Origin of the sequence: Cryobacterium frigoriphilum (assembly GCF_004403305.1) — a bacterium.
GTDB classification, from domain to species: Bacteria; Actinomycetota; Actinomycetes; order Actinomycetales; family Microbacteriaceae; genus Cryobacterium; species Cryobacterium frigoriphilum.
The window spans coordinates 1-57,671 of record NZ_SOHE01000040.1 but is presented as its reverse complement, the minus strand read 5'-3'; the positions used below and the strand labels follow the sequence as shown (position 1 = coordinate 57,671).

Here is a 57,671-nt window from a genome sequence, read left to right as displayed (position 1 = left end):
CGCGCAAACTGGCCCGTTTGGGGGGCTAATCGTTAGATCGCGCGTCAGACCGGCAGCGCTGCCTGGCCGGCCTCCCACGCCGTGCGCACCATGTCGTCGAGGCTGTGGCGCATCTGCCAGTTCAGATCGCGGGCCGCGAGGTCACCGGACGCCACGATGCGGTCGGGGTCCCCGGCGCGGCGCGGCGCGATCTCGGGCAGAAAGTCGATGCCCGTGACGGCCGCGACGGTCGACATGATTTCGCCGACCGACACACCGTCGCCGCTGCCGAGGTTGTAGACGGCTTCAATCGGCTCACCGGCATCGAGGCGACGCGCGGCGGCGACGTGGGATACGGCCAGGTCGGCCACGTGGATGTAGTCGCGCACGCAGGTGCCGTCGGGCGTGGCGTAGTCGTTGCCGTTGATGCGTGGGATGCGCCCGGCCAGCAGGGCATCGAAGACGAGCGGAAACAGGTTGTGCGGGCTGGTGTCGCGCAGGTCGACCGTGCCGGAGCCGACGACGTTGAAGTACCGCAGGCTCGTGTGGTTCAGGCCGGTCGCGACCGCCATGTCGCGCAGCAGCCACTCACCGATGAGCTTGGATTCGCCGTAGGGCGACTCCGGGCTCTTCGGCGTGGCCTCGGTGACGAGGTCGGTGTGCGGGGTGCCGTAGACGGCGGCGCTCGACGAGAACACCATGCGGCGCACATTCGCGGAGTCCATGGCCGCGAGCAACACGGCCGTCGCGGTCACGTTTTGCTCGTAGGTGTGCAGCGGGCGTTGCACGCTCACGCCGGCGTACTTGAACCCGGCGACGTGCACGACGCCGGTGATGGCGTGGTTGGCGAAAGTGTCGAGCAGCAGACCGCCGTCGAGGATCGAGCCACGCACGAACGGAACGTTCGCCGGCACAAACTCTTCGTGGCCGCTGGAGAGGTCGTCGATGACGACCACGTCAATGCCCTCCGCGAGAAATGCCCGCACGACGTGCGATCCGATGTATCCCGCGCCGCCGGTTACCAGCCAAGCCATGATGCCCTCGCACTCTCCGTGGCCCCGACGGGCCGCCCTAGGAGCCTACCGTTCGGGTGCGGCCCGACCCGAGCATCCGTCGGCTGAATGAGGCCCGTCGCCCGCGAGCCCGCGCGGGTGTTTCTCCGGGCGTTCGATGTTGCTGCGCCCCACAACTGCTCGTGCGCCTGGCAGGCCACGCGCCCGTGCGGCCGTGGCGCGCACGAGGGCACAGCGCTGCACGTTTCGGGCTCACCCGCAGCTTTCCGTCGCGCAACGCGATGCCAGGTTCCGGCGCCCGTGCAGCTTGCGGGCGCACGAGGGGCACGAGGCGCACGAGGGGCACGCGGGGCACGCGGGGCACGTTCGATCCGAGCATCCGCCACCGAAGCGGCCCCGACCACGCTGCGCGGTAGCTGCGCCGGTACGCGGTAGCTGCGCCGGTACGCGGTAATTGCGCCGGTACGCGGTGGTTGCGCCACCCCGCTGGCCGGGCCAGCAGGAGCAACGCGGTAGTTGCGCCGCTGCGCGGTAGTTGCGCCCCAGCATCCGCCGGCCAGTACCGGACGACGCCGCGCAACGCGGTAGTTGCGCCGTTACGCGGTGGTTGCGCCACCCCGCTGGCCGGGCCAGCAGGAGCAACGCGGTAGTTGCGCCGCTGCGCGGTAGGCGCGCCTACCGCGCTGGGGCGTTAGTACCGCGCAGCTCGCCGCGACGGCCCCGCAGCCGCGATCCGGGCCACGCTGCGCGGTAGCTGCGCCGGAACGCGGTAGCTGCGCCGGAACGCGGTAGCTGCGCCGGAACGCGGTAGCTGCGCCGCGGCATCCGCCGCCGAAGCCGCCGAAGCCGCCGCGCGGCAGTCACGTCGGTCCGCGGCACCTGCGCCCAACCCCAGCGCGGCCGAGGCCCGCGGGTCAGGCGCCGGTCGTGGCCAGAAAGACCTCGCCCGCGCCGGCGAAGGTGAGGGTGCCCTCGTCGGGGGTCACGTACATGCTCTCGCCGCGCTTCAGGGTGACGGATGCCCCGGCCCCGGCCACGAGAAAACCGCCAGCCGTGCAGAGTGCGATCGCCGGACCGTGCAGGGTGACCTGGCGCATGGGCACCGCCGCGGTCAGGGAGCCGGCGGCGTCAGCGGAGCCGGCACCACCCGAAGCGACACCATCGGAACCGGCTTTCGGGGCCGGCACCGGGGCATCCGCTTGAATGTGAACGAGCTCGAAATCGGGCACGCCCGGCCGGTACACGTTCACCCCGGGGGCACGCTCGATCGGCGCGAGGCGCGGCACCGGGCTCGGCACGAAGTCGAGCACGGCGAGCAGCTCGTCAATGTCGATGTGCTTGGGCGTCAGGCCACCGCGCAGCACGTTGTCGGAGGCCGCCATGATCTCGACGCCGAGGCCCGACAGGTAGGCGTGTATGTTGCCGGCCGGCAGGTAGAGCGCCTCGCCGCGCTTCAGCGTGACCCGGTTGAGCAGCAGGGCGATGACGATTCCGGGGTCGCCGGGGTAGGCGGCAGCGAGTTCCCGCACCGTCGCGAGTTCCGTGGCGAACGAGATCACCGCTCCCCCGTCGGCGAGGAACGCGGCGTGGTCGGCGAGCGCGACGACCCGTTCGACGAGCCAGGCGACCTCGCCGGAGTCGCCGCCGCGCCCGTCGCGCAGCAGCCAGTCCACGGTGTTCTGCAGGGGGTCGGGTGCGGTCAGATGCTGCTCGAGAGCGTCGATCGCCCCGGACTGCGGATCTTCGGTGGCCACGTCGAGGGCGCGCAGCTCCTCGATGATGCGGTGAATCTCGGCCAGCCCGCGAAACCCGCAGAGCGCCTCGAAGTTCTCACTCAGCGCGAAGATCAGCTCCGGCTTGTGAAACGGGTCGCGGTAGTTGCGGTTTCCGGCCTGCACCGGAATACCGGCGGCGTTCTCCAGCGCAAAGCCGGCGCGGGCGCGCTCCGTGCTCGGGTGGGCCTGAAGCGACAGCGGCGCGGCCGCGGCGAGCAGTTTCAGCAGGAACGGCAGATGCGGGGCAGCGGATGCCTCGGCCGGCGTCTCGGGGCCGCCCGCGGCATCCGTCGGCGCGGTCGACGCGAGCGCCGACCCGAGCGCCGTCTCGGGGTCGGCTGTGATCCACTCCAGCAGGTTCTGGGCGCCATTCACCCGTTCCGGGTGTGTGATGACGGCGGGCGATCCGGCGTGCGCGCCAAGCCAGAGCTCGGCCTCCGGCTGACCGGACGGCTCGCGACCGAGCAGCGTCGCAATCGCGGTCGGGGATCCCCAGGCGTAATTTCGCGGTGTGTTGGTGATGCCCACAAACATGTCCTGCTCCAGTCCCACTCGGTTTAGACCAAACTACCAACCACTTCGGGCGCACCCAGCCGGCTCGCCTAGGCTGACGCTCGAGTCACCCGGCGCCGGTCCCGACGCCCGGCGCCGAACGCGGCCGTGCGCCGCGTTCACCCGTTGCAATGGAGCACACCATGACCGACCCCCTGCTGGCACTTGATGATTCCCTCGACCCGCAGCCGCTCGCCGTTTTCAAGCCCCTCGCGAGCGACTTCTTCGGCTACGAGAACCTGCTGTCCGAGCCGGAGAAGGCCGCCCTCGTCGCACTGCGGGCCTACCTCGAGTCCGACGTGCGGCCCATCGCAAACGGATGCTGGGACCGCGCCGAGTTTCCGATGCAGATCGTGAAGCCGCTCGCCGCGCTCGGGGCCTACTCCTTCGGCTGGGAAGAGACTCGCCCGTTTGAGAATTCGGCCGTGTTCCGCGGTTTCGTGGCGCTCGAGATGGCGCGAGTGGATGCATCCGTCGCCACCTTCGTCGGCGTGCAGAACGGCCTCGCCGCGGGCACGATCAGCGTCTGCGGCTCCGCCGAGCAGCGCGCCGAGTGGCTGCCGCGCATCGCCTCCGGCGAGGTCATCGGCGCGTTCGGGCTGACCGAACCGCTCTCCGGCAGTGACGCGGCGCAGGGCCTCACCACCACCGCGACCCGCGACGGCGACTCCTGGACCCTGAACGGCGCCAAGCGCTGGATCGGCAACGCCACCTTCTCTGACATCACCATCATCTGGGCCAAGGACACCGCCGACAACCAGGTCAAGGGCTTTCTCGTGTCCAGGGGGACCCCCGGCTTCACGACCACGAAGATCGAGGGCAAGATCAGCCTGCGCGCCGTGCAGAACGCCGACATCGTGCTCGAGAACGTCGTCGTGCCCGAGCGGATGCGCCTTCAGAACGCCAACTCGTTCAAGGACACCGCCCGAGTGCTGCGCCTGACCCGCGCCGAGGTGTCGTGGGCCGCCGTCGGCAACGCGATCGGCGCCTACGACGCCGCGGTCGCCTACGCGAAGTCGCGCGAGCAGTTCGGCAAGCCGATCGGCGGGCACCAGCTCGTGCAGGACCTGCTCGTGAAGAGCCTCGGCAACATCACGGCGAGCCTCGGCATGGTCGTGCGGGTGTCGCAGCTGCTCGACGAGGGCACCCAGCGCGACGAGCACTCCGCACTCACGAAGGCCTACACGACGAGCCGCATGCGGGAGACGGTGGCCTGGTGCCGCGAACTGTTCGGCGGCAACGGCGTGACGCTCGAGTACAACGTGGCCCGGCACTTCGCCGACGCCGAGGCGATCTACTCCTACGAGGGCACCCAGGAGATGAACACCCTCATCGTGGGCCGCACGATCACCGGCCAGGCCGCCTTCGTGTAGCGCGGGTGGGGCATCCGCTCTGTAGCCACGAGCGCCCAGAGGATAGATATATGGGGCGTTTCGTGGTTTCTCACGGTGGCGCGCTCGGTGCCCGGAGCTTCATGGGGCGGATGTTGGCATCTCGCTGACGAGAAGCCAACAATGGCCCCATGGGCAGGTGTTCGCCGACGCGAGACGCCAAAAATAGCCCCTTCACGTCGATCCAAGGGGCTATTTTTGGCTTCTCGCGCAGCCATGAGCTGCCTCATGGGGCGGATGTTGGCATCTCGCTGACGAAAAGCCAACAATGGCCCCATGGGTCACGTTCGACACCCTGTTCGACACCCTGTTCGACACCCTCAGGATGCCTCCCCTCACCCGTCCCGCAATTCCTGCCGCCGGCCGTGGGGCTGCCTCGTGAGCCGGGGCGTCCCCCGTGTGGACTCCCGTGTCGGCGCGCCCCTGGACATCCCCTGCCATACCGGGCAGCAAACGGATGCCGCCACCCGCGCGCGAGTGAGCACGTGCTTCCCAGCGCTTCACACGCTTGGGAAGCGCCACAACTTCTCACTCTCGTACAAGGGAACGGGGTAGGTTCGGCGCATGGCTTCCTCCGCGACACCCGCGACCCCCGCGACCCCCGGCGGTGCACCCGACGCGATCGTCGTCGGTTCCGGCCCGAACGGACTTGCCGCCGCCGTCACCCTCGCCCGCGCGGGCCTCAGCGTGCGGGTCTACGAGCAGGCCCCGCGCATCGGCGGCGGCGCGGCCACCGCCGAGCTGACCCTGCCCGGCTTTCATCACGACGTGGGATCCGCCGTGCACCCGATGGCCGTCGCGAGCGAGTTCTTCCGCCGCTTCGGGCTGGCCGAGCGCATCAGTCTGGTGGTGCCCCCGCTGTCGTACGGGCATCCGCTCGAACACGGCGCCGCCGCGCTCGCCTGGCGTGACCTCGAGCGCACCGTCGACGACCTCGGCCGTGACGGCCCGGCCTGGCGCCGCTTCTTCGCCCCACTCGTTCGCGAAGCGGATGCCGTGGCCGAATTCACCGGGGACACCCTGCTGCGCGTGCCACGGCATCCGCTCACCGTGGCCCGCTTCGGCCTGCGCGCCCTCGAGCAGGGCTCCCCCTTCTGGAACCTGCGCTTTCGAGGCGTCGCCGCACCGGCCCTGCTGACCGGGGTGATCGCGCACTCGATCCGCCCGCTGCCGAGCCTCGCCACGGCCGGGGCAGGTCTCACGCTCGCGGTGCACGGGCATGCCGGGGGCTGGCCGATTCCGGTCGGCGGCAGCGGCGCCATCATTCAGGCCCTCGCCGACGACCTGCTGGCGCACGGCGGCGAGATCGTGACGAACACCCGCATCGACGACCTGCGCGACCTGCCGAAGGCCCGCATCGTGCTGCTCGACGTGACCCCGCGGGCCCTGCTCGCCCTCGCCGGCGACGCCCTGCCCGACGGATACGCCCGCTCGCTCGCCGCTTTTCGCTACGGCAACGCGGCGGCGAAGGTCGACTTCGCCCTGAGCGAGCCGGTGCCGTGGGCCAACCCACACCTCGCTCAGACGGCCACGCTGCACCTTGGCGGCACCCGCGCCGAGCTCGTGCGGGCCGAGAACGCGGTCGCCCGCGGCCGGCACGCCGATTTCCCCTACGTGCTCGTCTCGCAGCCGAGCCTGTTCGACCCGACCAGGGCACCGCACGGCCGCCACACCCTGTGGGCGTACACGCACGTGCCGAGCGGCAGCACCCGCGACCAGACCGAGATCGTCACCCGGCAGATCGAGCGCTACGCGCCGGGATTTCGAGACACCATCCTCGGCTCGAACAGTCGCACCGCCGCCGAGCTGCAGCGCCTCAACCCCAACCTGGTCGGCGGAGATCTCGCGGCCGGCGAGATCACGGTGGGCCAGCTCATCCGTCGCCCGGTTCTGTCGCCCGATCCCTGGCGAACCCCGCTGCCGGGCGTTTACCTGTGCAGTTCGTCGACGCCGCCGGGCCCTGGCGTGCACGGCCTTCCCGGATTTCGGGCCGCGCTCAGCGCCCTGCAGCACGAGTACGGCCTCGCCGAGCCGCCCGACCTGTCGCCGACGCGGCTGCCCCGGCTCACCTGACCGACGCCGCCCCGCAGAGACCCGCCCTACTCCGACCCGCACGCCCACCCCGAACCGAAAGACCCGCCATGGCCGTGAACCACGCCTTCTTCTCCTGCCCGCCCGAGCGCGTCTTCGAGGTGCTCGCCGACGGCTGGCTCTACCCGACCTGGGTCGTCGGCGCGAGCCGCATGCGGGCCGTCGATGACGCGTGGCCGTCGCCGGGCAGCGCCATCCACCACTCGGTCGGCGTCTGGCCGGCCCTGCTCGACGACACCACCTCGGTGCTCGAGTGGGATCCCCCGCGCCACGCCCTCTTCACCGCCCGCGGCTGGCCGATCGGCGAGGCGCACGTGGCGATCGACGTGCGTGAACGAGAAGGCGGCCACGGATGCCTCGTGCGCCTCACCGAGCACGCCGTCGCCGGCCCCGCGCGCCTCATTCCGACGCCGATCGCGGATGTGGGCCTGCACGTGCGCAACACCGAAACGCTGCGACGCCTCGGCTTTCTCGCCGAGGGCGGCGCCTGACCCGCAGCCCGAGCCCACAGGGCCATCTCTGACACGTCGCGCGCGAGTGGGCGCAGATCGCCCCATGGGGCGAGGGGCGCGCTCGCGAGTGGGCGCAGATCGCCCCATGAAGTCGATCCATGGGGCCATTTGCGACCACTCGCGCGAGCCATGGGGCGTTGTGCGACCACTCACCGCAGCCACGCGACGTGAGCGGATGCGACCCCCGCGCGGGCGGCGCGGCTGGCGGCCCTCGCGCCGGTAACCTAGGAACCATGCCCGCCGTTCAGAGTCGCTTCGTCGTCCGCATGTTTTCGACGTTTGTGCTGTTCAGCGTTCTCGCCGGACAGTTCTGGCGCAGTGTCGGCGGCTGGTGGGGTTTCGGTCTGATCGCCGCCATCGTCGTTGTCGGCAGCATCACGCTGCTCGTGACGCAGAAACCCGCGCTGAACTGGCGCCGCTTTCCGAAGACCCTCGTGGCGTTCATGCTGCTCGCGACCCTGTCGATCGCCTGGTCGGCCTACCCGGCAGCCGCCGCGCTCGGCGTGACCCTGCAGTGGATCACCACCATCGCCGCGGTGTTTCTCGCCCTGACCCTGACCTGGGCCGAGCTGCTGCGCACCCTGTCGTCAGCGCTGCGCTGGGTGCTCGGCCTGTCAATCGTCTTCGAGCTGTTCGTCGCCGCCGTGATTCAGGCGCCGGTGCTGCCGTTCTTCGTCGACTACGGCGACGAGAAGATTCCGCAGGCCTTCTACTGGTCCCGTGCGCTGCTGCTTACGGGCGGCCCGATCGAGGGCATCGTGGCCAGCCGCAACCTGCTCGGTTTCGTCGCCCTGCTCGCGGTCATCGTCTTCGGCCTCCAGCTCGCCGCGAAGACAGTACGGCGCGGCTGGGGCGTGGCCTGGCTTACCTTCGCGGTGGTGATGCTCGGGCTCACCCGCTCCGCCACGATCACGCTCGCGACCCTCGTGGTGCTCGTGGTGCTCGGCTTCGCCCTGTGGACGCGCCGCGCGCATCCGCAGCACCGCCGCCCCATCTACGCGACCGCCGCGGCCCTGCTCGTGGCCTCGGTCAGCGCCCTACTGTTCTTCAGCGGCCCGCTGCTCGGCCTGTTCGGCAAGAGCGAGGACCTCACCGGCCGCTTCGACATCTGGAACAGCGTGATCGACCTCGCCAGTGAGCGACCGGTGATCGGCTGGGGCTGGGTCAGCTACTGGAACCCGTTCGTCGAACCGTTCGCCAATCTCGCCGAGCGCAAGGGCGTCGTCTACCTGCAGGCACACAATGCCTGGCTCGATGTGTGGCTGCAGCTCGGCATCGTCGGCGTCATCGTGTTCGGGCTGCTCGCGCTCTCCACCCTGTGGCGGGCCTGGTTTCTCGCGGTGGACCGCCCGCGACTCGGCGTCGCCGACACGACGCCGTATGCGGCATCCGCTCTGCTGCCGCTGCTCGTGACGGCCGCGCTGCTCGCGCAGAGCGTGGCGGAGAGCCGACTGCTGGTCGAATACGGCTGGGTGCTGCTCGTCGTGATGGCCGTGATGACCAAGCGTCATCAGGGCGCTCCAACGAAGATGCCCTGACCGGATTGGTAGTTTGGTACTTCCATGAGCAACACACCGAACGGCCCCGACCGCCGGGCGCTGACCGAGGCGCTGACCCGCTTCTTCGGCGCGCCCCGGTTCACGGCGTCGCTCACCCTCGCGATCATCGGCGCGACCTTTTCGACGCACCTGCTGCGCAGCACCATGGGCTGGCCCGGACTGATCGGTATTCTCGTCGGGCTGGTGCTTCTCGCGGCCCTGTCGCTCTGGGCGCGCCGCGACACCCTTGAATGGCACGGCGTACTGCCGATCTCGATTCTCGTGTTCACGGGCTGGTGCCTGCTCTCGCTGGTCTGGAGCGAATACACCCTCGCGACCCTGCGCGGCACGGGCTATCAGGTGGCGTTCGGGTTTCTCGCGATCTACGTCGCTCTGGTGCGGGATTCGATCCAGATTGTGCGTGCGCTCGGCGACGTGCTGCGGGTGCTGCTCGGGGCATCCATTGCCCTCGAAGTCCTGTCGCTGCTGCTCGACCTGCCGATCGTGTTCCTCGGTATCGCGGGCAATATCGCCTTTCTGGGGCCCATCCAGGGCGTCTTCGGCACCCGCAACGCGCTCGGACTGATCGCGCTGATCGCCGTCATCACCTTCGTCGTGGAATGGAAGTCGCGCTCCGTTCCGCGTTCACTCGGCATCGGCTCGGTCTGGCTGGCCGGCATCTGCCTCATCCTCACCCGGTCTCCGGTGATTTTCATCGTGGCGCTCTGCATCGCCGTGGCCGCCGTGGCCCTCTATGCGCTGCGGTGCGCCCCGGTTGGCGGGCGATGGATGCTGCAACTCGGCCTGGGCGCGGCGACCCTCGTCACCGTACTCACGCTCTGGGCGACCCGCGAGCAGGTCTTCGGCCTGCTGAATGCCGGTGCGGAACTCAACGTGAGGCTCTCGCTGTGGGACGAAATGATTCGGCTGATGCCGCTGCATCCGCTCGAAGGATGGGGCTTCACCGGAATCTGGCCGAGCTCGACACCGTACGGCTGGCTGGAGTTCACGACCGGCCGCGACTATTCCTCCGGCCTCAACGCCTACCTCGACGTGTACTTTCAGGTCGGTCTCGTCGGCGCGGTCGCCTTCGTCGCGCTCGTCGGCATCGCCTTCGTGCGCGCCTGGATCCTGGCGAGCAACAAGCGCTCACTCGTCTACGTCTGGCCGGCGCTCGTGCTCGTCGTGTTGATCGTCACGTCGCTCGCCGAGAGCACCGTGCTCGTCGAGTACGGCTGGTTTCTGCTGCTGGTCTGCTCCGTGCGCGCCGCGCAGGGTCTCAGCTGGCGCAGCGCCCTCGCGCGTAAGCCCGAGAAGCCCTGACGCCAGCCGTTTCGGTTTCACACCTCACTGCGAAAAGCCGCCCGCGTATCGCGCGGGCCGAAGCTCACCTGGTGAGAAAGAGGTGGGAGTCCCAGGCCGATTGCACGATCTCGGTCAGGCCACGTGTGGCCGTCCAGCCCACCGTGTCGAAGATGAGGCGGGGGTCGGCGACGACGGTCGCCGGGTCACCGGGTCGTCGACCCAGAACTTCCGGCAGGGCCTCGGAACCCGAGACTCGCACGATTTCGTCGACCATGGCTCGCACGGAAGATCCGATTCCGGTGCCCACGTTGAACACGTCGTGACGGGGATCACCTTCGGTCAGGCTGTCGAGTGTCGAGAGGTGGGCATCGGCCAGGTCAAGCACATGGATGTAGTCCCGCACGCAGGTTCCATCATCCGTGTCGTAGTCCGCGCCAAAGATCAGCGGCGAGAGCCCCCGATCGAGGCGTTCCAGAACCATCGGGACCAGATTCAGCACGGCGGTGTCGCCGAGTTCCGGCCGACCGGCCCCGGCAACGTTGAAGTAGCGCAGGCTGGACGCTCGCAGCCCGAAGGACGTCACAGCATCGGCGACCAGCCATTCACCGATGAGCTTGGACTCGCCGTAGGGGTTGATCGGTCGGGGCGGTGTGTCTTCCTGCAGGCTGGCGCCCTCGGAGGAGCCGTACACGGCGGCAGAGGATGAGAAGACCAGCCGCTTGACCGCAGCGCTCTCCATCGCGAGCAGCAGGTTCGCGAGCGAACCGACATTCTGCTGGTAGTACCAGGCCGGGCGGGCCACGGACTCGGCAACCTGTTTACGTCCGGCGAAGTGAATGACCGCGTCGACGTCGTTGTCCCGCATAATCTTTTCGAGTACGTCGGGTGCCTCAGAGACGGACATGTCGATCTGCGTGAGCGGAACGCCGGCGACGCGTTCCTGAACTCCGGTGACCAGATCGTCGACGATCACCACGCTGTCGCCGCGATCCAGAAGCAGGTTGACGACGTGGGATCCGATATAGCCGGCGCCGCCGGTCACAAGAACAGTCATCCCGTCAGTCTGTCACGACGGCGAACTCAGGCACGACGGCGGCCCCAGGCACGACGGCAGACTCCGACCTGACGGCCGCGTCAGCGCGCGGATGCGAGCGAGCGCGCGCGAAGGTACAGAATCACGAACGCGAAGACGCCGCGCGCAGCGTAGGCGAGAGAAATTGCCCACAACGCTCCGGCCGCACTGAATCCGGGAATCAAGACGCTGCACGCGATCAGGGAGACGAGAGCCGACCCGATGCTCAGCGTGATTCCGTGCACGTAGAAGTTCTGCACGGCGACGGCGGTTCCACCGAAGTGCGTCGAAGGCAACACAACGATACCCACGAAAAGCGGCAGCGCAACCGCGAACGACAGAACGTACTCCGGTCCGAATACGATCGGCAGCAACAACGACACGATGACCAGGCCGATGATGGCGAGCGGCATGAGCACGAGCGACCACCAGCCCGTCGTGACGAGCGTGCTGCGCAGAAAACGAAAGTGGTCGCCGTCAGTATTCTCCAGGGCCAGGCGCGCCTTGGGAATCCAGGCCTGGGTCAGGGTCCCCGAGAAGATATCAACGATGGCGAAGACGTAGAGCAGCACCACAAAGTAGCCGACGACGCCCTCGCCGTGATCCCGGGCAAGGAAGTATTGCGGCATCGACGAAACAAGCGCCAGGATTGCTCCCGCCACGCCCATGGGAAGGCCGGCTCGCAGTATTCGTCGACGGTCCTGAGCCGGTGCCAGGAGCGCGTGAGCATCTCCCTCACGGCCGCGCACGAGGCGGCGGGCCGGAAACCCCATGAGAAAAATCGCCACGAAAAGCGACGTTGCGGCCAGCCCGGCCAGCGCAACGTCCAGGTCGCGCGTCAGGGCCAGCGCCACGCCGGTCACGGCGCTGCCCAGCACGGCGCTCGTCAGGTAGGCCCAGAAGATTCGTCGCGCCGCGTCGTATTTCTGCAGCGGTGCCGAGAAGAATTCGGAGAGTGAGTCAGCGACCTTGATGACCGCCACGAGGGTGACCGTCACGATGAGATCGCGGTTGAAGACCAAGGCCACACCAACGCTGACGATGACCGCCGCCGCAACCATGACCAGCTGAACGAGTGCGTATGACCGAAAGCGGTAGTCGTGATGCATCGTGAGGTAAACGCCCTTGAGGCCCATCTGGGCCAGAACGAAGATCGGAGTCGTGATCGCGAGAGCGAGAGCGTACCGGCCCACGGTTTCGGCCGAGGTCAACCGTGCCAGCACGACCAGCACGACGATCAGGCCCACGTTGCGCAGAATGTTCGCGGACAACAGCCACGTCGTCATCTGAGCCCACGAGGTGGTCTTGGCATTCTGTTTCATCTGGGTACGAATCCGTCCACAACGTCTCTGGGAATAATGCGATGGCGGTCAGGAATCGCTACCCTGACACGTTACAGGGTGAGCATTCGCAGTCCCTGCGCATTCCGCCCGCGGCAATCGGGTGTCAGGCGCGGGCGTCCAGAGTCATCCAGTGAGCCAGCAACAGATCGTTCGCGCTCTCCCCCGAGGCCTCCCAGGGGCGCGGACCGATAACGGGTCCGTCCGAGAGGCGGGACATCATCCACGCTGCCCACCAGCTGAACGAGGAATTGCTCATGATGAAACCGTGACCCAGCGCCATGGCCTTCAGCGTCGTGAGGGTGCCCATCGTCTCGAGCCCGTCGAAGAAAGTCACTCCGGGGCGTGAGCCCAGTTCCTCGGCGGCCACGTCGGGGCTGTCCGAGAAGACCAGGGCCTCGGTACCCGGCACCAGCCGATCACAGAGTTGCAGCGCCCGGGTGAAGTACTCGGCCGAGGCGACACCGTGATGCGCGCGCGTCGCCGCGTCGAGGTAGTCGCCGCGCCGCATGTGCACGGTGAGCCGCGGGTGCTCCCGAATCCTGTCCAGTTCCATCTGATCAACGTCGGTCACCGGGGCATCCCAGATCATCTGGTTGACCCGATCGGCGACCGTCGGAAAGTACTTCGGCGATTGGAAGTACCCCAGGAGTGTGGTGCCAACCGTCACGTCGTTGACGGCGGGGTCGAATCCAAAAGACGGCTGCCGGTAGACGGCCAACCGGTGCGAGGCCCGTGCCGGTCGACGGATGACGCGCGGACGGCGGGGCGAGTTCTTGAACCACGGAGAATTCTCTGCCACGACGGTTCCCGGCAGCGCCAGGGTGCCCAGGTCGAAGTGGCGCGGTGTTTCCTTGGCAAATTCGATCGGGTCGGCAGCGAGAAAGCGGGACCCGTCGATGTAGAGGGGGCAACCCAGCCGGTCGGCCTGCTCCCAGGCCGCGGCGACGATGAAGAGTTGGTTGCCCATTCCCCCCTGCAGGTAGGCGCAGATACCATCACTCATGTCAAGGGGAGGATTCATTGGTTCAGTCTCCCACGCTCCCGCCGCGCCCCGCGCCTAGCGTTCGTAGCCCGGGCGAATGACTCGGTAGTACCGCGCGAACTGCACGGCCCGCCACACGAGGTTCTTGATCGTCGACGCCAGCAGCGGGGCCTTCAGCGCGCGGCGAAGGGCGACTCGACCACGCATCACCTGATCGATGTGGTGCCCGCACGGCGGCGCACCACGACTGGTCTGCTGCGGGTGCACCCGATACCGGGTCAGGAGTTCGTCGAGGTTCGCGATCGGGCCCACCGCGGCGAGCCGCAGGATGAAGTCGTAGTCCTCCATCTGCCGCAGCGTGGGGTCGTAACCGCCCACTGTGCGGCCGACGTCTCGCCGGAACATCAGCGAGGAGTGCGCCACGACGTTCGCGAACAGCAGATGAGAGCGGATGTCCGCCCCGGCCGGAAACACCATCTCCTTGCCGTCGACTCCGGCGTTATCGATGCGCATGACCCGGGAGCCAACCGCAACGGTCTCGGGATGGGCGTCGAGGTACGCCGCCTGGCGGCTCAGTCTGGTGCCGGACGACAGGTCATCGGCGTCGAGTCTGGCAATGAGATCGTGACGCGCGACCGCGAGTCCGCTCATCATGCCGCGGGTCTGTCCCAGGCGTTCGGGGTGGTGCACGAGCTGAACCCGGGGATCCGTGGCCCACCTCAGGGTGCGATCCGGTACGACCCCGTCGTGTACGACCACGAGGTCGACGTCAACGCCGGTATTACCCAAAATCGACCAGACCGCCTCGTCCAGCCATGCGTCGAGTCGGACGGTCGGGAGGATCACGCTGACACCGCGCACTGAATCTTTCCTTCTGTTGAGACGACGTGGACAAGGCTAACCGACGACGTGGCGGCCGTCACGCCCCGTATACTGGCACCGCTGGATCCGTAAGCGTTTCACTACGATGCCAGGACCTATTCAATCCTCGTGGATGCCATACGCCAAACACCGGGAGTAGAACCGACCGTGCACGTACTGCCCAAAGACCTCACGCCCCAACACATCCTCTTCATTGTGAACAGCTTCCCGCCACGGGTGGGAGGCATCGAACGGCACATCTCCGATCTCGCCGATGAGGTCATCCGTCAGGGCCACCGCGTCACCGTGATCACTCTCGCCGAGCTGGCGGAGCACGGCATCGAAAACGGCATCTCGGTGCACCGGATGCGACGCCACTTTCCGATCGCCTCTGTCATGTCGTTTCCCGCCTTCGGAACCTCACGTCGGCTGGTTCGCCTCTTCCGGCAGGCCGGGGTCACAGCGGTATCGACCCACACCCGGTTCTTCCCCATGTCATGGGTGGGACTTCGCGTCGGACGCGGCCTCAACGTGCCGGTAATTCACACCGAACACGGCTCGGACTTCGTGCGCGGGGTCTCCCCCGTCATCGCGATCGCGAGTCGCGCCGTGGACATTACCCTGGGGCGGCGAACCCTGCGGGGGGCGACCAGAGTGCTCGGCGTGTCGGAGCAGGTCGTCGCCTTCGTTGAACGCCTCGCGGGCGTGAAAGCCGAACTTTTCTACAACGCGATCACGCTCGACGACCGTCCGGCACCGCCCGCCGAGGTCACGCCGACACGGCGGTTCGTCTTCGTCGGGCGCCTGGTTCCCGGCAAGGGCTGGGACCGGCTGCTGGATGCGTGCGCGCTGCTCGCCGCGAGCGGCGATGCCCGACCCTTCACCGTCGACATTCTCGGCGACGGGGCTGACATGCCCGCGGTGAAGCGCCGGATCACCGAGCTCGGCCTGACCCAGATCGCTCGCACGCACGGCTACGTCAACGCCGGGGAGGTGCGCGACTTTCTCACCGGCGCGATTCTCGTGAACCCGACGACCCTCGCCGAGGGATTTCAGACGACACTGCTGGAGGCTCTGGCCGGCGGCTGCCAGATTGTGACATTCGATGTGCCGGGCGCAGCCAAGCTCTTCGCCGAGGGCGCCCCGGTTCGGATCGTACGCACTCGCGCGGCACAGGACCTGGCTGATGCGATGCTCGCGGCCCTGCAGTACCCGGCGGCGGCTTATCCCGCGAGCCTGCTGGGTCAGTGGTCGTGGCCGCAGAGAGCCGCCCAGTACCTCAGCCTCGTGGAATCGGCGTCGACCAGGTCTCCGCGCGCCTAACCGGCTTCGGGGAGCTGGCCGGGCTGTGCCGGTCGGGGCTGCTCGGTGCGCTCCGTGTGGTCCGAGCGCGCGGCCGGCGCGGCGGACCCCGAAGCAGACGCGGCCTCCAACGCCCGGATTCGCAGGTCCTGCATGGCGACGACCTCGACCAGGGTACGGGTCTTGGCTTCCAGACTCGTCAGCTCGGCACTCTGTTGCAGGCAGACGAGAAAGAGAATGATCAGACTCACGAAGAAGACCAGGTTGACCGGCAGCTCAACGCCGACGATTCGCGACGCCCAGGTGACGGTGACCGGAAATACGCTGCCGACGAGCGCGAGCGTGCCCGCAATGAGCCACCAGGTCGCGTGCCGCTCGCGCAGCTGGTGTCGACGCAGCATCTCGATGACGACGACAAAGATGAGAACCGCGGCGACGATTCCGAACAGGTACGATGCGAGCGTCATGACGTCGCCTCCCCTCTGGCCAGCACTATTCGAGGCCTCATCAGCGCCAGCAGCAACGCCATGCCGGCGCGCCCCAGATAGATTGCCGCCTTCACGGGGTCGTGCGAGGGCACGCCGCCGCTGCGCTCACGCATGACAACGGGTACCTGACGGATGACGCAGCCCGCTCGGGCAGCGATGACGAGCGATTCGATCGTGTCTCCCAGATACTCGGCGGGGTAGTGCGCGGCGAACAGGCGAACCGCTCGCGGGCCGCTGGCCCGGAATCCCGAGGTCGTGTCGGTCAGGGTAGTGTGCGCGAGGCGACTGATCACCCCGGCGAGAGCGACCATGGCCCAGCGTCGCGGCCCCGTCACCCGGTAGCTTCCGGCACCAGCAAAGCGTGCTCCGAGCACGACGTCGGCGTCGTCCAGGGCCTGCAGCAGGCTGATCACCGATTGTGGGTCGTGCTGGCCGTCTGAGTCGACCTGAACCACGTAGTCGAAACCGTTCTCGAGGGCGTAGCGAAAGCCAACCCGCATGGCACCGCCGACACCGAGGTTCACCGCGAGGGTCGCGACCGTCGCTCCGGCCGCACGCGCGACGACGGCGGTTCGGTCCGTCGAGCCGTCATCCACAACCAGGCAGTGCACTCCGGGGAGGCTGCGAAAGACCTCCGCGACGACATCCGCCACGGACTCTTCCTCGTTCCAGGCCGGCATCACGATCAGGGTGCTCAATAGACGGGACTGCATAACTTATGATCCTAACAAAGAGGCCAGAGGTCTCGGCTTGCCGCGCGCTGCGGTCGCATCACCCGGGATCAATCGCACGCGGTCACGCGGTATAGGCTCGCGGTGCCCTCGCGATCGACGAGCTCGACGGCCGACGAGGTCTCCAGGTTGGCGAACCCGCCGATCTGGTCGATGGCGCCGTGCACCTCTTGCTCGCCGAAATCGAGGACATAGCTCACATCGAGAGCGTCGAGTGCCGGGCAGACGGCGGGATTGGTGTCGGCGTCCCGCAGCGACTGCATGAGGATGATCGTGTTCGCGTCCCGGTCGCCCAGAATTGCGGGCAGCAGGGCGTTCTGACCACTCAGGGCATAGACCAGCGATGCGCCGGTCCAGGGGCTGCCCGCCACCAGCTCGTCCTCCGGCACGTTGTCATCGAGGCGGTCAAGCAGCGTGGCCTCGTTGGGCGACAGCAGCGGGGACTGGGCCGTGAACGTGTAGGCGTCCTGTCCCGCGCCGGTGGCGAAGGCCAATGCCGACCCGGTCTGGGTGGCCACGGCCACCGCGACGACCGCGACGGCGGAGGCAACGGTTGCCGCGAGGCCCGTGCGCGATCGCGGCCGCAGTGCCCCTTCTCTCGAGTCCGTTTTCTTGCCCAACCGGCGTTCGGCCAGCGACGAGACGGCGTCAACGAGCCATACCAGCCCCGCCACGGCGAGCGGAAGTACGACAACCGGCATCAGGGCCGCGAGTCGAAAGCTGTCGCTGTACCAGGTGCCGGTGAAGCCATAGCGAAAGACACCGACGGGAAAGCTGGCACAGATGACATAGAGGGCAGCGGCGATGAGAAAACTCCCCACCAGCCAGCGATGCGTGCGGCCTCGCAGCATGGCCCACACGCCGAGAAGCAGCAGTGCGGCGATCACCCAGTCAGCCGGACGACCCACGACCGAGTTGTTGACCGTGGCCAGCACGGCGGATGCGATGGATTCGCGCGGTGGCCAAAACGCGGCGGGCATCGACGGGCGCACCACGAGCAGGGCGACAACGGCCAGGGCGAGCGCGGCGAGCGCCAACGCCACGGAGAAAAGGTAGCGCGGTGCGCGGGCACCGAGTCGACGAAGCCCTTGGAAGTGACGTACCAGTCCCGCGACGGCGATGGGCGCGCCGAACGCGATGAGGGCGATCGGCGTACTCGGGTGGGTGAGCGCCATGCCGGGGAGGATTCCGATCAGGGCCACCCACAGCGCCGGCAGCGGAAGCCGGCCTGCCGCGCCGATACGGGCAATCATGACGACAACGGCCAGGGCAGTGGGGAGCAGGCTCAGGGAGAGCAGGTTCGGGTAGAGAACACCGAAGTCGATCATGAGGTATGGGAAGGCAGCGAAGCCGGCAGATAAGACTCCCGCCAGAAGCAGCGCTACCGGACGCGGCCCCAGAATCCGACGAACCAGGAACATGCAGGCGAGCGGCCAGACGAGGCCGGCGATGGACATATTGACGACGGTGATCGCGACCGGGATTGTCGCGCCCGACAGGTCCGCGGCCAGGGCCACCAGGGTGTGCCAGATGTCGGGGTAGAAGGCAATCTTTCCGCCGGCGTCGGCCGACAGGGTCCCGATCAGCAGCGGAGACGCCTGCCCGGTATCCATGATGTGGGCAATCGCATTCAGGTGAAAGACGTTGTCGAACGTCTGGGAGATATGGTTCGGCTCACCGACGATGTCCATGAAACGGCGCCCGATCGCCACGAAGGCGAAGACGAGTCCCGCGATTCCGGCAAGCCACAGTGTTTTCGTCCCCGACGATTCAACCGGGGTGGCGAGCCGGGAACGCCACAGCAGGGCGGCCCCGAACACGACGGCGGCGATCACGACCGCGGTGACCAGCACCGGAACGACGCCCCAGCGAAAGGGGACGAACTGATTGGCGAGGGCCGTCACGGCGAGCACCGACGTTGTGAACGCCGGCGCGAGGGCAATCAGAGTCAGCCGACGCGCACCGAGAGCAAGACCGATGAGCAGTCCCGGCACGAACAGGAGCCCGATGGTGACCAGAAATACTGGCACCGTTGCCGCCCAGCTCACGCGCGCCCCGTCGAATTGTCGGCTGGCGGCTGGGGGGTGAACATCATGATTTGCACGAGATGTAGCATAGCAAGGGCAGGATCGTGGCTCGCCTCGAACCGCGTGATAGGTTCGACACCCACTATTTATCGTCAAAGTGTGCCTGTCACACCCCGAAAGGTGATCGCTCTGTGATCTTTGTTGCGCCGAGTGCCGACGTCGACGCCAGTGCCATCGTCGGAACCGGATCAAAGATCTGGCATCTGGCCCAGATCCGCGAACAGGCCCGAATCGGCAGCGAGTGTGTCATCGGCCGCGGAAGCTATATCGGCCCGGGGGCGGTGCTCGGCGCACACTGCAAGGTTCAGAACTACGCGCTGATCTACGAGCCGGCGGTACTTGCCGACGGGGTCTTCATCGGTCCGGCCGTGGTTCTCACCAACGACCAGTATCCGCGCGCGGTGTCGCCCGACGGATCGGTGAAAAGTGCGGACGATTGGACGGCCGTTGGCGTGACGGTACACACCGGCGCCTCCATCGGTGCTCGGGCGGTGTGTGTTGCGCCCGTCACGATCGGGCGCTGGGCCCTCGTCGCCGCCGGTTCCGTTGTGACTCGGGACGTACCGGACTTCGCGCTCGTCGCGGGAACACCCGCGAAACGCATCGGTTGGGTCGGCCGGGCCGGTGTGCCCCTCGTGGCGGCCGACGGCCATTGGGTATGTCCGAAGACCGGTGCTCGATACACCCTGACCGACAACGGACAGCTGAAAGAAGCACTGTGACTGAATCGAACGCTGTGACTGAATCGAACGCTGTGACTGACACGAACACGGTGAATCGGGACTCCGAATTCATCCCCGCTGCACGCCCGATCATCGGCGACGACGAACGTCTGGCCGTTGACGCCGTGCTGCGCTCCGGCATGCTCGCACAGGGCACCGAAGTTGCCCTGTTCGAGTCGGAATTTTCGGCCGCTCTGGCCGGCGGGCTGCCGACCTGCGCGGTGAACTCGGGTACGGCCGGACTCCACCTGGGACTTCTCGCCGCCGGAGTGGGCCCCGGCGACGAGGTCGTGGTGCCCTCCTTCACCTTCGCGGCCACGGCCAACGCGGTCGCGCTGACCGGGGCGCGCCCCGTCTTCGCCGACATCGAACCCGAACATTTCTGTCTTGATCCGGCATCGGTGCAGTCGGTGCTGACCGAACGCACCGTGGGAATCATGCCCGTGCATCTCTATGGTCACCCCGCGGATGTTGCCGGGCTCGGCGCCCTTGCGGCGTCACGTGGCCTGAAACTGTTTGAGGACGCCGCGCAGGCTCACGGCGCGACCGTCAACGGCCGTCAGGTGGGGACCTTCGGCGATTTTGCGATGTTCAGCCTGTATCCCACGAAGAATATGACCAGCGGCGAGGGCGGCATGGTCAGCACCGGCGATCCCGATCTGGAACGCCGAGTGCGCCTGCTGCGCAATCAGGGCATGGACCGGCAGTACCACAACGAAATGGTGGGGTTCAACGCCCGGATGACCGATATTCACGCCGCGATCGGGCGGGTTCAACTCACCAAGCTCGCCGGTTGGACAGCCACCCGACAGCGCAACGCCGCTTACCTCAGCGAGCACCTCACATCCGTTCTCACGCCCCGCATCGCGCCCGGCATGACCCACGTGTTCCACCAGTACACGATTCGCGTTGCCGAGGACCGCGACGGTTTCGCCGCCGCGCTCCGGGCCGAATACGCAATCGGCTGCGGAACCTACTACCCGGTGCCGGTGCACCGACTGGCCTCGTTTGACACCGACGACGATCTTCCCGTCACCGAGCGCGCCGCACGCGAGGTGCTGTCCCTGCCCGTGCACCCCTCGGTCGGCGCACGGGAGCTCGACCGCATCGTCGCCGCCGTGAACGCCCTCAGCCGGGCAGGTGCCTGATGTCCAATCTCAGAGTCGGCCTGATCGGCCTCGGCATGATGGGACGGCACCACGCCAGGGTGCTGCGTGCCACCGAGGGACTGGAACTCGTCGGGGTAGCGGATGCCTACGGCGACACCCACGGAGTGATCGGCGACCTAACTCTCGCGGCCAGCGTGGAGGAGCTCATCGGCATCGGTCTGGACATGGCCGTGGTCGCCGTTCCCACCGATGACCACGAGCACATCGCGTTGCAGCTTGCGGCGGCCGGCGTGCACACCCTCGTGGAGAAACCGATTGCCAGCACCAGCTCGGCCGGACAGCGCATGGCCGAAGCCTTCGAATCGCGTGGCCTCATCGGCGCCGTCGGACATATCGAACGGTTCAATCCGGCGCTGCAGAGCCTGCGTCAGCGCATCATGTCGGGCGACCTGGGTGAGATCTACCAGATCGCGACGCGACGACAGGGCCCGTTTCCGGCACGAATCGCGGATGTCGGCGTTGTCAAGGATCTCGCCACCCACGACATCGATCTGACGGCGTGGCTGACGCAGAGTGACTACGACACGGTCTTCGCCCAGACAACCTCACGCAGCGGGCGCCAGCACGAGGACATGGTGACCATCACCGGACGCCTCACCAACGGCATCATCACCAACCATCTCGTGAACTGGCTCTCACCGATGAAGGAGCGCATCACCGTCGTGACCGGCGAACGCGGATCCTATGTCGCCGACACCGTCAGCGCCGACCTCACGTTTCATGAGAACGGCACGATCGCCACGGAATGGGATTCGGTGGCGGCGTTCCGCGGCGTGTCAGAGGGCTCGGTCACCCGTTTCGCACTGGCAAAACGTGAGCCCCTGCGCGCAGAACTCGAAGCCTTTCGCGATGCCGTGCTCGGCAAACACAACTGGACAGTGTCCATGCGAGAAGGCCTCGCCACTCTGCGCGTCGCCGAGTCGGTGCTGCGGTCCGCGCGGCTGCGCGAGTGCATCACCGTCGGCTCATGGTAGTGAGGCCGGCGCGGGTTGTCCTCGCCACGCGCCTGTTCACGCCGGAAGTCGGCGCGGGATCGTTCCGCCTGCAGGCGCTCACCGACGCACTCGTCGCCCGTGGCGCCCAGGTCGAGGTGGTCACCACGACCCCGCCCCGAACCGCCCGAATCGGGCCGGACTCCGCGGGCGTGACCGTGTCGCGTTTTCCGGCGCTGCGGGACGCCGGGGGAAACGTCCGCGGCTACGTGCAATACCTCAGCTTTGACCTGCCGCTGCTGTTTCGCCTCTTGTTCAGGCGCGCCGATGTCATCGTCTCGGAGCCGCCGCCGACCACGGGCGTGGTCGTGAGCTTCGTGTCGGCGCTGAAACGCCGACCCTACGTGTACTACGCGGCCGACATCTGGACCGACGCGCTCAACGCCCTGGCCGTTCCCCGAGTGATCAAGCGCATCATGAGGGCCGTTGAGGGGTTCGTTTTTCGTCACGCCGATGCCATCATCGCCGTGTCAGACGAGGTAGCCGCCCGCGTCACACAGTTCGGCGTCGACGCCGCGCGACTGAGCGTCGCCAATAACGGCATCAACACCGCGCTATTCACCCCCCACGGTGCTCTCGCGGATACACCGGGTCCCGTGTTCGTCTATACGGGAACGATGTCCGAATGGCAGGGCGCTTCCGTCTTTCTCGAGGCCATGTCCCGTGTCGTGCAGTCCCACCCCACGGCACAACTGCGCTTCTTCGGCCAGGGCTCTGACGAGTCGGCCCTGCGCGCCACGGCCGCGCGTCTCGGGCTGACTACCGTCACGTTCGGAGGCGTCGTACCGCCCGACGTGGCCGCACTCTGGCTGCGCAGCGCGACGGCGGCCCTCGCGAGCATCAAACCAGGGCAGGGTTACGATTTCGCCAAACCGACCAAGATCTACGCGGCGGCCGCGTGTGGAACCCCCGTCATTTTTGCCGGGGCCGGAGCCGGCGCCCAACTGGTGAATCAGAACGCCCTGGGCTGGGGCGCCGACTACACCGTTGACGCCGTTGCCGCCGCGATGGGTGCCGCCATCGACGAGCACGGCGATGGAACACGGGCACGGTTGCAGCAGGCCAGATCAGACTGGGCCGAGAGCAACGCGTCCCTTCGAGTCACCGGACAGCGGGCCGCCGACGCCGTGCTCGCTAGTGCGACCCGGGGCCGTTCAGCACGGTCGCACTAGGCGCGTTCGCGTCCAGCACCGTCGCGTTCAGCAAGGTTGTCACCACTCGCTCGGCGGCGTGACCGTCTCCGTATGGCTGGGCATCCGTCGCGGGGGGTGTGGGGCGCCGCACCGCCTCACCGAGCGCGGAGAGATCCCGGTCGACGAGAGTGTTCCAGCCGAGTTCGACGGTCTCCGTCCACTCGGTTTCCGGACGGATCGTGGTGCACGCAACCCGCAGCAGAAACGCTTCCTTTTGCAGGCCACCCGAATCGGTGACGACGCCAAGGCTGTGTTGCGCCGCGTTGACGAGCTCTGGGTAGCCGAGGGGCGCAATCGGGCGTACGGCACCCACATTCAGATCGAGGCCGTGCTCGGCGGCGCGCGCGGCCAGCCTTGGATGCACGGCGAGCAGCACCGGATGGTCGAGGTGGGCCAGCCCATCCACGATCGCCCGCAGTCGCTCCGCGGAGTCGGTGTTGTCGGGGCGGTGAATCGTGGCCAGGTAGTAGTGTTTGGGCTCGACACCGAGGGGCAGCGCCACGGGCGTGAGGTGCTGCTGATCCCGCACCCGGTAGAGCACGTCGGTCATGACGTCGCCGATCAGAACGCTGCGTGAGCCGAGACCTTCCCGCCGCAGATGGGCCAGTGCGACCTCGCTCGGCGCCAGACAGAGGTCCGCCGCATGGTCGGTCAGCACCCGATTGTGTTCCTCGGGCATGCGCCGGTTGAACGAGCGCAACCCCGCCTCCAGATGGGCAACGGGAAGGTGCAGCTTGACCGCGGCGAGCGCGGCCGCGAGAGTGGAATTGGTATCACCGTAGGCGAGTACCCAGTCCGGTCGGAACCGCTCAAATGCGCTTTCCAGCCCGGCCAGCATGGCGCCAGTTTGCTGGCCGTGTGAGCCGGACCCCACACCGAGGTTCAGGTCGGGAGCCGGAATGCCGAGGTCACGAAAAAAGACCTCGGACATGGCCTGGTCGTAGTGCTGGCCGGTGTGCACAACGAGGTGCTCCGCCCGCCCGAGCATCGCCCGAGCGATGGGTGCGAGCTTGACAAACTGCGGGCGCGCACCGACCACGCTGACAATTCGCATCCGCCGAGTTTACCTCGCACAGGTTACGGTCGAATGCCCAGCCGCACCAGTTGACGGGTATCCGGCAATGAGATCAGTGCCCAGCCCGCGAGGAACACCGCTGTCAGGCCCAGAATAGCTGCCGTGCCGGTAGCGAGGTCACGCACACCCAGCAGGACCGCGAGCAGGACCATCCCCGCGAGGAAGCGTGCAGACAGTGCTCCCCACCGCAGGTCGAGGCGCCGCCAGGCATAAATGATGGATCCGAGACCAGCGACGACCATTCCCACGAGGTAACCCAGCGCCACACCGAGGGCGCCGAGCAGCGAGCCCAGCGTCAGACACGCGACCAGCCCGATGCCGAAGCCGGCCACCCGCAAAATGGCCAGCCCGCGGATGCCGCCCGCGGTCCGGCTGCCGAGCGCATCCGCTGCCGGCCCGGACAGCGCGCCGAGCAGTGAGGCAATCAGGAGTGTGGCCAGAATTGCGGAGGCCCCGGAGAACTGATTTCCGTAGATCACGCTCAGCAACGGGGGCGCGAGCAGGGTCAGCGCGCCAAACGCGGCGACCAGCACCGCGGCGAGTCCGCGCATGGCCAGGTCGGTCTGCCGCTGCGCTCCCGATTGGTCACCGCTGCCGACGAGGCGGGCCAGACTCGGAAACAAGACGAGGGAGACCACGGAGGTCAGCATGGCCGCCGGCGTGGCGAGGGTGAGGGCCGCCGCGTAGAGGTCGCTGCTGGTCGGCGTGCCGGATGCGTGCGCGATGATCATGGTGAGCTGCAGAAAGCCACCGGTCGCGACCATGCCGGCGATGCCCCAGAACACGAAGCGGTCGATCTCCCGACGCGGGGCCTGACCGTTGGTACGGTCAGATCGGGGCCAGCCGATAACGATGATGAGAGCGTAACCGCTCGCCAGGGGCAGCAGCAGCAGGTCATCGGCCCGCATCCGGATGACCACGGCGAGGCCGGAGAGGGCCATGAGAAGCGCGGCAACGTCGAGGAACGCGGCCCGCGGCACCCGGTCGGTCGCGTACAGCAGCCCGCGCACAAACGACGACAGGCCGAAGCCGACCACGATGGCGAAGGTAAAGCCCGCCGTCAGCGCCTCCCCCGGCGCGAAGAACAGCAGCGAGTAGGCCCCGGCGAGCAGGCCGAGCGCCGCGTTGCTCTGCAGGGCACGCCGCTTCAGAAATCGAGTGGTCGCGTGTTCCAGAGCCGGATCCGCGGCGCCGCGCGCTCGCGCCACGAACATGGTCGAGGCATTGGCAACGGATGACGGCCACAGCAACGCGGCAAACATGGCGATGGAGATGACGGTGTTGGTGTCCGACAACGATCCCGGCGCCAGAAACCGTGCGATGAGGATGCTGTAGAAGAGCCGAGTCAGGCCCTGGGCCACCACGCTGGTCAGCGAGAATCCACCGGCGACGAGCACGCGCCTCACCGGCGTCCCGCCAACGACGAGCACAATCTGACCGCGACGAGCATGGGTACCAGCGTAGCCGGTGCGCCGCGCCCCCGGCAGGACGCCCGCCGGAGCGGTCGTGATGGGGCCAGACGGCACATCAAGTAGTCTCAAGTAGTCCGAAAGTGTGCGTCAGCACGCGAGGAGTGCCGTTCGAATAATGTGAGGTCCAGTTCGTGAGTTGGTTCGCCCTGGCGCCCGCACTCCTCACGGCCATTCTGCTTCTGCTCGTGCCGGGCCTGCCCATCGCCTATGCCGCGGGAGCACGCGGCATCTCGCTGCTGGGTTTGGGCGTGGGCGCCTCGGTCGCGGCCATCGCCGTCTCCTCCATCGCGGCCTCCCTGCTCGGTCTGCCCTGGCAGCCGTACACTCCACTGCTGGTCACCGTTCCGGTCACACTGACCGTGCTGTTTCTGCGGCGATGGTGGCTTCGATCGTTGCCCGCGGTCGTCGATACGGCAGCCTGGGGCACGACCTTCTACGCGGCGCTCGGTGCGCTGTCGGTGGGCGCCATTCTCATCGCCATCCCGCTGAAGGTGGGCATCGGAGTACCCGACTGGCCTTCGCAAACCTACGACGCGAGCTTTCATCTCAACGCCGTGCAGCACGTGCTGCAGACCTTGGATGCGTCGCCCTTCACCATGACGGTGAGCACACCGGAGAGCTCCGGTGGCTTCTACCCCACGGTGTGGCATGCAATCGTGGCCGTCATCGTTCAGGTCACCGCCCTGTCGATACCCGCCGCGTCGACGGCCGCGACGTTCGCCGTCGCGTGCCTGGTCTGGCCCCTGTCCTGCATTTTTCTTGCGCGGCAGCTGTTTGGGCCGCGATCCTACCCACTCGTACTCACCGGCGTGTTCAGCGCCGCCTTTGCGGCCTTCCCCCTGCTGCTGGTCGAGTGGGGCGTGCTCTACCCGGTACTGCTCGCTTTTTCGCTGCTCCCTCTCGTGCTCGGCACCCTCGTGATCGCGCTGGGCGTCGGCACGCGACCCCTGCTCGAGCCGTGGGGTCGGTGGCTGCTGTTTTTCTGGCTGCTGGGCGGCATGGGCCTGGCCCACCCGAGCGCCGTCTTCGGGCTCCTCGTCGTCGCACTCCCCCTCAGCGTTCACGGCCTGAGCATCTGGGTGGGTGCCGCCCGGAACCGCGTTGTGCGACGCAGGCGCACGATCCTGGGCGGCGGGCTACTCGTTCTGAGCTGCGGGCTCGGCGTAGCCGCCTGGACCCTGAGCGCAACCAGCGACAACGCCTGGCAGCCCTATGAGACGGTGGCCCAGGCCGTCGGCGAGGCGCTGTTCAACGGGCCGCTGCGCTACGAACCGGCCATCGCGGTGAGCCTTCTGGCGCTCGCGGGCATTATCGTGTCGTTTCGGAGCCGGCGCTTCGTGTGGCTCAGCCTCTCGTACGCGCTCCTCGTTTTTCTCTACGTGGTTGCCGCCGCGTGGCCGGAGGGGAGTTTGCGGACCGGAATCACCGGGCTCTGGTACAACGACTGGACCCGGCTCGCCGCGATGCTGCCGCTGCTGACGATCCCGCTCGCGGTTCTGGGCGCATCCGTTCTGATCGACGCGCTCACGGCGTGCATCACCCGTGCACTCGACTCACGCTCGAGGCGTGGGCGCACCACCTGGGTGACGGGCACGGTCACCGTGATTCTCGTCGCACTTCTCATTCCGCTGACCCAGACCATATCGATCGCCGACGCCCGTGACCGGATCACGGTGAATTATCAGCTCTTCGACCAGGCTCAGCTCGTGACCCCCAACGAGATGGCGATGTTCGACCTCGTCGATGCCATCGCGCCGGCCGATGCCGTCATCGCCGGAAACCCGTGGAACGGCAGCGGATTGGTCTACGCCTACACCGGGCGTGAGGCGCTTTTCTCGCACCTCGGCGGTGCCTACGGTGACGATCGGTGGGCGATCGCCGAGGACCTCGCCACCGACGTCGACGCGGTCTGCCCCGAGATCGTCGATCTCAACGTGCAATACGTTCTTGACTTCGGCACGGCCTACATCTTCGGCGACGATCCCCGCAGCCGCCTCTACCCCGGGTTTCGCGATCTGGCCGCCTCTGACGCGGTGACCCTCGTCGCCACCGAGGGGTCCGCGAGCCTCTATGCCGTCACCGCCTGCGGACTGAATCCGCCCGGGCTCGCATCCGCCTCGCAGAAAGAGTAATCCTCGTGCACATCGCCGTCATCGCCCTCGGTAAAATTGGCCTTCCGCTCGCCGTCCAGTTCGCCGAACAGGGCCATCAGGTCATCGGGGTCGACGTGAATGAGCGCACCGTCGGGCAGATCAATGCGGGGACCGAACCGTTCCCCGGCGAAGCCCACCTGCAGGCGAAGCTCACCGCGCTCGTCGCCGACGGTCGGCTGCGCGCAACGACGGACTACCGTGAGGCCGTCACCGGCGCCGACGTCGTCGTCGTCGTCGTACCCCTCTTCGTGGACGATGACGCCCGACCTGACTTCGAGTGGATGGATGCGGCCACCCGATCGCTCGGATCCTGCCTCACGCCCGGCGCCCTGGTGCTCTATGAGACGACGCTCCCCGTTGGCACGACCCGCACGCGGTGGAAGCCGATGCTGGAAGCAGTCTCCGGCCTCACCGAGGGCGTAGATTTCGACCTGGCGTTTTCGCCGGAGCGCGTTCTGACCGGGCGGATCTTCGCCGACCTGCGCAAATACCCCAAAATCGTCGGGGGTCTGTCCCCGGCCGGTACCGCGCGGGCGGTGGCGTTCTACGAGTCGGTGCTCGACTTCGACCCGCGGCCCGACCTGTCCCGGCCCAATGGTGTCTGGGACGTGGGATCCGCCGAAGCCGCCGAGCTGACGAAATTGGCCGAGACCACCTACCGTGACGTGAACATCGGCCTCGCGAACCAGTTCGCCCGCTACGCGGCCACGACCGGAATCGACGTCTACGAGGTCATCACGGCCGCCAACTCACAGCCGTTCAGCCATATTCACCAGCCGGGGATCGCAGTCGGAGGCCACTGCATCCCGGTCTATCCTCGCCTGTACCTCTGGAACGACCCCGACGCGACGGTCGTGCGCGCGGCCCGAGAGGCGAACGCGGCCATGCCCGAGTACTCCGCCGCCCTGCTGGAGCGCGAACATGGCCCGCTCGCCGGTGCCACCATTCTCATTTTGGGCGCCGCCTACCGTGGCGGCGTCAAGGAGACGGCCTTTTCCGGGGTGTTCCCGACACGGGACAGTCTGGCGGCCCGCGGCGCCCGTGTCGTCGTGCACGACCCGCTCTACCGTGACGACGAGCTCGTCGCTCTCGGCCTGTCCCCGTATCACCTCGGTGAGCCGGTCGACGCCGCTATCGTGCAGGCCGACCACGCGGAGTACCGCACCCTGACGCCGGCCGATCTGCCGGGCATCCGTACCCTTCTCGACGGCCGACGACTGACCGATCCTGAACTCTGGACGGGTATCACGCACGCCGTGATCGGTCGGCCCTAGCCGTGCGGATCGCCGTCACGACGAGCATTCTGCGTATTCCACCGACCTATTTCGTGGTTGATCATGCCGAGCGGCTGGCCGCCCGACACGAATTTCGCGTGTTCGCGCTGGCCGCCGACGTGCGGGACGAGAACGTCACCGTGGGGGTGCACGATGCCAGCCCGACCAGGGTCCTGCCCTTTCGCTACCGAATGCCGCTCGCGCCGCTGGCCTTGCCCCTGATGGCCCGGGCGGTGCGCCGATACCATCCGGACCTTGTTCACCAGCATTTCGCGACCTGGTGCACCCCCGCCGCCTCGGTGGCACGTGCGCTGTCGGTTCCGATGATCACGACGTTGCATGGCTATGACGTCATGCTCGCCGACCGACCGGCCCGGTCTGCGCTGGAGCGCTGGCACCGCCACAACCTGTCGGCGGCCACACAGACGAGCGCCCGGTTTCTGGCGGTCAGCGAATTTCTCGCCGCGACCGCCGTGCACGCCGGATTCGATTCCCGTCGTGTGCACGTGCACTATCAGGGGGTGGATACCGAGTACTTCGCGCCGGCAGCCCCCGGCCCGGAAAGTGATGCGCACCTCGACGAACGGCCCGTCGTGCTGTTCGTGGGCGGTCTGAGCCCCAACAAGGGTCCACACGACCTCATCGGGGCCTCCCGGCGCCTCACCGGCACGGTCGAGCATCAGCTCATTCTCGTGGGCACCGGCCCCCTGGCCGACGAGTTGGCCGCCGACACCGCGGCCGACAAACACATCCGACTGCTGGGCGCACTGGACCGCACGCAGATTCGTGAGTGGATGCGCCGTGCCACGGTCGTCGTGCTGCCCGCCCAGGAGCACCGCGGCCGACGGGAAGCAGCCGGTCTGGTGTTGCTCGAGGCCCAGGCCTGCGGAACTCCCGTCGTCGCGTACGCGAGCGGCGGCACCCCCGAGATGATGCTCGCCGACTGTACCGGGCTGCTGGTTCCGGAACGGGATGCGCGGGCGCTCGCGTCCGCGATCGGAACGGTTCTGCGCCTGGAACACTCCGAGTATCTGCGAATGGCCTACGCCGCACGTGACTTCGTGCACACACGTCGCAGCCTCAGCCTCAGCTGCGTAGAACTCGACGAGCACTACGCAGCCGTGGCCGACACCTAACCGGTGAGGGTCAGCAGCGCCGCAGTGACTTCACACTCGCTCCGAGCGCTCCGGTACCACCGAGCAGGGTGACGGTCTGCGTGCCCAGACGGTCCAGGTCCCACAGGGCGTCGCCGGGAACACACCCCGCTTCGACGACGTACAGCGGCGACTTCTTCGCACCCGCGAGGGCTGCTCCGGCGAGGGCGTCCGGAAACTCGTATGCGGTCGCGTAGAAGACCCGTGCCGAGCTCTGGAAACCCGACTCGTTCACCAGCTGGGCCGTCGCGAAGCGATCGACACCGCCCAGCCGTTCAACGGAACGGCTCGAGGTGGTGATCGACGTCGCGAGGCCATCAGAAACGACGGCGGAAGCTCCGACGATGGTGGCCTTGGTTACCTTGAGGGTGTTGAGTAGCTGAGTGGTCGCCGTGCCGGCCGTTGCGGCCCTGCCGTCAACCAGAACCACCGGCACGCCCTTGGCTCCTGCCGCCGCCGCGGCGGTCAGGGCATCCGGGTAATCCCAGCCGGTTGCGACGTAGGCGTGTGCGGCTCCATTCGGGAAGGCATCCGCGATGACCTTGCGGGCCGTCTCAAACCGGTCGATTCCGGCCAGCCGGTCGACTCGAGGTGAGAGCGTGCGAAGCTGATTCGCAACGGCAGCGGAGACGACACTCTCGCCACCCACGACGACGATCCGCGCGGGCTTCAATCGCGAGATCTCGGCGGCCACAGCGGAGGGCAGCGCATTGGTCTCGACCAGAAGCAGTGGCGCTCCCTGCTTCGCGGCGGCCGGAGCCGCTCCGAGCGCGTCCGGAAAGTCGGCGCCGGTTGCGATGTACACCGTGGATGCGGTGGTGGCAAAGCCCTCGCGGGAAATTGCGACGGCCGTCGCGTACCGGTCTGCGCCGCCCACCTGGGTGACGGCCGGCACAGCGAGGAACCCGTTCGCGACCGACCACTGGCGCAAGCCGCCGGTGAAGGCCTGTTCGAACTCCTGCTCGGCAAATACCCGGGTACCGCTCGTGGGATAGCCGAGCGCCCCGCCCGGGCCTCCGGACTGCTGGTAAGACGCATCGAGCGGGCTGAGCACCTCAAAGGCGCCGGTGCCGCCTGACCAGTAGAGCGAGCCGTTCTGGAACAGCTGGCGGGTGCCGCCATTCGCGGCCGCTGACTCATCGGCAACGGGGTGTCCGATGCCGCTGCCGGGACCGCCGATGTCGATCAACCGGCTGGCCAAGGCACCGGACACCGACTGGTTTCCGGTCGCTTCGCTCCAGTAGATGTAGGCGCCCTCGAATTGTTGGCTGGATCCGCCACCGGCGAGAGCCGTCTCGTCGGTCATCGGATAGCCCAGGCCACCGGCCGGGCCGGCGGATGCGAGGTACTTGTCGGCAATGGCACCACTGGTCTGATGCGTCCCGGTGCGGTCACTCCAGTACAACCAGCCGCGCTGGAAGCGCTGACTCGCGCCTCCATTGGCCTCGGAGCGTTCCGCTGCAACGGGGAAGCCGAGGCCGCCTGACGTTCCGGATTTGTCCCGGTAGGTGTTGCCGATAGCTCCGGCGACCAGAAAGGCTCCCGACGACTCGCTCCAGTACGCCCAGCCGCTCTGGAAGAGCTGTTCAACGCCGATTGACGACACGAAAGGACCCGTCACCGCGAGCCCGAGGGCGCCCGTGTTGTAGAGAGCAACCATTTCACCGTGTGGTGCCACTCCCTGAGTCGCGCCGAACCAGTCCGTGAAGATTCGATAGAAGTTGCGGTTGCCGTACGAGGAGCATCCGTCGCCGGAGCCGTACATGTTATTGAGGGCGGCCTGGTTCGGGCGGTACGGGGTATAGAGGTACAGCCCTGCGGTGGCCTGATTCTGGATGTAGACCTGCGAGCTGCCACACCCCGCGTTGGGGTGCCACTGAATTGTGTTGGTACGTCCGGCCTGGTAGCCGCGTCCGCCTGGCGAGGCCTGGTACTTCTTGAACTGGAAGGCCGCGTTGTAGACCTGATTAAAGAAGCCGTAGTAGACGGAGTCACAGACGGCCGTGTCGGGGCAGCCGTAGCCGGTCGCCTTGCGATAGATGCCGTCGGTGGGAGAGGTTCTGGTGACCAGTCCCTGCTCCTTTTCGAGAAGCACCAGCAGCGTCTGAGGATTGATGCTGCAGGCCGTTGAGACCTCGGAGATGATCTGGGCCGCACTCAGGCCTGATCGACCGGCGAACGCGGCGCAACCGGCGGCGCGCGCGGGCTGGCTCGTCGAATCGGCACGGTAATCCTTGAGACAGGTGTAACCGCTCGCGCAGTTCGCCACCTTTGAGTTCAGGAAGGACTGGATGTCGGCTGCGCTCATCGTGCCGCTATTGTAAAAAATGCTGTCACTGATGATGTTGCCGGCGTTAAAGCCTTCACCGCTGGCAGCCTGTGCTGCCGGCGAGTTGGACGCGGTGTCAACGGCAACGAGGGTGCCAATCATCACGATCAGGGCCACGACAAGCGAGACCGTCCGGAGTAAGAGGTTCATTGTGGTTCTCCAAGACTTGTCTTCGCGTGGCAGCGCCCGCTCATCTATCGTACCTAGCGTTGGTCGATTTTGTTCCTCTGAGGGCGTAATCGGTGTAATATGGACAGATTGTGCCTTGCGTCAGACCTGCCGAATGGCCAGGGCTGTCGACTGGCCGGAGTTGGAGAACGTTAAGTTGCGCATTGCAGCCGTAGTCGTCGCCTACAACCGCCGCGACCTCATGCTCGAGGCCCTGACGGCCCTTGCGGCCCAGACCAGAGAACTCGATTCAATTGTCGTCGTCGACAACGCATCGACCGACGGATCCGCAGACCTGGCGGCGGAGAAGTACCCGAGCGTTGACGTGGTGCGTCTGGCCCGCAACACCGGCGGCGCCGGTGGTTTCGCCGTCGGCATCGAACGGGCCATCAGCACCCACGCCGCCGATCTGGTCTGGATCATGGACGACGACACGATCCCCTCTGCCACGGCCCTCGCCGAACTGCTCAGCATTCGCGACCGCCACCCGCGAAAGCCCGTCGTGCTCGCCTCCCGGGTGCTCTGGACGGATGGCTCAGACCACCCCATGAACACCCCCCGGCGCAAGCCCTTCCTCGGTCGCGCCGAGCGAGCGGCCGCCGAGACCATCGGAGCTATTCCGGTGCGGTCGTCCTCCTTCGTCTCGACGCTCGTCGACGCTCATGCCGTATCGGACAGCGGGTTGCCGATTGCCGAATACTTCATCTGGAATGACGACTTCGAGTTCACGGCACGCCTGCTGCGGCACGGACTTGGCGTGTATTGCCCGAAGAGCATCGTCACGCATAAGACCAAGGCGCTCGCGAGCACCGACGTTGATCCCGGTCCGCGGTTCTACTACGAGGTGCGCAACAAACTCTGGCTCTTTCGCCGCTCGAGCGCACTCGCCCCGTGGGAGGTCCCGCTGTATATCGGCGCCTCTCTCATACGCTGGACCCGCACGATGCTGCGATCAACGGATCGACCGACGCTCATCGACGGGCTGCGGCGCGGACTGCGCGACGGGTTCCGCACCGCGCCCAGACCGAATGCGGTCTTTCTGGCAGACCTCGAGCCCGCAACGAGCGACATTGCACGCTTCGAGGGCGCCGTCAGGCCGGCAGCTCGATGACCGACCTCCCCGCATTCTCCCTGCTGCTTCCGGTCTACCACGGGGACTCGGCGGCCTACCTGCGGCGTTCGTTCCACAGTTCCGTGCATGACCAGACGCTGCGGCCGAGTGAAGTGGTGCTGGTCGAAGACGGACCGGTGGGTGCCGAACTCACCGCGCAAATCGTCCGGTTGATTGAGACCTCACCGGTTCCGGTGGTACACGTACGCATCAGCGAGAATGCCGGTCTCGCGGTCGCGCTCACGACCGGACTTGCCGCCTGCACGAACGATGTCGTCGCCCGCATGGACGCCGACGACGTTTCCCTTCCCGAGCGGTTCGCGATCCAGATTCCGCTCATCGCCGCCGGTCATGACCTGGTCGGCTCCGGCATGTGGGAGTTCAGCGAAGACGCGAGCGGCACGGAAATCGCCGGCGCCGAGCGCAATCCCCCCACGTCAGCGGCCGACATTGCCCGCTACGCACGCTTTCACGACCCGTTCAACCACCCGACGGTCGTTTATACGAAATCCGCCGTGGCCGCAGCCGGGGGCTACGCCCCGCTCGGCCTCATGGAGGACTACTGGCTCTTCGCGCGCATGATCGCCGGCGGTGCGCGGGCCCGTAACACCACGGAGCGGCTCGTGAAATACCGGGTCAGTTCGGGGGCCTACAGACGCCGGGGCGGGCTGAAGCTGCTGGCCAGCGAATTGCAACTGCAACGAGCGTTTCGGCGCTCCGGATTCACCTCGACCGGACAATTCGTTCGCAACGTCGCTGTGCGCGGCGGCTATCGCCTGATCCCGGAGCCGGTGCGCCGATATTTCTACCGCACCCTCATTTTGCGCTCGCGAGCGCTGTAGAGAAGCCCTCAGGCGGCATCGGGTATCGTTGATCCTTGCTGTGACGCATCCGCTTTGCCGAGCACGCTTTTCGAGCACACGCAGTACCGAGCACTAAGGAATATTTCGTATGACGGTTGACCTCGTAGTCGTTGGATCCGGCTTTTTCGGCCTCACCATCGCCGAGCGGGTGGCGACCGAACTCGGTTTGAAGGTGGTCGTCATCGATCGCCGCAGCCACATCGGCGGCAACGCCTACAGCGCTCCCGAACCCGAGACCGGAATCGAGGTGCACCAGTACGGCGCCCACCTCTTCCACACGTCGAACGAGCCAGTGTGGGAGTACGTGAACCGGTTCACGAAGTTCACCAACTACGAGCACCGCGTGTTCACCAACTTCGGCGGTGAGGTCTTTCCACTGCCGATCAACCTCGGCACGATCAACCAGTTCTTCCGCGCCGCCTACTCGCCCGCCGAAGCCCGCGCGCTGATCGCCGGCCAGGCCGCCGAGTTCGCCACCGGCGAGAGCCAGAACCTCGAAGAGAAGGGCATCTCCCTCATCGGGCGCCCGCTCTACGAAGCCTTCATCCGCGACTACACGGCGAAGCAATGGCAGACCTCACCGACCGAACTTCCGGCCGAAATCATCAGCCGCCTGCCCGTGCGCTACAACTACGACAACCGCTACTTCAACGACACCCACGAAGGCCTGCCCGTCGACGGCTACACCGCGTGGATCGAGCGGATGGCCGATCACCCCAACATCGAGGTGCGCCTGGGCACCGACTTCTTCGATGAGACGCAGGAAATCAACCGCAAGAGCGTCGTCGGACGCATCCCGGTCGTCTACACCGGCCCGGTCGACCGGTACTTCGACTACCAGGGCGGCGAGCTCACCTGGCGCACGCTCGACTTCGAGCAGGAGGTGCTGCCGATCGGCGACTTCCAGGGCACCCCCGTCATGAACTACGCGGATGCGACGGTGCCATACACGCGCATCCACGAGTTCCGTCACTTCCACCCGGAACGGGCTCACTACCCCACCGACAAAACCGTCATCATGCGGGAGTTCTCCCGCGCTGCGACCCGCGCCGACGAGCCCTACTACCCGATCAACACCGCCGAGGACCGCGAGAGCCTGCTGAAGTACCGCGCGCTGCAAGACGGCGAGACCGAGGTCTTCTTCGGCGGCCGCCTCGGTACCTACAAGTACCTCGACATGCACATGGCCATCGGCTCAGCACTCACCATGTACGAAAACAAGCTCAAGCCGCTGCTCGGCGCGGGCACGAAGTAAGGCCGGAGCAATGTCAAACCCCATCGTTTTGCAAAAAGTTGTCTTTCCCGCGGCGTCTGACCTTGACGTCACCCCGTTGTACGTCGACCCCGACGAGTGGAGTCAGGTCGTTCGAGCCAAGAAACGCCGCGGCGGCGGGCCCGACGATGTCGAGTCCACTTCTTTGCGGCTGACCCACCACAACATGGGTCCGATGCTCGACGGACGACGCGGACTCAAGCCCGGTCTGCACAAACGCGTGTCGCTGGGAACCTACTTCAATGCCTTCCCGGCCAGCTACTGGCGGCGTTGGACCCAGATCAACGGTGTGCGCCTGAGCGTGTCCACCGTCGGCGAAGGCGATGTCATCGTCTACCGTTCCAACGCGCGCGGCGTGATCCAGATGGTCGATTCCGTGTCCGTCTCCACCGACACGACCACCGACTTCGACCTCGGCTTCGACTACTTCATCGACGGCGGCTGGTACTGGTTCGATCTGGTCAGCCGCAGCGCAGAATTCGCGCTGACCGAGGCGGAATGGCAGGCACCGCCCGCCCAGGAACTCGTCGAAAGCACGAAGAAGCTCACGATTGCGATCACGACACTCAATCGCACGCAGTACTGCGTCGAACTGCTGCGCACGATCTCGTCCGACCCTGACGCCCTCGCCGGTATCGATACCGTTCTCGTCGTCGACCAGGGCTCGCAGAAAATTCGTGAGGAGGCCGGATTCGCGGAGGTTGAATCGGCCCTCGGCGGGCGTTTGCGTGTCATTGACCAGGTCAACGCTGGTGGCTCGGGCGGGTTCTCCCGCGGAATGCTCGAGACCATCAGCGCCGGCACCTCCGACTACGTCATGCTGCTCGATGACGACGTCGTGGCCGAGCCGGAAAGCATCCGTCGCGCCCTGACGTTTGCCCGTCTGTGCACGTCGCCGACCATTGTCGGTGGCCACATGTTCGACATGTACGACAAGACGAAGCTGCACGCCTTCGCCGAGTCCATCGACAGCTATAACTTTCTGTGGGGGCCGATCACGCCGAGCCGGCACGACTTCACGGCGTCCAACCTGCGTCAGACCACCTGGATGCACCAGCGCTTCGACGTGGCCTACAACGGCTGGTGGATGAGCCTCATTCCGGTCGAAATCATTCGTGAGATCGGACTGTCGCTTCCGGTCTTCATCAAGTGGGACGACGCGGAATTCTCGCTGCGCGCCGAGGAACACGGGTATTCAACCGTGAGCCTGCCCGGTGCGGCCGTCTGGCACGTGTCCTGGGTCGACAAGGACGACTCTCGAGATTGGCAGGCGTTCTACCACGCGCGCAACCGGCTGATCGCGGCGCTGCTGCACTCCCCGCACCCGAACGGTGGCCGCCTCGCGCTGGCGAACCTCGCGAGCGACGTGCGCCACCTGCTCACGATGGACTACTACACCGTCAAGCTGCGCCAGCTCGCCTACGAGAGCGTACTGGCCGGCCCCGATTCTCTGCACAAGGAGCTCACCACCCGCCTGCCGCAAATTCGTGCACTCTCCAAGAAGTACCGGGAATCCCAGCTCATCGGCGACCTCAGTCAGTTCGACAAGTTTCCGCTGACCTCGTCGATCGGCAACGAAGAGAGCCCGCTGCGCGGGCGCAAGGTCTACCGGTTCCTGCTCAGGAATTTCCTGCGCCACGGGCTCACCAAGCCGCACGCCGGAAGCGACCAGCGACCCGACGTGCACCTGTCGCGCGCGGCCCCCTGGTGGGTCGTTCCCAACTTTGACAGCGTCGCCATCACCAATGCCGAAGGCTCCGGAGTGGCCTGGCACGTTCGCGATCGCGCCAAGTTCCGGTCGCTTCTGTGGTCCAGCCTCACGAAGAACTTGCGCTACCGCCGTCAGTGGAGCAGCCTGAGCAAGCTGTACCGCGATAACCTCACGGTCATGACGTCCGAAGAGTCCTGGCGCCGCACCCTGGGCGTCGAGCGCACCGCGCCGGCAGCAACCCCGGTCGCCGCACCCGCGGCCACCCCCGCACACACCTAACCCGGAGCGCAGTCGGTGACACAATCCACTTCGACGGACGATCTCACGGGATTTGTTCGTCCGGGGCAAGGGGCCGGTTTGGTCGACGTCGTCCGTCGGCGGTACCTGCTGAACCTGCTGGTACGCAAAGAGGTTCAGGTTCGCTACCGCGGCTCGGTGCTCGGCTGGCTCTGGTCCTACGTCAAGCCGGTCACCCAGTTCCTCGTGTTCTTCGTTGCGCTCGGTGTCTTTTTGCAGCTCAATGGCAGCATCCCCAACTATCCGGTCTACCTGTTCTCGGGCCTGATCATGGTCAATCTGTTCAGCGAAGCGTTCAGCAACGGCACCCGGTCGCTCGTGGACAATGCCGCCCTGATCAAGAAGATCTACCTGCCGCGTGAGCTTTTTCCGGTGTCCTCGACACTCGTGGCCCTCGTCAACTTTCTCCCGCAGGTTCTCGTGCTCGGTGTGGTCTGCATCTTTGTGGGGTGGAGTCCGAGCATCGTTCAGATTCTGGGCGTTCTTCTCGGTCTGGTGATAATCATCGTGCTGGCAATGGGTCTGAGCCTGCTGTTCGGATCGGTCAATGTCTCCTTCCGCGACGCCCAGAACTTTGTCGAGCTCATTGTGCTCGTCGCGACGTGGGCCTCCCCCGTGCTCTACCAGACGGCGCTCGTCGCCCAGGTGCTGCCCGAGTGGCTCATGGTGATCTACCAGCTCAACCCGCTCACCGCGGCCGTCGAGCTGCTGCACGCCGGCTTCTGGCTGCCGACCACGAACGGTGCCGGCCAGTCCCCCGACGGCCTGCTGATGTACGGCCTTTTCGCACTGCTGATATCGCTCGCCATTCTGGCGTTCGGACAGTTCGTCTTTCGCAAATTGGAGCGTCGTTTTGCCCAGGACCTCTGACGAACCTCAAGCCGCCGTGCAGACGCGGCTCGCGATCATCGCGACGAGCATCAACAAGACCTTCCTGCTGCGACACACCCACTCACTCAAGGAGTCGGTCATCGCCGCTCTGCGCCGTCGCCCGCTGACCTCGAGCTTCAACGCACTGGAAGACGTCAGCTTTCGCATTCACGAGGGCGAGTCCGTGGCCCTCATGGGCTTCAATGGCTCCGGCAAGTCCACCCTGCTCAAGCTGATCTCCGGCGTTTTGCAGCCCGATCGGGGCGAGGTGCTCACCCGCGGTCGGGTTGCCGGCCTCATCGAGGTCGGCGCCGGTTTTCACCCGGATCTGTCGGGGCGCGAGAACATCTACCTCAACGCCGCCATCCTGGGAATGTCTCAGAAGGAGATCGACGCCCGCTTCGACGACATCGTCGACTTCAGCGAGATCGCCAAGTTCATCGACACCGAGGTCAAGCACTACTCGTCGGGCATGTTTCTGCGCCTGGCTTTTTCGGTCGCCATCCACACCGAGGTCGATATTCTTCTCGTTGACGAGATCCTGTCGGTGGGCGACGAGCCGTTCCAGCGCAAGTGCCTCGCCAAGATCCGCGAACTGCACGCGGCGGGCAAGACCCTCGTCGTTGTCAGCCATGACCTGCAGATGGTCGCCGATCTCTGCGATCGCGGCATCCTGATCAACAAGGGTCACGTCGTGTTCGATGGCGAATCCCACGAGGCCGTCGCCCGGATGCGCGCCCAGGAATAACGGTGCCCAGAAGACGCGGGCCGTCTCCGCTCGAACTGGCCGTGGCAGCCGAGCTGTGCGGTTGGCCGCGCTCGGTATCCGCTGTCGCGAAAGCACGATGGATTGGTAACATGTGGCTGAACGCAGGATCAATTAGGGGTCTGTGAGCGTCGCGGCCTGCTTTCGTGTCGCTGGCCGGGGGCCTGGGTAGCGGATGCAGGCCGACGATTCGCGAGGCGCGTTGCGGTGCGCCAAGATCGAGTCGGGGCGTTGACTGTGCGTGCCCGGGGTGGCCGCGCCCAGTGCGGCCGGATCGGCGAGCACCACATGGACGTTTCACAAGCACAGGCCGACGTGCGACGCATCTACCGCTCAGGATTCACCGGACCTCTCGTGTCGGCGGTCGTCTGGGCGGCGGCGAGCGCGGTCTTCACCTGGGGCTCGGTCGCCGCCGGCATGTTCGCGCTCTTCTTCGGCGGCATGCTGATCTTCCCGGTCAGCACCCTCGTGCTGACGCTGCTGGGCGGCCCGACCTCGCTGCCGAAAGGGCATCCGTCGGCGGCCCTCGCGATGCAGTCGGCGTTCACCGTTCCCCTCGGACTGCTGGTCGCGGTCGCCCTCGGCAGCTACGAGCCCGTGCTGTTCTTTCCCGCGGCGCTGATCATCGTGGGCGCGCACTACCTCGTCTTCATCTCGCTCTACGGCATGCGGATGTTTGCGGTGCTGGCCGGGGTGCTGATCGCACTCGGGGTGGTCGGGCTCTTTTTCGTGCCCGAGCTCGGCGCCGTCAGCGGATGGCTCGGCGCCGCCGTGTTCCTGGTCTTCGCGGGGCTGCTGTTTCGGGCCGAGGGAGCCGACCGCTGACGAGCTGCCGGCACCCGGCCTGAGGTGCCGCGGTGGCGCATCCGCTACAGTCACTTTTCGACCGACGCGGCCGCGAGCGGGCTGCCTCAGGCGACGAGTTCCCGCAACCGTTGAATATCTGCGGTGACCCTGTCGAGGGCAGTCGCGACCGACTCATCGCGGTGCGCCGCCAGGGCCTCGAGGATCCAGCCGCGCAGGAGCGTTGACACCGGCACCCCAAGTTTGTTGGCCAGGACCTCGATGGCTGAAACATCGTCGGGAGCGAGACGCACGGCGACCGGAACAGACTTGTTGGGGCGGGTCGAGGCCGCTCCGGCAGGCATAGGAGCGTCACGAGTGGCGTCGGCTTCGGCGGCCACGCTGTCGATCAGCTCATGGATGTTGTTGCTCACTGTGGATTCCCTTCTCGATATGTTCGCAGGTCGGGCGGACCTGCCCGCCATCCGTTCGCACCCCACCAGCCGCCGGGGTGATCTTGCCGATGCACGAGGATAACCACGACCACGGCACCCGCGGTAGGTGAAAAGCCCAGTACTCGCGCGCTCACTCCGGACTTGCTTTTCGGGTCCGGGTCGAACAACAGGGCATCGACATCGGCCAGCGCTTCCATGGCCTCGGCCACCGTGATGCGATGACTCGCCCACATGTGGTCGGCACCGTGCGTCCAGTCAACGTCAAACCCCATGACCGAAGTTTACGATTGTAAACGTGGGACGGCAAGAGCCCGGGCAGGTTCGTGAAACGCTAACCTGCCGGCCAACTGGGGCGGCATCCGCTCACTGCGATGTGACGGTGTGAAATGTCAGGCGGCCACGGCGGGCGCGCGGCGGCGGCGCAGCGTGCGGAGCGGCACGAACGCGATGGCCGCCACGACGGCCGCGGCCACCACCGAGACCAGCGACGTGCCCTGTGGGCCCAGCGCGCTGATGAACACCTGCACGCCGTAGTCGAGCATTTCGGCCGGGTAGGCGGCGAGCACGCGCGTTCCCGCAGCGGCGCTCACTCCGGTGAAGAGGGCGGGGCCGACCCAGAGCGCGACAACGCTCACGATCGCGCCGATGATCCGCCCGGCGGTGGAGAAGCCGCACCAGGCCACGGCAAGTCCGACGATGATCGCCGGAACATACCGGGTGACGCTCAGCAGGGCCATGGTCACCTCGGTCGCCGAGATTCCGAACGGATGCGAGATCAGCCCATTCACCCAGACCCCCGCGGCAACCGAGGCCACACTCACGGCGACGAGGGCGCCGGCCGCGGGCGCCCGGGCGATGAGCACCATGAGCAGCAGCCCCACGAGGTTCGCGGCGATGGAGCCGGCGGTCAGGGCCGCCAGATAGATGAATGCCTCCCGGCCCTGCGCCAGGCCGCCGGCGACCGTGGAGACGGTCTGCACGATGGCGACGACCTGGACGAGCAGCACCCCGACCAGGGCCCAGACGAAGGCGAATTGCGGATGCTGCGCGCGGGTCAGGCGCAGAACGCCGCCGGCGATCGCGGCTCCGGTGACGAGCACCGCGACGATGAGGGTGATCGTGTACTGGCTGAACGGCAGCAGCGTGATCGGCATGTCGTCGGCAGCCACGTCGACGGCCCACAGATTCTGGATCGGCAGCACCATGCCGGTGACCAGCCACGGCAGCAGTCCCGCGGTCGCCGCGAGCACCCCCAGCAGCAGATAGGCCGCCGGACCCGCGATCTTCATGGTCTTCGTGCGCTCGAGAATGCTCATCCGCGCCCCCTCCATCGGAAACGGCAAGGCTAGCAGCGCCCGGGCCGCCGGGTTGCCCGGCTATTCGGTTCTAACAAAATATTGTTATTATCCGAGAAAATAACAAAAGCGCCTCGTTCTGGGCCTCCCGCCCTCCGCGGTGCTGGGGCCGAAGCAGGTGCCACCTGCCTGCGCAGGGTTGGGCCAGGCTGTGCGGATGCGCTCGGGAACGTGGGTGCGCGATGGTGGCCAGGGTGCGCAGCGTCCCTGCGCTCATGCGCCGAAAAGCTGCTCGCGCGCCGGGTTCCGCGGTGTCCCCGCGCTCATGCGCCCGAAAGCTGCTCGCGCGCCTGATCTACCGGGCGCACGAGCAGCTTTCGGGCGCAGGACCGCGTGGGAGTGCACCTTTCGGGCGCATCTGCAGCTCCTGGGCGCAGGACGCGCTACACCTATGGGGCGCACGAGCATCTTTTGGGCGCATCACCACTGGCAGGTGCTCAGGCACTCTCGAAGCGGATGCCGGCCGAGGCCGGCCGGCCGGCGTCATCCGCTTGCGAAAGGCCTACTCGCCGAGGAGGCCGAAAAGGTAGCGGCCGTAGCCGCTCTTTTTGAGGGGCGCGGCGAGTGCCCGCAGTTGGGCATCGTCGATCCAACCGGCGCGCCAGGCGATTTCCTCGATGCAGCCGACCTTGAAGCCCTGACGGTCTTCGATCACGCGCACATACTCGGAGGCCTGCATCATGGACTCGAACGTGCCGGTGTCAAGCCACGCGGTGCCTCGGTCGAGCACCTGCACGTGCATCGACCCCTGCGCCAAATAGAGCTCATTGATGGTGCTGATCTCCAGCTCTCCACGCGCACTGGGCACAATGGTCTTCGCCATCGCGACGACCGAATTGTCGTAGAAATACAGACCGGGAACGGCGTAGTTGCTGTGGGGCACAACCGGCTTCTCTTCGATGGACACCGCCGTCATATTCTCGTCGAATTCGACGACACCGTAGGCGGTCGGATTGCTCACGTGGTAGGCGAAGATGCGCGCACCGACGATGTCGGCGTTGCCGCGCAGGGCCGTACCGAGACCGGCACCGTGGAAGATGTTATCGCCGAGCACGAGTGCGACGGTCTGGTCGCCGATGAACTCCTCGCCGATAATGAAGGCCTGGGCGAGGCCGTCTGGTGAAGGCTGCACCGCGTATTCGATGCGGATGCCCAGCTGCGAACCGTCGCCGAGCAGCGCCTTGAACTGGTCGTTGTACTCCGGCGTCGTGATGATCAGGATCTCCGTGATGCCCGCCATCATGAGCGTCGAGAGCGGGTAGTAGACCATCGGCTTGTCGTAGACCGGCATGAGCTGCTTCGAAATGGCCTTCGTGATGGGCCAGAGCCGCGTACCGGAGCCACCGGCAAGAATGATTCCGCGCATAGTTACCTGCCGCCGTTCGTCTGATTCGGGGAGCTGGAGTTCAGGGTCTCGTAGTATGCCCGCGCGGCGTCCCAGGTCGGCAGCAGCCCGGCGGCGGCCGAGGCCGCGAGGCCGGGCGCATCCGTGTCCTTGGCGGAGAGCACAAGTTCGCCGGCTTCGGGAGGGAAAACCAGACCGATGTCGGGGTCGAGCGGGTTGATGGCGTGCTCTCGGCCCGGATTGAACGGGCTCGTCACGAGGTAGCTGACCGTGGCGTTGTGCGTGAGGGCGACGAAACAGTGACCGAGGCCCTCGGCGATGTACGCGGCCCGACGGTCGGTGTCGTCGAGCAGCACACTGTCCCATTGGCCGTACGTCGGCGAGCCGATTCGAATGTCAATGACAAAGTCGAGAACGGCGCCGTGAACGGCGGTGACGTATTTGGCCTGGCTGGGCGGGACATCCGCAAAATGGATTCCACGCACGGCACCGCGAGTGGAAACCGAGGTGTTCGCCTGCGCGAGAGCGAGCCGGTGACCGATCTTCTCTTCGAGGCGATCGGAGCGATACCACTCGAGAAAGACACCGCGATCGTCACCGAATTGCTTCGGGGTGATCTCATACGCGTCAGGTATGGACAGCTCTCGAATGTGCACGTTCGCAGTGTAGCAACGCACCCCCGACCCGAACTGGGGGGCGCGAACTCGGCCCCGCAACCCGTGCTGCATGACCTGAGCGGCGGGGAGATCAGCCGCAGCGGGCGAGCACTCCGACCGCAGCGCTCAGGGCGCCAGTGCCTCCGATCAGGGTGACATGCGTTGAGCCCAGACGGGTGAAGTCGGCGCCGACGGCATTGGGCACACACGCCTGCGGAACGATGTAAAGCGGCGCTCCGCGTTGACCGGCAAGAGCCGCTCCGGCGAGAGCGTCGGGAAATTGTTCTCCCGTCGCGAGGAAGACTTCACTCGCCGAGCCGAACGCTGCCTGGTTCACGAGTAGGGCCGTCTCGAAACGATCGCTTCCACCCTGCCGGCTCACGCGGATCCCGGCGTTCGTCAATGAGGTCGCAATTCCTGACGACACCACCGCAGCCCCACCCGCAATCGTCACATTCTGCACGCCCAGGCGGGCGACGAGGCCGGCTGTTGCCGCATCAACCGATCCGGCATTGCCGTCGACGAGAATGACCGGGTTTGCGGCGGCTCCTGCCGCGGCGGCGGCAGCTAGCGCATCGGGAAAGTTGCGCCCGGTGGCGACGTACGCGTGCGCCACGGGGCCAAACGCATCGTCGACAACGAGCCGGGCGGTCTCGTATCGGTCGACTCCGCTCAGCCGGTCGACGACCGGAGCGAGCGCCGCCAGCTGTGACTCGACAGCGGCAGAGATGACTCCCCGGCCTCCGACCACGACGATTCGTTGGGGTTGCAACCGCTGAATCTCTGTGCGTACCGCCGTGGGCAACGAATCCAGGTTCGTCAGCAAGAGCGGCCCGGAGCCCAGGGCTGCGGCGGGTGCCGCCGAGAGAGCATCGGGATAGTCGGCACCCGTGGCGAGGTAGACGATGGGGGCGGTACCGGGAAAGCCAGCCTGCGACACGGCAACCGCCGTGGTGAAGCGGTCAATTCCCGACAACCGTTCCACGGGGTCGGAGAGAGTCACCCGCACGGACGCCGAAGTGCCGGAGATCGCGAGCACCGTCACGGTGACCGCCCCGAGACGAGTGGAGATGGTGTCCCCCGCGACGAGGTAGGTCGTGCGGTCGGACGCACTCGCGGCGGGAGGTTGGAAGACGACGGAGGTGCCGTCATCGCGCAGCGCGAGCACGCGCACACCGCTGTCCACGCCGATCGTGGTCAGCAGACCACGCTCGTAGAGCGAGCCCGCATCCGTTCCCCCGCCACCCCGAAAGTCCACGTAGTAAATGCGACCGGTCTCCGGATCGGTAATTTTCAGCGCGCGTAGTCCCGCGGAGGCACCGGTCGTGGTCAGCGTCGCTGTCGTCTGCAGTGTGCGCTGGCCGGTGGGGACCGCCACGTTCTGTACTTCGCCGGCGCTGAGGGCATCCAGCCTCGTCTTGTGGGTCACGTTGAGGGCCGTCAGCTGGGAGTTCGCCTGCCCGTTGACCGTGAGCGCGATGCCCATGACGTCGTAGGCGTCACCGTATTCGTCGTCGACGCAGCCGTCAGAGAATTGGCCCGTTGAGGGGTCAATCTCACCCTCAAACGTCGTTGCAGAGGGGCAGACGTGTGCGTTGGAGTGTTGCAGACCGAGGTTGTGGCCGAATTCGTGAGCGACGATATCACGCGTCACGGCGCCGGACTGTGACACCCAGATCAGGCCGCCATTGGATCCGTTCACGGCTGCCGCCGAGCTGCCCACGCTGCCGATGCCGGTTGCTCCACACCCTTCGGGAACGAGAACCATGAGGTGACGCGCCTGATTGGAGACGTAGTAGAAGACGTTCGCTCGACCGAACGCGGCCGCGGCCTCCTGCCAGATTTGCACGACATCGTCGCAGTTCAGGCTCGAGGAGTAACGCAGCGTCGTCGGGTTGGCCGTGAGTCCCGTCACCTGGTTGTTCGATTGCGCCTGCCAGTAGCTACCGGTCGACGAGACCAGCGAGGAGATCGCCGCGTCGCTGATGGTCGTGCCCGCAGCAGAACCGGCCGGCACCACAACTGCGATATCAATCGAGTGCTGGGCCTGAGCATAGCCAGAGACAGCGAAGTCCTCGGGTGCGGACCGCCGCTGCGCCGAGCCGCCGGTCTGTTCCGCGAGTTCCCCGGGGGTGAAGGTGTCATTCTCGAGGGAGAGCGCCGGCACCGGCTCGGGTTGAGGCGTCACTGCCCCGGCCGGACCGGCGATTCCCACGACCAGTGCGCACAGGGCGAGTGCCGTGCCGACGACGATTCCGCGCCCACGAAAATTCCTCAGCAGCATGATGACCCGTTCCCGATGACCAGTTCCCACAGTGGACGCGGAACGAGGATACTCGCGCACGTTGCTCGTATTGAACCATGTTCCCGATCATCTACCAAGCCGAGGGGTCGAGTGCGAAGCGGTCATGGACGCGGTTCCTCTGGGCCGGTAATCTTGCCGCCACGATTCGCGTCACCACTAGAATTGCGCGAGTCAACCACAATGCGAGGCAGGAAACGCCCCATGAAGATTCTCGTCACCGGCGGAGCCGGTTTCATCGGCTCCAACTTTGTTCGACGCACCCTCGAAGACAAGTACCCGGGACTCGAAGGCGCCCAAGTCGTCGTACTCGACGCCCTGACGTACTCGGGCAACCTGGCCAACCTCGCCCCGGTCGCAGATTCCCCCCGCTACAGCTTCGTGCACGGCGATATTCGCGACGGCGCCCTGCTCGACACCCTCTTTCCCGGCCTCGACGCCGTCGTGCACTTCGCCGCCGAAAGCCACGTCGACCGCTCCGTGNAACGTGCTCGGCACCCAGCAGCTGCTCGACGCCGCGCTGCGCTCGGGTCTCCCCCGCTTCGTGCACGTCTCCACCGACGAGGTCTACGGCTCCATCGCGACCGGCTCCTGGAACGAAGAACGCGCCCTCGAGCCCAACAGCCCCTACAGCGCCTCGAAGGCCGGCAGCGACCTGCTCGCCCGCAGCTACCACCGCACCCACGGCCTCAACGTGTCGATCACGCGCTGCTCGAACAACTACGGCCCCTACCACTTCCCCGAAAAGCTCATCCCGCTGTTCGTCAGCAACCTCATCGACGACCTTCACGTACCCCTCTACGGCGAGGGCAACAACATCCGCGACTGGCTGCACGTCGACGACCACACCCGCGCCATCGCCCTCGTGCTCACCCGCGGCCGCGCCGGCGAAATCTACAACATCGGCGGCGGCACCGAACTCACCAACACAGAACTCACCCAGATGCTGCTCGACTCCACCGGCAAGGACTGGTCCTACGTCGACCGCGTCGCCGACCGCCTCGGCCACGACCTGCGCTACTCCGTCGACATCACCAAGATCCAGGCCGAACTCGGCTACAAGCCCGAAGTACCCTTCGAACAGGGCCTCGCCGACGTCGTGCAGTGGTACCGCGACAACCGCGAATGGTGGGAACCCCTCAAAGAACGCGCCGCCCTCATCGGCTAGCGTTGTCTATCGTCAAGTGAGCGGTGACCGTTTTCGATCCCAGCCAGCGCATGCCTGGATTCGTTACACTGCAAGAATGAGCCTCGTGTCCGTTCGAGAACTTCGCCTTCATACTGCGGCCGTTGTCGAACGAGCACGTCAGGGTGAACGGGTGACGATAGGGTCTGAGGGCGTTGCGGTTGCCGCGCCGGTACCCGTGGGAACGCACAAACGATCGTTCCTAACCAAGGCGGACATGCTGCGCCTCACTCGTCAGTCTGGGGATCCCGTGTCGGAATATTATGATCACGAAGCTCCAGACGAAACGACCGACGATCTCTGCCCCATCCAGTGAGGCGATCAGCGCCTTGCCACAGGGCAGTCCCGTCGTCTAGCGCACCATTCCGCATGAGGAGTTTATGAAGTACTTGATCACCGGCGCGTCGGGCATGCTCGGCCGCGACCTGCAGACCGTTCTCGCGGGCCGCTCCGTGACCGCCCTCGGTCGCAGCGACCTCGACGTGACCGACCTCGGCGCGGTGACGGATGCCGTGGCTGGCTTCGACGTGGTCATCAACGCCGCCGCCTACACCCAGGTCGACGACGCCGAGACGAATGAAGAAGCCGCGTACGCGGTGAATGCCGACGGCGCCTTGAATTTGGCGATCGCGACTTCCGTCGGCTCGGCCCGGCTCGTACAGGTGTCGACCGACTACGTCTTCGACGGCCGCGCAACGACACCGTACCCGGAAAACACCCCGCGCGACCCGATCTCGGCCTACGGGCGTACCAAGGCTGCCGGCGAGAAGTTCGTACTCGCCGAGAACCCCGAGGGCAGCTTCATCGTGCGCACCGCGTGGCTCTATGGCCAGCACGGCCCGAATTTCGCCACGACCATGCTGCGCCTGGCCGGCTCACACCCCACCGTGAGCGTCGTGGGCGATCAGCTCGGCCAACCGACCTGGACCATGGACCTCGCCCGCCAGATTGCGCTCATGCTCGACACGGATGCCCCCGCCGGCGTCTACCACGGCACCAACAGCGGCGTCGCCTCGTGGTTCGACTTCGCCCGCGAGGTCTTCACGCTCGCCGGCCTCGACCCGGAACGGGTGCTACGGACCGACAGCGCCGCGTTCGTGCGGCCGGCGCCGCGCCCGTCGTACAGCGTGCTCGGCCACGATGCCTGGGCCGCCGTCGGCCTCGAACCGATGCGCCCGTGGCAGCAGGCCCTCGCCGAGGCGGCCGCGACCGGCGCGCTCGGCGAACTTGCCCCGCTGGGGGCGTGGAAGAAATGATCACACTTCGGGTCGTTGTCGACCAAATGGTGGCACCCGTGCCCGGCGGCGTTGGCCGCTACACCGAGGAACTCACCCGCGCCCTAGTGGAGACGGTCCCCGCCAACTGCGAGGTCGAAGGGCTCGTCTCCTCGTCGACGGCCGAGGAATACGCTCGAATTGAAACAACGCTTCCGGGTCTGGCCCGGCTGGTCAGAACGTCGCTGGCCCGCCGCGAACTGCGTGCGGCCTGGGGGCTCGGCGTTGTCGCCTCGGCGGGCTCCGGCATGATCCACGCCCCCGGGCTGCTCGCCCCGCTGCACCGCCACGACCGCATCAACGACGGCACCCAGATCGCGGTGACCGTGCACGACGTGCTGGCCTGGACGCATCCGCAGTCCCTCACCCCGACCACCGTCGCATGGACGAAGACCATGCTGCGGCGCGCGCGCAAGCACGCCGACGCGATCGTCGTGCCGAGCCATGCCGTCGCCGCCCAGCTGCTGGAAATCATGGACCTCGGCGACCGCGTTCGCGTGATCGGCGGTGCGGTGGGCAGCGGGCTGCGCCTGCCGGCGGATGCCGTGGTCGAGTCGCGCGCGGCGGCCCTCGGCCTGCCCTCCGAGTACCTGCTGACCACGGGTTCACTCGACCCGCGCAAGGCGATCACCTCGCTCATCACCGCGCTCGGCCTGCCGGGCGCCCCCGAACTGCCGCTGCTCGTGATCGGCCCAGACGGCTGGGGCGAACTCGATGTGGCGACCGTCGCCGACGAGGCCGGCCTCGCGCCCGGCCGGGTGCGCACCCTGTCCGGACTCTCGGACGAGGACCTCGCCATTGTCATCGCCCGCGCCACCGTGTTCGTCTACCCGAGCCTGGAAGAGGGCTTCGCGCTGCCGATCATCGAGGCGTTCCACCTCGGCACCCCGGTGATCCTCTCCGACGCACCCGCCCTCGTCGAGGCCGCCGGCGACGCCGGACTGACCGTTCCGCGGGACGACGCCGAGGGCTACCCCGAGCGGTTGATGATCGCCATGAACCGCGTGCTGGGCGACCGGGAATTCGCCGGCCGCCTCAGCGTCGTCGGTAGCGACCGCTCTCGGGCTTTCAGCTGGCGCGACTCCGCCGAGCGGGTCTGGCAGCTTCACGCCGATCTGTAGCTCGACACGACCTCCTCAGGCGACGCTCGGTGACGGGGCTACTAAGCTCGTCTGAGAACCAATGAGAAACGGACGCCTTCGGGTGCCGTTTACTTTCAGCTTTCACGCAAAGGGTTGTATGACGAAGCGCGCACTCATCACTGGAATCACGGGCCAGGACGGCTCCTATCTTGCAGAGCTGTTGCTCTCGAAGGGGTACGAGGTGCACGGCCTGATTCGGCGGGCATCCACTTTTAATACGTCCCGTATTGATCACCTGTATGTGGACCCGCACGACACCGGCGCGAAGCTGTTTCTGCACTATGGCGACCTGAGCGACGGCTCGCGGCTGACGACGCTGCTCGCGCAGATCAAGCCCGACGAGGTCTACAACCTCGCCGCGCAGTCGCACGTGCGCGTGTCCTTTGACGAGCCCGAGCACACCGCCGACACGACGGGTATGGGGACCATTCGTCTGCTCGAAGCCGTGCGGATGTCGGGTATCAAGACCCGGTTCTATCAGGCGTCGTCGTCGGAGATGTTTGGTGCGACTCCGCCGCCGCAGAACGAGGCGACTCCGTTCTACCCGCGTTCGCCCTATGGCGCCGCGAAGGTCTACAGCTACTGGATCACCAAGAACTACCGTGAGGCCTACGGCATGTTCGCCGTGAACGGCATCCTCTTCAACCACGAGTCCCCGCGCCGCGGCGAGACGTTTGTGACACGCAAGATTACTCGTGCGGTTGCGGCGATCAAGGCCGGCAAGCAGGACCACGTGTACCTGGGCAACCTCGACTCCATTCGCGACTGGGGTTACGCCGCTGAGTATGTCGAGGGCATGTGGCGCATGCTGCAGGTCGACGAACCGGACGACTTCGTTCTCGCCACCGGCGGTAACTTCACCGTGCGGGACTTCGTGCAGACCTCGTTCGAGCACGTCGGCCTGAACTGGGAAGAGCACGTTCGCTTCGACGAACGCTACCTGCGCCCCACCGAGGTTGATGCCCTCGTCGGCGATGCCTCCCACGCCGAAGACAAGCTCGGCTGGAAGGCCACCGTCGACACCGCGCAGCTGGCCCGCATCATGGTCGACGCCGACATCAAACTGCTCGAGCACGCCGGCCGCGACTGGATCGACACCGTCAAGCTCGCCAGCTGGGGCACCCTCGACGGTGCCGATGCCGCCGACGCCGTCGGGGCCAAGTAGTCGTGACGGCGCAGGCAACGGTCGCGGATACCCGCGACCAGGTCGACTTCACCCCGGGCGCGCTTGATCGGGGCGGCCGCTTTTACATTGCCGGGCACCGCGGCCTGGTCGGGTCTGCGATTTGGCGTCGGCTCGAGGCGGAAGGGTTCACCGATCTTGTCGGCCGGACCTCGGCCGAGCTCGACCTGAAGGACCGCGACGCGGTCTTCGCGTTCTTCGCCGAGACGAAGCCCCGCTACGTCGTGCTGGCCGCGGCGAAGGTCGGCGGCATCCTGGCCAACAACAACTACCCGGTCGACTTCTTGAGCGACAACCTGCGCATTCAAGTCAATGTGCTCGACGCCGCCCTGAAATACGGGGTTGCACGCCTGTTGTTCCTCGGCTCGTCGTGCATCTACCCGCGCCTGGCGTCACAGCCGATCCGCGAGGACTCACTGCTCACCGGACACCTCGAGCCCACGAACGACGCCTACGCGATCGCGAAGATCGCCGGCATCTTGCAGATCCAGGCCGTGCGCCGTCAGTACGGGCTGCCGTGGATCTCGGCGATGCCGACGAACCTCTATGGGCCCGGGGACAACTTCAGCCCGACCGGGTCTCATGTGCTGCCCGCGCTCATCCGTCGGTATGACGAAGCCGCGCAGTCCGGAGCTGCGTCGGTCACCAACTGGGGCACCGGCACCCCGCGGCGCGAGTTCTTGCACGTGGATGACATGGCGGCCGCGTGCCTGCACCTGATGGAGCACTACGACGGGCCGGAGCAGGTCAACGTGGGCACCGGAACCGACGTGACGATTCGTGAGATTGCGGAATCGATCGCGCGCGTTGTCGGGTTCACCGGCACCACCGAGTGGGACACCTCCAAGCCCGACGGCACCCCGCAGAAGCTGCTCGACGTGTCAAAGCTGGCCGACGCCGGCTGGACTGCCGCCATCGGCATCGACCAGGGCATGGCCTCCACCGTGGAGTGGTACCGCGACAACGTGGAATCGCTGCGCCAGTAGCTGTCTCGGCCGGGTTGGCCGACGAGTAGACCGACACCGCACGCGACGGATGGCGGTCTACTTCGGTGTCGTCTGTCGCTGCCCCTCGGGCATTGCGGCCTCTGGCACACCGTCGGGCAGCGGCGTGTTGAGCTTCGGGGTTCGCACCTTTGATCTGAAGGAGTCCACCCAGACCCCCGCCCGCACGAGCGGCCAGGCGGCCGCTACCGCGCCGACAACGAGGATAGCGAAGAGCACCGTGGGGTTGCGTGGCATCCACGGCTGATCGGCCACGGTCAGCATCCCGCCGATCACGATCAGATGCGACAGGTAGATGGGATAGGAATAGGCGCCGATCTTTGCGTCCCATTTCACGCGCCGCGTCAGGACGAACAGCGACGGCACGAGCGCCGAGATTGCGACAACGAGCACGAGCGGCACCAGATAGCTGGAGAAAAACGGCCCGACGCTCGCTCCCCACGTGAACAGTGTCGGTGCGAGCAGAAGGATGGCCACGAGGCTTCCGAAAACGACAATGGCACGGCGTTGTTGTGTCCTGACGAAAAGCCGGGGGTTCTCTCTGTCGGTGAATCGGAACAGCAACACTCCGATCAGGAAGAACGCCAATTCGAACGGGAAGAAGCGGTAGGTCCACGGATCCCCGAGGCCCAGAATGGCACCCGCAACCACGTACTTGCCAACGAACGCCAGCACGATGATGGCGATGAGTATTCTGGAGCGGAGTCGAACGAGAAACGGCGCCAACAGGTAAAACATGAGTTCCAGCGCGAGGGTCCATGCCTGCGGTATGAGCAGAAGCGTGAACAGCGGCGGCGTCGACTCCAGAAATGGTCCAACCTGAACACTGTCACCGTTTGTCTGCAGGAACATCACCGTATCGCTGCCGAAAATGACGGTATTCGAGAGCATGAGAAAGATGTTGCCGGGAAACGGGACGGCTGCCATCTGCGCCAGAAACGCTTCGTGCTGAACAACCACCCGCAGTACCACGACAACGATGGCAACGATCCAGAACTCGGGAAAAATCCGCAGCGCTCGATTGACGTAGAAGGCTTTATTTCGGTTGCGATACGTGCCGCGCAGGACGAGAGCCATGTAAAAGCCCGAAATGACGAAAAAGGCCTCGACCGCGACGATGCCGCCGACTCCCGCAAACATTGAGGGCCAGAAGGCGCCACCGTGGGCCGCCACGACCGACATGGCCAGGAGAAATCGCAGAATACCCAGGGTTTCGTCCCCATTCACATATCGGTTCAGCCGGACAGGACATCTGTAGTTCGTAAGACTTACACGCCCCGTCTCGCAGGCCGCCGACCAACAGAACCGTATCTACGCTAGCGCAGGTCTGCCTGAGAGCCCGGTTCATCCGGGCGATGGCTCCCGCCACCGCCATCGACGGGTGCGGGCCGGTTACGGGGCCGGTGTCGGCTCGGGGGTCGGCACCAGGGCCGCGTCGATGAGCGCGGTGATGGCTGAGTAGTCGGGGTTCTCGGGATCGATCCCGTTCTCGGGCACAATGTCGACGGTGCCGATCGGCAGCTCCTTGGTCTTGCCGGCGAGGATGGAGAAATAGCCGAGCATGCCCTGGGGAACGTCAGTCTTCACGACCTGGGCGCCGGCGTTGGCGACATCCTGGAACTTGGTGAGCACGTTCGCCGGGTTGAACTGGCTGAGAATGGCCTCCTGCAGCACCCGCTGGCGGGCCATCCGGTCGTAATCGCTCGTGCCGTGACGGGCGCGGCCGAACCACAGGGCGGTGTAGCCGTCCATGTGCTGCTGGCCGGCTTCGACCCAACCGTCGACGTTGTTGAACTGCTCGTCGCCGCCGATCGGCAGGCGCTGCTCCACGTTGATGTCGACGCCGCCGAGGGCGTCGATGAGGTCGCTGAAACCCTCCATGTCAATGAGCACGTAGTACTGGATGGTGAGGCCGGTGATGCCGCGGGCCGCGTCACGCATGCCCTCGATGCCGGGCAGGCTGCCCTCGGCCTCGGCGTTCGGGTACATCTCGGGGCTTTTCAGCTGTACCTCGGTGTAGAGCGAGTTGAGCATGCAGGCCGAGACGTAGCATCCCTTGAGGGCGCCGTAGCCCTCGGGATAGATGGGCGCGAGCGGCGAATCGGCGGGGAACGGCACGTCTTCGAGGTTGCGCGGCAGGCCGATGATCGTCGCCTTGCCGGTGGATGCCTCGATACTGACCACCGAGATACTGTCGGGCCGCAGACCGTCACGGTCGGCACCCGCGTCGCCGCCGAGCAGCATGATGTTGTAGCGACCGTCGACGGGCGGTTCGCTGGGGCCGGCGACGAACACATCGGCGAGAAAACCACTCGCTGTCGTGGCGACGTAGGCTCCGTAGCCGGCGCCACCGCCGACGATGATCATGAGCACGGTCGCGAATCCGGCGATGATCGGCCGGGCGCCGGGCGCGGCGCGCAGCAGGCGGGCGAGGCGCAGGGTATCGAGGGTCAGCACGACCCAGACGATGCCGTAGAAGATGAGGGCGGCCGCGGCCGCCCAGAGGCCGATCGTGCTCGTGAAGACGGTGAGCACGGTGCCGGGCCAGAGCAGGTACGAGCCGCCGACGATCACGGCCAGGAGAATCAGCATGAGGGTGGCGCCGAGGCCGAAGCGGCCGAGACGGCGGCTGCCGGCGAGCACCTGCGCGGAACCGGGCAGCACAACGTTGAGCACCACGAGCCACCAGGCCCGCTTGGTCATCGTGTGCGACGACGCCGCATTGGGGTGCCGCATCGGATTGGTCGCGCGCGCCGAGGTCAGTCCCCGGTGCGCGGTGGAGTACCCCGCCTGCGTGCGGCTCACAGGCTCGCGTGCAGACGGATGTTTTTCTGCTCCACCTGGGCGGCCAGATCGAGCGCAAAGGTGTCGAGCCGAGTACTCAGCGCAGAACCGCGGGCGTCGTCGGCGGTCGCGAGAATCTTCACGGCCAGCAGCCCGGCGTTGCGGGCGCCGCCGATGGAGACGGTCGCGACGGGAACTCCGGCCGGCATCTGCACGATCGAGAGCAGGGAATCCATGCCGTCGAGCAGCCCGAGCGGCACCGGCACACCCACGACGGGCAGGCTCGTGACGGCGGCGAGCATGCCCGGCAGGTGCGCGGCGCCGCCCGCCCCTGCGATGATGACCTTGAGACCGCGGGAGCGGGCATCCATGCCGTAGGCGAGCATCTTCTGTGGTGTGCGGTGGGCGCTGAGCACCTCGACCTCATAGGCGACCCCGAACTCGCGCAGCAGGGCGGCGGCGGCGATCATGACCGTCCAATCCGAATCGGAGCCCATGACGACACCCACAAGTGGGGTCGCGGGCGTGCCGGATACGGGCTGGGGGTTCACAGAGTTCTCGGGCACGTGGTTGATCCTATTGCTTTAGTCCTGAAAAAAGGCCGCAGTGGCACGCGCCTGGTAGGCCACTTCGTCGAGATCGGCGCCCACGGCGGTGACGTGACCGATCTTGCGCCCGGGGCGGGGGGCCTTGTTGTAGTTGTGCACCTTCACCGACGGATGCGCCGCAAACGCACCCGCATAGCGGTCGCTCATCGAGCCCTGCGCGGGACCGCCGAGCACGTTGACCATGATCGACCAGGGCTCACGTGTCGCCGTGTCGCCGAGCGGCAGGTCGAGCACCGCGCGCAGGTGCTGCTCGAACTGGCTCGTCACGGAGCCGTCAATCGACCAGTGACCCGAGTTGTGCGGGCGCATGGCCAGTTCGTTAATGAGGAGGCGGTCATCCGTTGTTTCGAAGAGTTCGACGGCGAGCACACCGGTGACGCCGATGCCCTCGGCCACCCGGCGGGCGATCTGCTCGGCGACCTCGGCGAGGCGACCGGAGGAGTGCGGGGCGGGCGCGACAACCTCGGCACAGACGCCGTCACGCTGCACGGTCTCGACGACCGGCCAGGATCGGATGTCGCCGGAGGGCCGGCGGGCCACGACCTGGGCGAGTTCCCGGCGAAAGTCGACGAGTTCTTCGACCAGCAGGGCGCCGCCGTTGGCGTCTTCGGCGAGCGCCTGAAACCAGTCGTCGGCCTCGTGCTTGTGGGCGACGACGCGCACACCCTTGCCGTCGTAGCCGCCGCGGGCCGTCTTCACGACGGCGCGGCCGCCGTGCTCGGCGAGGAAGGCATCGAGCTCATCGGGGTTTTCGACGCGGGCCCAATCGGGAACGGGCAGGCCGAGTTCGGTCAGGCGCTGCCGCATGAGCAGTTTGTCCTGCGCGTAGAGCAGCGCGTCGGGGCCGGGGTGCACGGCCACGCCGCGGGCGACGAGGGCTCGCAGAATCTCCTGCGGCACGTGCTCGTGGTCGAAGGTGATCACGTCGACGGTGTCGGCGAAGGCGGCAACCGTGTCGAGGTCGTGGTAGTCGCCGACCGCGCTCGCGGCGAGTTCGGCGGACATGCCGGGCTGCTCGGCGAGCACCCGAATGTCGATTCCGAGGTTCACGGCGGCGGGAATCATCATGCGTGCCAGTTGCCCGCCCCCGATCACGCCGACGGTCACACCAGTAGTCGTACCCAGAGTCGTACCCATGTGTTCACCAATCTTTGAGCAAGCGTTCAGGTGTGCGCGGGAGAATTCACGCGGTGCACGTACATCGTGCACATCTTTCGTTCGGGGCTTCCCGCAGGCTTAGACTGCGACGAAGGCAGTACCCATCTTCGCTCACTGATGAACCTTTACCAATTAGCCGAAAACGGTACATGTCGAAAACCACCCTCACCCGCGGCCGCCTGATCGCTTTCGTGGGCCAGCTCGGCAAGTTCGGCGCGGTCGGCCTGGTCGGCTTCGCCGTCGACGTGACGGTATTCAACCTGCTGCGCACGACAATTCTCGACTCCGACGAGGTGCACGCCGGCCCGATCTACGCGAAGATCATCTCGACGCTGCTCGCGATCCTGGTGAACTGGATCGGCAACCGCCTCTGGACCTTCAGCGCCAACCGTCAAGACCATACCGTGCGTGAAGGCCTCGAGTTCTTCGCCGTGAGCCTCGCCGGCATGGGCATCGGTCTGGCCTGCCTGTGGTTCTCGCACTACGTGCTGGGCTTCACGAGCGTGCTGGCCGACAACATCAGCGGCAACGTGATCGGGCTCGCGCTCGGGGCCGTTTTTCGGTTCAGCCTGTACCGGTGGTGGGTCTTCGCGCCCAATCGCAGCGGTGCGCCGGCCTCGTCGGGTGCGGGGGCGACATCCGCTGCGCCCAGTGCCGTGGTGTCGACCGACAGCCTGGCCGCCGTTCGCGACTGAGCCCGGCCGCCGCGGCGCGTGGGCGTGGGCGCGCGGGCGGGCGGGCCGGTGAGTGGGCGCGGGGGCCGCGGCGCTGTTAGTGCGCCGCCCAGAAGGCCGTGTCGTCGGCGAGCGCTGACTGCTCCTG

47 protein-coding genes and 1 pseudogene are annotated in these 57,671 nt (G+C 66.6%); 26 read left to right on the top strand and 22 right to left on the bottom strand.

The features are described from left to right. Positions 1-44: 44 nt before the first annotated feature. The gene (gene galE, locus E3T55_RS08450; protein WP_134519131.1) at positions 45-1,013 is read right to left on the bottom strand and encodes a UDP-glucose 4-epimerase GalE; all 969 of its coding nucleotides are present in this window, start codon (positions 1,011-1,013) and stop codon (positions 45-47) included. 893 nt (positions 1,014-1,906) lie between these two features. After that, complete coding sequence (manA, locus tag E3T55_RS08445; RefSeq protein WP_134519130.1) at positions 1,907-3,301, bottom strand: mannose-6-phosphate isomerase, class I; 1,395 nt, start codon at positions 3,299-3,301, stop codon at positions 1,907-1,909. A gap of 161 nt (positions 3,302-3,462) precedes the next feature. Here manA and E3T55_RS08440 point away from each other — a divergent pair, with 161 nt between their 5' ends. From E3T55_RS08440 to E3T55_RS08420, 5 genes are all read left to right on the top strand, one after another. Next, on the top strand, positions 3,463-4,692 hold the full coding sequence (locus E3T55_RS08440; protein WP_134519129.1) for an acyl-CoA dehydrogenase family protein: 1,230 nt from the start codon (positions 3,463-3,465) through the stop codon (positions 4,690-4,692). Positions 4,693-5,274: 582 nt separating this feature from the next. Then, a complete protein-coding gene (locus tag E3T55_RS08435; RefSeq protein ID WP_134519128.1) occupies positions 5,275-6,783 on the top strand; it encodes a phytoene desaturase family protein in 1,509 nt (502 codons plus the stop codon). Between the two features lie 68 nt (positions 6,784-6,851). Beyond that, positions 6,852-7,292, top strand: coding sequence for an SRPBCC family protein (locus tag E3T55_RS08430; protein WP_134519127.1), 441 nt, complete (start codon positions 6,852-6,854; stop codon positions 7,290-7,292). A gap of 254 nt (positions 7,293-7,546) precedes the next feature. Further along, on the top strand, positions 7,547-8,851 hold the full coding sequence (locus E3T55_RS08425) for an O-antigen ligase family protein (protein WP_166791721.1): 1,305 nt from the start codon (positions 7,547-7,549) through the stop codon (positions 8,849-8,851). 24 nt (positions 8,852-8,875) lie between these two features. After that, positions 8,876-10,174, top strand: a complete 1,299-nt coding sequence (locus E3T55_RS08420) for an O-antigen ligase family protein (protein ID WP_241992952.1) — start codon at positions 8,876-8,878, stop codon at positions 10,172-10,174. A 64-nt stretch (positions 10,175-10,238) separates the two neighbouring features. On the opposite strand, the gene galE (E3T55_RS08415) is transcribed toward E3T55_RS08420, so the two are convergent. From galE (E3T55_RS08415) to E3T55_RS08400, 4 genes are all read right to left on the bottom strand, one after another. Beyond that, complete coding sequence (gene galE, locus E3T55_RS08415) at positions 10,239-11,210, bottom strand: UDP-glucose 4-epimerase GalE (RefSeq protein WP_134519125.1); 972 nt, start codon at positions 11,208-11,210, stop codon at positions 10,239-10,241. Positions 11,211-11,290: 80 nt separating this feature from the next. Then, positions 11,291-12,550: an oligosaccharide flippase family protein gene (locus tag E3T55_RS08410; protein WP_134519124.1), complete on the bottom strand. Its 1,260-nt coding sequence runs from the start codon at positions 12,548-12,550 to the stop codon at positions 11,291-11,293. Positions 12,551-12,674: 124 nt separating this feature from the next. Then, positions 12,675-13,592 carry an alpha-1,2-fucosyltransferase gene (locus tag E3T55_RS08405; RefSeq protein WP_134519123.1) on the bottom strand — a complete coding sequence of 306 codons (918 nt, stop codon included), beginning with the start codon at positions 13,590-13,592 and terminating at the stop codon, positions 12,675-12,677. 36 nt (positions 13,593-13,628) lie between these two features. Next, positions 13,629-14,414, bottom strand: a complete 786-nt coding sequence (locus E3T55_RS08400) for a glycosyltransferase (RefSeq protein ID WP_134519122.1) — start codon at positions 14,412-14,414, stop codon at positions 13,629-13,631. A 129-nt stretch (positions 14,415-14,543) separates the two neighbouring features. Here E3T55_RS08400 and E3T55_RS08395 point away from each other — a divergent pair, with 129 nt between their 5' ends. Further along, positions 14,544-15,737 (top strand): glycosyltransferase family 4 protein, encoded by a 1,194-nt coding sequence (locus E3T55_RS08395; RefSeq protein ID WP_198418538.1) that lies wholly within the window; start codon positions 14,544-14,546, stop codon positions 15,735-15,737. On the opposite strand, the gene E3T55_RS08390 is transcribed toward E3T55_RS08395, so the two are convergent. The 3 genes from E3T55_RS08390 to E3T55_RS08380 form a co-directional block, all read right to left on the bottom strand. Beyond that, the gene (locus tag E3T55_RS08390) at positions 15,734-16,183 is read right to left on the bottom strand and encodes a DUF2304 domain-containing protein (RefSeq protein WP_134519121.1); all 450 of its coding nucleotides are present in this window, start codon (positions 16,181-16,183) and stop codon (positions 15,734-15,736) included. The two genes, E3T55_RS08395 and E3T55_RS08390, sit on opposite strands and share 4 nt — an antisense overlap. After that, positions 16,180-16,917: a glycosyltransferase family 2 protein gene (locus E3T55_RS08385; protein ID WP_134519120.1), complete on the bottom strand. Its 738-nt coding sequence runs from the start codon at positions 16,915-16,917 to the stop codon at positions 16,180-16,182. The genes E3T55_RS08390 and E3T55_RS08385 overlap by 4 nt, the downstream gene beginning before the upstream one ends. Before the next feature lie 68 nt (positions 16,918-16,985). Next, the gene (locus E3T55_RS08380) at positions 16,986-18,965 is read right to left on the bottom strand and encodes a DUF6541 family protein (RefSeq protein ID WP_134519119.1); all 1,980 of its coding nucleotides are present in this window, start codon (positions 18,963-18,965) and stop codon (positions 16,986-16,988) included. Positions 18,966-19,153: 188 nt separating this feature from the next. Here E3T55_RS08380 and E3T55_RS08375 point away from each other — a divergent pair, with 188 nt between their 5' ends. Genes E3T55_RS08375 through E3T55_RS08360 form a run of 4 tightly spaced genes read left to right on the top strand, consistent with a single transcriptional unit; the run spans position 19,154 to position 23,077 of the window. Next, positions 19,154-19,744 (top strand): acyltransferase, encoded by a 591-nt coding sequence (locus tag E3T55_RS08375; protein WP_134519118.1) that lies wholly within the window; start codon positions 19,154-19,156, stop codon positions 19,742-19,744. A 32-nt stretch (positions 19,745-19,776) separates the two neighbouring features. Continuing rightward, on the top strand, positions 19,777-20,892 hold the full coding sequence (locus E3T55_RS08370; protein ID WP_241992951.1) for a DegT/DnrJ/EryC1/StrS family aminotransferase: 1,116 nt from the start codon (positions 19,777-19,779) through the stop codon (positions 20,890-20,892). Then, entirely contained in the window at positions 20,892-21,887 is a 996-nt protein-coding gene (locus E3T55_RS08365; RefSeq protein ID WP_134519116.1) for a Gfo/Idh/MocA family protein, read from the top strand. The genes E3T55_RS08370 and E3T55_RS08365 overlap by 1 nt, the downstream gene beginning before the upstream one ends. Continuing rightward, the gene (locus E3T55_RS08360; protein WP_134519115.1) at positions 21,881-23,077 is read left to right on the top strand and encodes a glycosyltransferase family 4 protein; all 1,197 of its coding nucleotides are present in this window, start codon (positions 21,881-21,883) and stop codon (positions 23,075-23,077) included. Before E3T55_RS08365 ends, E3T55_RS08360 begins: the two co-directional genes overlap by 7 nt. Here E3T55_RS08360 and wecB read toward each other — a convergent pair. After that, the gene (gene wecB, locus E3T55_RS08355; protein WP_134519114.1) at positions 23,040-24,152 is read right to left on the bottom strand and encodes a non-hydrolyzing UDP-N-acetylglucosamine 2-epimerase; all 1,113 of its coding nucleotides are present in this window, start codon (positions 24,150-24,152) and stop codon (positions 23,040-23,042) included. The genes E3T55_RS08360 and wecB overlap by 38 nt on opposite strands. Before the next feature lie 23 nt (positions 24,153-24,175). Continuing rightward, positions 24,176-25,699, bottom strand: coding sequence for a lipopolysaccharide biosynthesis protein (locus E3T55_RS08350; protein WP_134519113.1), 1,524 nt, complete (start codon positions 25,697-25,699; stop codon positions 24,176-24,178). A gap of 77 nt (positions 25,700-25,776) precedes the next feature. On the opposite strand from E3T55_RS08350, the gene E3T55_RS08345 reads away from it, so the two are divergent. Genes E3T55_RS08345 through E3T55_RS08335 form a run of 3 tightly spaced genes read left to right on the top strand, consistent with a single transcriptional unit; the run spans position 25,777 to position 30,208 of the window. After that, positions 25,777-27,777: a DUF6541 family protein gene (locus E3T55_RS08345; RefSeq protein WP_134519112.1), complete on the top strand. Its 2,001-nt coding sequence runs from the start codon at positions 25,777-25,779 to the stop codon at positions 27,775-27,777. A gap of 5 nt (positions 27,778-27,782) precedes the next feature. Continuing rightward, positions 27,783-29,072: a nucleotide sugar dehydrogenase gene (locus E3T55_RS08340; RefSeq protein WP_134519111.1), complete on the top strand. Its 1,290-nt coding sequence runs from the start codon at positions 27,783-27,785 to the stop codon at positions 29,070-29,072. Positions 29,073-29,074: 2 nt separating this feature from the next. Further along, positions 29,075-30,208 (top strand): glycosyltransferase, encoded by a 1,134-nt coding sequence (locus E3T55_RS08335; protein ID WP_134519110.1) that lies wholly within the window; start codon positions 29,075-29,077, stop codon positions 30,206-30,208. Positions 30,209-30,218: 10 nt separating this feature from the next. Here the strand turns inward: E3T55_RS08335 and E3T55_RS08330 are convergent, their stop codons facing one another. Beyond that, complete coding sequence (locus E3T55_RS08330) at positions 30,219-32,705, bottom strand: cell wall-binding repeat-containing protein (protein WP_134519109.1); 2,487 nt, start codon at positions 32,703-32,705, stop codon at positions 30,219-30,221. A gap of 133 nt (positions 32,706-32,838) precedes the next feature. Here E3T55_RS08330 and E3T55_RS20555 point away from each other — a divergent pair, with 133 nt between their 5' ends. The 7 genes from E3T55_RS20555 (at position 32,839) to E3T55_RS08295 (ending at position 40,439) form a co-directional block, all read left to right on the top strand. Next, positions 32,839-33,834 carry a glycosyltransferase family 2 protein gene (locus tag E3T55_RS20555; protein ID WP_134519108.1) on the top strand — a complete coding sequence of 332 codons (996 nt, stop codon included), beginning with the start codon at positions 32,839-32,841 and terminating at the stop codon, positions 33,832-33,834. Then, positions 33,831-34,676 carry a glycosyltransferase gene (locus tag E3T55_RS20550; RefSeq protein WP_134519107.1) on the top strand — a complete coding sequence of 282 codons (846 nt, stop codon included), beginning with the start codon at positions 33,831-33,833 and terminating at the stop codon, positions 34,674-34,676. Before E3T55_RS20555 ends, E3T55_RS20550 begins: the two co-directional genes overlap by 4 nt. Before the next feature lie 109 nt (positions 34,677-34,785). Continuing rightward, positions 34,786-35,952 (top strand): UDP-galactopyranose mutase, encoded by a 1,167-nt coding sequence (gene glf, locus E3T55_RS08315; protein ID WP_134519106.1) that lies wholly within the window; start codon positions 34,786-34,788, stop codon positions 35,950-35,952. Positions 35,953-35,962: 10 nt separating this feature from the next. Further along, the gene (locus E3T55_RS08310; RefSeq protein ID WP_134519105.1) at positions 35,963-37,960 is read left to right on the top strand and encodes a glycosyltransferase; all 1,998 of its coding nucleotides are present in this window, start codon (positions 35,963-35,965) and stop codon (positions 37,958-37,960) included. A 15-nt stretch (positions 37,961-37,975) separates the two neighbouring features. Further along, positions 37,976-38,848 (top strand): ABC transporter permease, encoded by an 873-nt coding sequence (locus tag E3T55_RS08305; RefSeq protein ID WP_134519104.1) that lies wholly within the window; start codon positions 37,976-37,978, stop codon positions 38,846-38,848. Further along, the gene (locus E3T55_RS08300) at positions 38,832-39,596 is read left to right on the top strand and encodes an ABC transporter ATP-binding protein (protein ID WP_420897986.1); all 765 of its coding nucleotides are present in this window, start codon (positions 38,832-38,834) and stop codon (positions 39,594-39,596) included. Before E3T55_RS08305 ends, E3T55_RS08300 begins: the two co-directional genes overlap by 17 nt. A 306-nt stretch (positions 39,597-39,902) precedes the next feature. Continuing rightward, positions 39,903-40,439, top strand: coding sequence for a DUF7010 family protein (locus tag E3T55_RS08295; protein WP_134519103.1), 537 nt, complete (start codon positions 39,903-39,905; stop codon positions 40,437-40,439). Positions 40,440-40,525: 86 nt separating this feature from the next. On the opposite strand, the gene E3T55_RS08290 is transcribed toward E3T55_RS08295, so the two are convergent. From E3T55_RS08290 to E3T55_RS08265, 6 genes are all read right to left on the bottom strand, one after another. Next, a complete protein-coding gene (locus tag E3T55_RS08290; protein ID WP_134519102.1) occupies positions 40,526-40,831 on the bottom strand; it encodes a hypothetical protein in 306 nt (101 codons plus the stop codon). Next, on the bottom strand, positions 40,828-41,124 hold the full coding sequence (locus tag E3T55_RS08285) for a transposase (protein ID WP_134519101.1): 297 nt from the start codon (positions 41,122-41,124) through the stop codon (positions 40,828-40,830). The genes E3T55_RS08290 and E3T55_RS08285 overlap by 4 nt, the downstream gene beginning before the upstream one ends. A 117-nt stretch (positions 41,125-41,241) precedes the next feature. After that, a complete protein-coding gene (locus E3T55_RS08280; protein WP_134519100.1) occupies positions 41,242-42,168 on the bottom strand; it encodes a hypothetical protein in 927 nt (308 codons plus the stop codon). A 541-nt stretch (positions 42,169-42,709) separates the two neighbouring features. Then, positions 42,710-43,573: a glucose-1-phosphate thymidylyltransferase RfbA gene (rfbA, locus tag E3T55_RS08275; RefSeq protein ID WP_134519099.1), complete on the bottom strand. Its 864-nt coding sequence runs from the start codon at positions 43,571-43,573 to the stop codon at positions 42,710-42,712. 2 nt (positions 43,574-43,575) lie between these two features. Continuing rightward, a complete protein-coding gene (locus E3T55_RS08270) occupies positions 43,576-44,208 on the bottom strand; it encodes a dTDP-4-dehydrorhamnose 3,5-epimerase family protein (RefSeq protein ID WP_134519098.1) in 633 nt (210 codons plus the stop codon). A gap of 91 nt (positions 44,209-44,299) precedes the next feature. After that, a complete protein-coding gene (locus E3T55_RS08265) occupies positions 44,300-46,492 on the bottom strand; it encodes a cell wall-binding repeat-containing protein (protein ID WP_134519097.1) in 2,193 nt (730 codons plus the stop codon). A gap of 222 nt (positions 46,493-46,714) precedes the next feature. Between E3T55_RS08265 and rfbB the strand changes: the two are divergent. The 5 genes and pseudogenes from rfbB (at position 46,715) to E3T55_RS08240 (ending at position 52,281) form a co-directional block, all read left to right on the top strand. Further along, positions 46,715-47,678, top strand: a pseudogene (rfbB, locus tag E3T55_RS08260) (dTDP-glucose 4,6-dehydratase). A 398-nt stretch (positions 47,679-48,076) separates the two neighbouring features. Then, positions 48,077-48,952, top strand: a complete 876-nt coding sequence (gene rfbD / locus E3T55_RS08255) for a dTDP-4-dehydrorhamnose reductase (RefSeq protein ID WP_134519096.1) — start codon at positions 48,077-48,079, stop codon at positions 48,950-48,952. Next, positions 48,949-50,091 carry a glycosyltransferase family 4 protein gene (locus tag E3T55_RS08250; RefSeq protein WP_134519095.1) on the top strand — a complete coding sequence of 381 codons (1,143 nt, stop codon included), beginning with the start codon at positions 48,949-48,951 and terminating at the stop codon, positions 50,089-50,091. The genes rfbD and E3T55_RS08250 overlap by 4 nt, the downstream gene beginning before the upstream one ends. A 118-nt stretch (positions 50,092-50,209) precedes the next feature. Continuing rightward, a complete protein-coding gene (gene gmd / locus E3T55_RS08245) occupies positions 50,210-51,277 on the top strand; it encodes a GDP-mannose 4,6-dehydratase (RefSeq protein WP_134519094.1) in 1,068 nt (355 codons plus the stop codon). 2 nt (positions 51,278-51,279) lie between these two features. Further along, a complete protein-coding gene (locus tag E3T55_RS08240) occupies positions 51,280-52,281 on the top strand; it encodes a GDP-L-fucose synthase family protein (protein WP_166791720.1) in 1,002 nt (333 codons plus the stop codon). A gap of 57 nt (positions 52,282-52,338) precedes the next feature. On the opposite strand, the gene E3T55_RS08235 is transcribed toward E3T55_RS08240, so the two are convergent. From E3T55_RS08235 to E3T55_RS08220, 4 genes are all read right to left on the bottom strand, one after another. Further along, positions 52,339-53,526: an acyltransferase family protein gene (locus E3T55_RS08235; RefSeq protein WP_134519092.1), complete on the bottom strand. Its 1,188-nt coding sequence runs from the start codon at positions 53,524-53,526 to the stop codon at positions 52,339-52,341. Positions 53,527-53,691: 165 nt separating this feature from the next. After that, the gene (locus E3T55_RS08230; protein ID WP_338145124.1) at positions 53,692-55,104 is read right to left on the bottom strand and encodes an LCP family protein; all 1,413 of its coding nucleotides are present in this window, start codon (positions 55,102-55,104) and stop codon (positions 53,692-53,694) included. Beyond that, positions 55,101-55,580: a 5-(carboxyamino)imidazole ribonucleotide mutase gene (gene purE / locus E3T55_RS08225; protein ID WP_134519141.1), complete on the bottom strand. Its 480-nt coding sequence runs from the start codon at positions 55,578-55,580 to the stop codon at positions 55,101-55,103. Before purE ends, E3T55_RS08230 begins: the two co-directional genes overlap by 4 nt. Positions 55,581-55,667: 87 nt before the next feature. Further along, on the bottom strand, positions 55,668-56,828 hold the full coding sequence (locus E3T55_RS08220) for a 5-(carboxyamino)imidazole ribonucleotide synthase (RefSeq protein ID WP_174775449.1): 1,161 nt from the start codon (positions 56,826-56,828) through the stop codon (positions 55,668-55,670). Positions 56,829-56,998: 170 nt separating this feature from the next. On the opposite strand from E3T55_RS08220, the gene E3T55_RS08215 reads away from it, so the two are divergent. Then, positions 56,999-57,544, top strand: coding sequence for a GtrA family protein (locus E3T55_RS08215; protein WP_134519091.1), 546 nt, complete (start codon positions 56,999-57,001; stop codon positions 57,542-57,544). Positions 57,545-57,671: the final 127 nt, after the last annotated feature.

What these genes read in the sequence shown, in the direction of transcription:
- galE (WP_134519131.1), bottom strand. Translation starts at nt 1,013, where the DNA reads ATGGCTTGGCTGGTAACCGGCGGCGCGGGATACATCGGATCGCACGTC.
- manA (WP_134519130.1), bottom strand. Translation starts at nt 3,301, where the DNA reads ATGTTTGTGGGCATCACCAACACACCGCGAAATTACGCCTGGGGATCC.
- E3T55_RS08440 (WP_134519129.1), top strand. Translation starts at nt 3,463, where the DNA reads ATGACCGACCCCCTGCTGGCACTTGATGATTCCCTCGACCCGCAGCCG.
- E3T55_RS08435 (WP_134519128.1), top strand. Translation starts at nt 5,275, where the DNA reads ATGGCTTCCTCCGCGACACCCGCGACCCCCGCGACCCCCGGCGGTGCA.
- E3T55_RS08430 (WP_134519127.1), top strand. Translation starts at nt 6,852, where the DNA reads ATGGCCGTGAACCACGCCTTCTTCTCCTGCCCGCCCGAGCGCGTCTTC.
- E3T55_RS08425 (WP_166791721.1), top strand. Translation starts at nt 7,547, where the DNA reads ATGCCCGCCGTTCAGAGTCGCTTCGTCGTCCGCATGTTTTCGACGTTT.
- E3T55_RS08420 (WP_241992952.1), top strand. Translation starts at nt 8,876, where the DNA reads ATGAGCAACACACCGAACGGCCCCGACCGCCGGGCGCTGACCGAGGCG.
- galE (WP_134519125.1), bottom strand. Translation starts at nt 11,210, where the DNA reads ATGACTGTTCTTGTGACCGGCGGCGCCGGCTATATCGGATCCCACGTC.
- E3T55_RS08410 (WP_134519124.1), bottom strand. Translation starts at nt 12,550, where the DNA reads ATGAAACAGAATGCCAAGACCACCTCGTGGGCTCAGATGACGACGTGG.
- E3T55_RS08405 (WP_134519123.1), bottom strand. Translation starts at nt 13,592, where the DNA reads ATGAATCCTCCCCTTGACATGAGTGATGGTATCTGCGCCTACCTGCAG.
- E3T55_RS08390 (WP_134519121.1), bottom strand. Translation starts at nt 16,183, where the DNA reads ATGACGCTCGCATCGTACCTGTTCGGAATCGTCGCCGCGGTTCTCATC.
- E3T55_RS08385 (WP_134519120.1), bottom strand. Translation starts at nt 16,917, where the DNA reads ATGCAGTCCCGTCTATTGAGCACCCTGATCGTGATGCCGGCCTGGAAC.
- E3T55_RS08365 (WP_134519116.1), top strand. Translation starts at nt 20,892, where the DNA reads ATGTCCAATCTCAGAGTCGGCCTGATCGGCCTCGGCATGATGGGACGG.
- E3T55_RS08360 (WP_134519115.1), top strand. Translation starts at nt 21,881, where the DNA reads ATGGTAGTGAGGCCGGCGCGGGTTGTCCTCGCCACGCGCCTGTTCACG.
- wecB (WP_134519114.1), bottom strand. Translation starts at nt 24,152, where the DNA reads ATGCGAATTGTCAGCGTGGTCGGTGCGCGCCCGCAGTTTGTCAAGCTC.
- E3T55_RS08330 (WP_134519109.1), bottom strand. Translation starts at nt 32,705, where the DNA reads ATGAACCTCTTACTCCGGACGGTCTCGCTTGTCGTGGCCCTGATCGTG.
- E3T55_RS20555 (WP_134519108.1), top strand. Translation starts at nt 32,839, where the DNA reads ATGGCCAGGGCTGTCGACTGGCCGGAGTTGGAGAACGTTAAGTTGCGC.
- E3T55_RS20550 (WP_134519107.1), top strand. Translation starts at nt 33,831, where the DNA reads ATGACCGACCTCCCCGCATTCTCCCTGCTGCTTCCGGTCTACCACGGG.
- glf (WP_134519106.1), top strand. Translation starts at nt 34,786, where the DNA reads ATGACGGTTGACCTCGTAGTCGTTGGATCCGGCTTTTTCGGCCTCACC.
- E3T55_RS08310 (WP_134519105.1), top strand. Translation starts at nt 35,963, where the DNA reads ATGTCAAACCCCATCGTTTTGCAAAAAGTTGTCTTTCCCGCGGCGTCT.
- E3T55_RS08295 (WP_134519103.1), top strand. Translation starts at nt 39,903, where the DNA reads ATGGACGTTTCACAAGCACAGGCCGACGTGCGACGCATCTACCGCTCA.
- E3T55_RS08285 (WP_134519101.1), bottom strand. Translation starts at nt 41,124, where the DNA reads ATGGGGTTTGACGTTGACTGGACGCACGGTGCCGACCACATGTGGGCG.
- E3T55_RS08280 (WP_134519100.1), bottom strand. Translation starts at nt 42,168, where the DNA reads ATGAGCATTCTCGAGCGCACGAAGACCATGAAGATCGCGGGTCCGGCG.
- rfbA (WP_134519099.1), bottom strand. Translation starts at nt 43,573, where the DNA reads ATGCGCGGAATCATTCTTGCCGGTGGCTCCGGTACGCGGCTCTGGCCC.
- E3T55_RS08265 (WP_134519097.1), bottom strand. Translation starts at nt 46,492, where the DNA reads ATGCTGCTGAGGAATTTTCGTGGGCGCGGAATCGTCGTCGGCACGGCA.
- rfbD (WP_134519096.1), top strand. Translation starts at nt 48,077, where the DNA reads ATGAAGTACTTGATCACCGGCGCGTCGGGCATGCTCGGCCGCGACCTG.
- E3T55_RS08250 (WP_134519095.1), top strand. Translation starts at nt 48,949, where the DNA reads ATGATCACACTTCGGGTCGTTGTCGACCAAATGGTGGCACCCGTGCCC.
- gmd (WP_134519094.1), top strand. Translation starts at nt 50,210, where the DNA reads ATGACGAAGCGCGCACTCATCACTGGAATCACGGGCCAGGACGGCTCC.
- purE (WP_134519141.1), bottom strand. Translation starts at nt 55,580, where the DNA reads ATGGGCTCCGATTCGGATTGGACGGTCATGATCGCCGCCGCCGCCCTG.
- E3T55_RS08220 (WP_174775449.1), bottom strand. Translation starts at nt 56,828, where the DNA reads ATGGGTACGACTCTGGGTACGACTACTGGTGTGACCGTCGGCGTGATC.
- E3T55_RS08215 (WP_134519091.1), top strand. Translation starts at nt 56,999, where the DNA reads ATGTCGAAAACCACCCTCACCCGCGGCCGCCTGATCGCTTTCGTGGGC.